This is a genomic window from Streptomyces sp. HP-A2021 (assembly GCF_022807935.1).
Taxonomy (GTDB): domain Bacteria; phylum Actinomycetota; class Actinomycetes; order Streptomycetales; family Streptomycetaceae; genus Streptomyces; species Streptomyces afghaniensis.
Map to the genome: position 1 here is coordinate 7,635,001 of NZ_CP094344.1, position 57,671 is coordinate 7,692,671.

The 57,671-nt window shown below is 71.6% G+C and carries 47 protein-coding genes, 2 rRNA genes and 1 pseudogene (1 of these 50 running past the window's edge); 36 read left to right on the forward strand and 14 right to left on the reverse strand.

Going from position 1 to position 57,671, the window contains the following annotated elements:
* Positions 1–240 precede the first annotated feature (240 nt).
* From MQE23_RS34515 to MQE23_RS34530, 4 genes are all read left to right on the forward strand, one after another.
* Positions 241–3,360: ribosomal RNA gene (locus tag MQE23_RS34515) — 23S ribosomal RNA — on the forward strand.
* 105 nt (positions 3,361–3,465) lie between these two features.
* Positions 3,466–3,582, forward strand: a 5S ribosomal RNA gene (gene rrf / locus MQE23_RS34520).
* A 308-nt stretch (positions 3,583–3,890) separates the two neighbouring features.
* On the forward strand, positions 3,891–4,916 hold the full coding sequence (locus MQE23_RS34525; protein WP_243383008.1) for a hypothetical protein: 1,026 nt from the start codon (positions 3,891–3,893) through the stop codon (positions 4,914–4,916).
* Positions 4,808–5,545 (forward strand): tetratricopeptide repeat protein, encoded by a 738-nt coding sequence (locus MQE23_RS34530; protein ID WP_243382861.1) that lies wholly within the window; start codon positions 4,808–4,810, stop codon positions 5,543–5,545. Before MQE23_RS34525 ends, MQE23_RS34530 begins: the two co-directional genes overlap by 109 nt.
* A 76-nt stretch (positions 5,546–5,621) precedes the next feature.
* Here the strand turns inward: MQE23_RS34530 and MQE23_RS34535 are convergent, their stop codons facing one another.
* A complete protein-coding gene (locus tag MQE23_RS34535) occupies positions 5,622–6,914 on the reverse strand; it encodes a DUF1015 domain-containing protein (RefSeq protein WP_037671456.1) in 1,293 nt (430 codons plus the stop codon).
* Positions 6,915–6,986: 72 nt separating this feature from the next.
* Here MQE23_RS34535 and MQE23_RS34540 point away from each other — a divergent pair, with 72 nt between their 5' ends.
* The 4 genes from MQE23_RS34540 to MQE23_RS34555 all read left to right on the forward strand — a co-directional run bounded on the left by MQE23_RS34540 (position 6,987) and on the right by MQE23_RS34555 (position 11,112).
* Entirely contained in the window at positions 6,987–8,018 is a 1,032-nt protein-coding gene (locus MQE23_RS34540) for an HAD hydrolase-like protein (protein ID WP_037671453.1), read from the forward strand.
* Positions 8,019–8,174: 156 nt separating this feature from the next.
* The gene (locus MQE23_RS34545; RefSeq protein WP_037671450.1) at positions 8,175–9,218 is read left to right on the forward strand and encodes an iron chelate uptake ABC transporter family permease subunit; all 1,044 of its coding nucleotides are present in this window, start codon (positions 8,175–8,177) and stop codon (positions 9,216–9,218) included.
* Complete coding sequence (locus MQE23_RS34550; RefSeq protein WP_020275061.1) at positions 9,215–10,255, forward strand: iron chelate uptake ABC transporter family permease subunit; 1,041 nt, start codon at positions 9,215–9,217, stop codon at positions 10,253–10,255. Before MQE23_RS34545 ends, MQE23_RS34550 begins: the two co-directional genes overlap by 4 nt.
* Positions 10,252–11,112 (forward strand): ABC transporter ATP-binding protein, encoded by an 861-nt coding sequence (locus MQE23_RS34555; protein ID WP_020275060.1) that lies wholly within the window; start codon positions 10,252–10,254, stop codon positions 11,110–11,112. Before MQE23_RS34550 ends, MQE23_RS34555 begins: the two co-directional genes overlap by 4 nt.
* Here the strand turns inward: MQE23_RS34555 and MQE23_RS34560 are convergent.
* On the reverse strand, positions 11,096–11,443 hold the full coding sequence (locus tag MQE23_RS34560) for a sterol-binding protein (RefSeq protein WP_010046015.1): 348 nt from the start codon (positions 11,441–11,443) through the stop codon (positions 11,096–11,098). The two genes, MQE23_RS34555 and MQE23_RS34560, sit on opposite strands and share 17 nt — an antisense overlap.
* Positions 11,444–11,484: 41 nt before the next feature.
* Here MQE23_RS34560 and MQE23_RS34565 point away from each other — a divergent pair, with 41 nt between their 5' ends.
* The 5 genes from MQE23_RS34565 to MQE23_RS34585 all read left to right on the forward strand — a co-directional run bounded on the left by MQE23_RS34565 (position 11,485) and on the right by MQE23_RS34585 (position 16,775).
* Entirely contained in the window at positions 11,485–11,805 is a 321-nt protein-coding gene (locus tag MQE23_RS34565; protein WP_037671444.1) for a hypothetical protein, read from the forward strand.
* A 7-nt stretch (positions 11,806–11,812) separates the two neighbouring features.
* Complete coding sequence (locus MQE23_RS34570) at positions 11,813–12,628, forward strand: TlyA family RNA methyltransferase (protein ID WP_243381171.1); 816 nt, start codon at positions 11,813–11,815, stop codon at positions 12,626–12,628.
* Complete coding sequence (locus tag MQE23_RS34575; RefSeq protein ID WP_020275056.1) at positions 12,625–13,530, forward strand: NAD kinase; 906 nt, start codon at positions 12,625–12,627, stop codon at positions 13,528–13,530. Before MQE23_RS34570 ends, MQE23_RS34575 begins: the two co-directional genes overlap by 4 nt.
* Positions 13,531–13,698: 168 nt before the next feature.
* On the forward strand, positions 13,699–15,417 hold the full coding sequence (recN, locus tag MQE23_RS34580) for a DNA repair protein RecN (RefSeq protein WP_243382864.1): 1,719 nt from the start codon (positions 13,699–13,701) through the stop codon (positions 15,415–15,417).
* 212 nt (positions 15,418–15,629) lie between these two features.
* Complete coding sequence (locus tag MQE23_RS34585; protein WP_243381172.1) at positions 15,630–16,775, forward strand: glycosyltransferase family 4 protein; 1,146 nt, start codon at positions 15,630–15,632, stop codon at positions 16,773–16,775.
* Positions 16,776–16,787: 12 nt separating this feature from the next.
* On the opposite strand, the gene MQE23_RS34590 is transcribed toward MQE23_RS34585, so the two are convergent.
* Positions 16,788–18,431 (reverse strand): PucR family transcriptional regulator ligand-binding domain-containing protein, encoded by a 1,644-nt coding sequence (locus MQE23_RS34590; protein WP_243381174.1) that lies wholly within the window; start codon positions 18,429–18,431, stop codon positions 16,788–16,790.
* A gap of 126 nt (positions 18,432–18,557) precedes the next feature.
* Here MQE23_RS34590 and MQE23_RS34595 point away from each other — a divergent pair, with 126 nt between their 5' ends.
* A complete protein-coding gene (locus MQE23_RS34595; protein ID WP_243381176.1) occupies positions 18,558–19,514 on the forward strand; it encodes an LLM class F420-dependent oxidoreductase in 957 nt (318 codons plus the stop codon).
* On the opposite strand, the gene MQE23_RS34600 is transcribed toward MQE23_RS34595, so the two are convergent.
* Both MQE23_RS34600 and MQE23_RS34605 read right to left on the reverse strand, forming a co-directional pair.
* Positions 19,501–20,883, reverse strand: a complete 1,383-nt coding sequence (locus tag MQE23_RS34600) for an FAD-binding oxidoreductase (RefSeq protein ID WP_243381177.1) — start codon at positions 20,881–20,883, stop codon at positions 19,501–19,503. The two genes, MQE23_RS34595 and MQE23_RS34600, sit on opposite strands and share 14 nt — an antisense overlap.
* A gap of 69 nt (positions 20,884–20,952) precedes the next feature.
* The gene (locus MQE23_RS34605; RefSeq protein ID WP_020275048.1) at positions 20,953–22,755 is read right to left on the reverse strand and encodes a glycoside hydrolase family 15 protein; all 1,803 of its coding nucleotides are present in this window, start codon (positions 22,753–22,755) and stop codon (positions 20,953–20,955) included.
* A gap of 519 nt (positions 22,756–23,274) precedes the next feature.
* Here MQE23_RS34605 and MQE23_RS34610 point away from each other — a divergent pair.
* From MQE23_RS34610 to MQE23_RS34655, 10 genes are all read left to right on the forward strand, one after another.
* The gene (locus MQE23_RS34610) at positions 23,275–24,933 is read left to right on the forward strand and encodes a CTP synthase (RefSeq protein ID WP_020275046.1); all 1,659 of its coding nucleotides are present in this window, start codon (positions 23,275–23,277) and stop codon (positions 24,931–24,933) included.
* A gap of 115 nt (positions 24,934–25,048) precedes the next feature.
* Positions 25,049–25,675: an NUDIX hydrolase gene (locus MQE23_RS34615; protein ID WP_020275045.1), complete on the forward strand. Its 627-nt coding sequence runs from the start codon at positions 25,049–25,051 to the stop codon at positions 25,673–25,675.
* 201 nt (positions 25,676–25,876) lie between these two features.
* Positions 25,877–27,961 (forward strand): tetratricopeptide repeat protein, encoded by a 2,085-nt coding sequence (locus MQE23_RS34620; protein ID WP_243381179.1) that lies wholly within the window; start codon positions 25,877–25,879, stop codon positions 27,959–27,961.
* Positions 27,962–28,097: 136 nt separating this feature from the next.
* Positions 28,098–29,222 carry an alanine dehydrogenase gene (ald, locus tag MQE23_RS34625; RefSeq protein ID WP_020269708.1) on the forward strand — a complete coding sequence of 375 codons (1,125 nt, stop codon included), beginning with the start codon at positions 28,098–28,100 and terminating at the stop codon, positions 29,220–29,222.
* 412 nt (positions 29,223–29,634) lie between these two features.
* Positions 29,635–30,762, forward strand: coding sequence for a ParA family protein (locus MQE23_RS34630; protein WP_082319718.1), 1,128 nt, complete (start codon positions 29,635–29,637; stop codon positions 30,760–30,762).
* Positions 30,747–31,331 (forward strand): hypothetical protein, encoded by a 585-nt coding sequence (locus tag MQE23_RS34635; protein WP_243381180.1) that lies wholly within the window; start codon positions 30,747–30,749, stop codon positions 31,329–31,331. Before MQE23_RS34630 ends, MQE23_RS34635 begins: the two co-directional genes overlap by 16 nt.
* A gap of 90 nt (positions 31,332–31,421) precedes the next feature.
* Positions 31,422–32,660 carry a segregation/condensation protein A gene (locus MQE23_RS34640; RefSeq protein WP_347710150.1) on the forward strand — a complete coding sequence of 413 codons (1,239 nt, stop codon included), beginning with the start codon at positions 31,422–31,424 and terminating at the stop codon, positions 32,658–32,660.
* A complete protein-coding gene (gene scpB / locus MQE23_RS34645; protein WP_020269704.1) occupies positions 32,657–33,343 on the forward strand; it encodes an SMC-Scp complex subunit ScpB in 687 nt (228 codons plus the stop codon). Before MQE23_RS34640 ends, scpB begins: the two co-directional genes overlap by 4 nt.
* Complete coding sequence (locus MQE23_RS34650) at positions 33,343–34,404, forward strand: pseudouridine synthase (RefSeq protein WP_020269703.1); 1,062 nt, start codon at positions 33,343–33,345, stop codon at positions 34,402–34,404. Before scpB ends, MQE23_RS34650 begins: the two co-directional genes overlap by 1 nt.
* 73 nt (positions 34,405–34,477) lie before the next feature.
* Complete coding sequence (locus MQE23_RS34655; protein WP_243381184.1) at positions 34,478–35,497, forward strand: ADP-ribosylglycohydrolase family protein; 1,020 nt, start codon at positions 34,478–34,480, stop codon at positions 35,495–35,497.
* Positions 35,498–35,563: 66 nt separating this feature from the next.
* Here MQE23_RS34655 and MQE23_RS34660 read toward each other — a convergent pair whose 3' ends face one another.
* Positions 35,564–36,022 carry a Rieske (2Fe-2S) protein gene (locus MQE23_RS34660; protein ID WP_243381186.1) on the reverse strand — a complete coding sequence of 153 codons (459 nt, stop codon included), beginning with the start codon at positions 36,020–36,022 and terminating at the stop codon, positions 35,564–35,566.
* A gap of 188 nt (positions 36,023–36,210) precedes the next feature.
* Between MQE23_RS34660 and aroH the strand changes: the two genes are divergently transcribed.
* The 5 genes from aroH (at position 36,211) to der (ending at position 40,672) form a co-directional block, all read left to right on the forward strand.
* A complete protein-coding gene (gene aroH / locus MQE23_RS34665; protein ID WP_020269700.1) occupies positions 36,211–36,573 on the forward strand; it encodes a chorismate mutase in 363 nt (120 codons plus the stop codon).
* The gene (locus MQE23_RS34670; RefSeq protein WP_020269699.1) at positions 36,570–37,655 is read left to right on the forward strand and encodes a prephenate dehydrogenase; all 1,086 of its coding nucleotides are present in this window, start codon (positions 36,570–36,572) and stop codon (positions 37,653–37,655) included. The genes aroH and MQE23_RS34670 overlap by 4 nt, the downstream gene beginning before the upstream one ends.
* A 116-nt stretch (positions 37,656–37,771) precedes the next feature.
* Positions 37,772–38,452, forward strand: a complete 681-nt coding sequence (gene cmk, locus MQE23_RS34675) for a (d)CMP kinase (RefSeq protein WP_037666816.1) — start codon at positions 37,772–37,774, stop codon at positions 38,450–38,452.
* A complete protein-coding gene (locus tag MQE23_RS34680; protein ID WP_243381188.1) occupies positions 38,449–39,099 on the forward strand; it encodes a lysophospholipid acyltransferase family protein in 651 nt (216 codons plus the stop codon). The genes cmk and MQE23_RS34680 overlap by 4 nt, the downstream gene beginning before the upstream one ends.
* Before the next feature lie 79 nt (positions 39,100–39,178).
* Positions 39,179–40,672: a ribosome biogenesis GTPase Der gene (gene der, locus MQE23_RS34685; protein WP_037666820.1), complete on the forward strand. Its 1,494-nt coding sequence runs from the start codon at positions 39,179–39,181 to the stop codon at positions 40,670–40,672.
* Between the two features lie 73 nt (positions 40,673–40,745).
* Here der and MQE23_RS34690 read toward each other — a convergent pair whose 3' ends face one another.
* Entirely contained in the window at positions 40,746–41,144 is a 399-nt protein-coding gene (locus MQE23_RS34690) for a hypothetical protein (RefSeq protein ID WP_020269695.1), read from the reverse strand.
* Between the two features lie 86 nt (positions 41,145–41,230).
* Positions 41,231–42,016 carry a hypothetical protein gene (locus tag MQE23_RS34695; RefSeq protein WP_037666814.1) on the reverse strand — a complete coding sequence of 262 codons (786 nt, stop codon included), beginning with the start codon at positions 42,014–42,016 and terminating at the stop codon, positions 41,231–41,233.
* Between the two features lie 547 nt (positions 42,017–42,563).
* On the opposite strand from MQE23_RS34695, the gene MQE23_RS34700 reads away from it, so the two are divergent.
* Positions 42,564–43,211: a transglycosylase family protein gene (locus MQE23_RS34700; protein WP_020269693.1), complete on the forward strand. Its 648-nt coding sequence runs from the start codon at positions 42,564–42,566 to the stop codon at positions 43,209–43,211.
* Between the two features lie 69 nt (positions 43,212–43,280).
* Here MQE23_RS34700 and MQE23_RS34705 read toward each other — a convergent pair whose 3' ends face one another.
* From MQE23_RS34705 to MQE23_RS34715, 3 genes are read right to left on the reverse strand one after another with little or no spacing between them, the layout of a single operon-like run.
* The gene (locus MQE23_RS34705; protein WP_020269692.1) at positions 43,281–43,925 is read right to left on the reverse strand and encodes an ATP-binding cassette domain-containing protein; all 645 of its coding nucleotides are present in this window, start codon (positions 43,923–43,925) and stop codon (positions 43,281–43,283) included.
* Positions 43,922–46,927, reverse strand: coding sequence for an ATP-binding cassette domain-containing protein (locus MQE23_RS34710; RefSeq protein WP_243381190.1), 3,006 nt, complete (start codon positions 46,925–46,927; stop codon positions 43,922–43,924). The genes MQE23_RS34705 and MQE23_RS34710 overlap by 4 nt, the downstream gene beginning before the upstream one ends.
* Before the next feature lie 9 nt (positions 46,928–46,936).
* Positions 46,937–47,413, reverse strand: coding sequence for a hypothetical protein (locus MQE23_RS34715; RefSeq protein ID WP_020274867.1), 477 nt, complete (start codon positions 47,411–47,413; stop codon positions 46,937–46,939).
* A 143-nt stretch (positions 47,414–47,556) separates the two neighbouring features.
* Between MQE23_RS34715 and MQE23_RS34720 the strand changes: the two genes are divergently transcribed.
* From MQE23_RS34720 to MQE23_RS34730, 3 genes are read left to right on the forward strand one after another with little or no spacing between them, the layout of a single operon-like run.
* Positions 47,557–48,120: a hypothetical protein gene (locus tag MQE23_RS34720; protein WP_037671274.1), complete on the forward strand. Its 564-nt coding sequence runs from the start codon at positions 47,557–47,559 to the stop codon at positions 48,118–48,120.
* On the forward strand, positions 48,095–49,381 hold the full coding sequence (locus tag MQE23_RS34725) for an ABC transporter substrate-binding protein (protein WP_243381192.1): 1,287 nt from the start codon (positions 48,095–48,097) through the stop codon (positions 49,379–49,381). The genes MQE23_RS34720 and MQE23_RS34725 overlap by 26 nt, the downstream gene beginning before the upstream one ends.
* 39 nt (positions 49,382–49,420) lie before the next feature.
* Positions 49,421–50,461 carry a YafY family protein gene (locus MQE23_RS34730; RefSeq protein WP_037671267.1) on the forward strand — a complete coding sequence of 347 codons (1,041 nt, stop codon included), beginning with the start codon at positions 49,421–49,423 and terminating at the stop codon, positions 50,459–50,461.
* A 43-nt stretch (positions 50,462–50,504) separates the two neighbouring features.
* Here the strand turns inward: MQE23_RS34730 and ctaD are convergent.
* Positions 50,505–52,031 (reverse strand): annotated as a pseudogene (ctaD, locus tag MQE23_RS34735) (cytochrome c oxidase subunit I); the annotation flags it as partial.
* Between the two features lie 428 nt (positions 52,032–52,459).
* Between ctaD and MQE23_RS34740 the strand changes: the two are divergent.
* Entirely contained in the window at positions 52,460–52,675 is a 216-nt protein-coding gene (locus MQE23_RS34740; RefSeq protein ID WP_020274861.1) for an I78 family peptidase inhibitor, read from the forward strand.
* Between the two features lie 99 nt (positions 52,676–52,774).
* Here MQE23_RS34740 and MQE23_RS34745 read toward each other — a convergent pair whose 3' ends face one another.
* Complete coding sequence (locus MQE23_RS34745; RefSeq protein WP_020274860.1) at positions 52,775–53,767, reverse strand: phosphatase PAP2 family protein; 993 nt, start codon at positions 53,765–53,767, stop codon at positions 52,775–52,777.
* Between the two features lie 227 nt (positions 53,768–53,994).
* On the reverse strand, positions 53,995–55,164 hold the full coding sequence (locus MQE23_RS34750) for a glycosyltransferase family 39 protein (protein ID WP_243381194.1): 1,170 nt from the start codon (positions 55,162–55,164) through the stop codon (positions 53,995–53,997).
* 263 nt (positions 55,165–55,427) lie between these two features.
* Here MQE23_RS34750 and MQE23_RS34755 point away from each other — a divergent pair, with 263 nt between their 5' ends.
* Together MQE23_RS34755 and MQE23_RS34760 are read left to right on the forward strand one after the other, a co-directional pair.
* Entirely contained in the window at positions 55,428–57,029 is a 1,602-nt protein-coding gene (locus MQE23_RS34755; protein ID WP_020274858.1) for an MFS transporter, read from the forward strand.
* A gap of 214 nt (positions 57,030–57,243) precedes the next feature.
* Positions 57,244–57,671 carry the 5' portion of an acyl-CoA dehydrogenase family protein gene (locus MQE23_RS34760; RefSeq protein WP_020274857.1) on the forward strand. It continues 763 nt past the right edge of the window, so only the first 428 of its 1,191 coding nucleotides appear in the window; its start codon is at positions 57,244–57,246; its stop codon lies beyond the right edge, outside the window.

Sequence of the window (57,671 nt, forward strand, 5' to 3'; positions counted from 1 at the left end):
CTGGTTGCTCATGGGTGGAACGTTGACTACTCGGCACGGTCCAGGATGGATCAGGCGCTAGTACTGCTCTTCGGAGCGTGGAACGCTGATCTGGTCAGCTGGCTGTGTCGGGCACGCTGTTGGGTGTCTGAGGGAATGGATTTTTCCTCAGTGCCGGCCCCAGTGAACTCGGACCGAAGGTTCGGGGTGATGGGTGGCTGGTCGTTGTTTGAGAACTGCACAGTGGACGCGAGCATCTGTGGCCAAGTTTTTAAGGGCGCACGGTGGATGCCTTGGCACCAGGAACCGATGAAGGACGTGGGAGGCCACGATAGTCCCCGGGGAGTCGTCAACCAGGCTTTGATCCGGGGGTTTCCGAATGGGGAAACCCGGCAGTCGTCATGGGCTGTCACCCGCTGCTGAACACATAGGCAGTGTGGAGGGAACGCGGGGAAGTGAAACATCTCAGTACCCGCAGGAAGAGAAAACAACCGTGATTCCGGGAGTAGTGGCGAGCGAAACCGGATGAGGCCAAACCGTATGCGTGTGAGACCCGGCAGGGGTTGCGTATACGGGGTTGTGGGATCTCTCTTTCACGGTCTGCCGGCCGTGAGACGAGTCAGAAACCGTTGATGTAGGCGAAGGACATGCGAAAGGTCCGGCGTAGAGGGTAAGACCCCCGTAGTCGAAACGTCAGCGGCTCGTTTGAGAGACACCCAAGTAGCACGGGGCCCGAGAAATCCCGTGTGAATCTGGCGGGACCACCCGCTAAGCCTAAATATTCCCTGGTGACCGATAGCGGATAGTACCGTGAGGGAATGGTGAAAAGTACCGCGGGAGCGGAGTGAAATAGTACCTGAAACCGTGTGCCTACAAGCCGTGGGAGCGTCGGATGGAAGCTTGCTTCCATCTCGTGACTGCGTGCCTTTTGAAGAATGAGCCTGCGAGTTTGCGGTGTGTTGCGAGGTTAACCCGGGTGGGGAAGCCGTAGCGAAAGCGAGTCCGAATAGGGCGTTTCAGTAGCACGCTCAAGACCCGAAGCGGAGTGATCTAGCCATGGGCAGGTTGAAGCGGAGGTAAGACTTCGTGGAGGACCGAACCCACCAGGGTTGAAAACCTGGGGGATGACCTGTGGTTAGGGGTGAAAGGCCAATCAAACTCCGTGATAGCTGGTTCTCCCCGAAATGCATTTAGGTGCAGCGTCGTGTGTTTCTTGCCGGAGGTAGAGCACTGGATAGGCGATGGGCCCTACCGGGTTACTGACCTTAGCCAAACTCCGAATGCCGGTAAGTGAGAGCGCGGCAGTGAGACTGTGGGGGATAAGCTCCATGGTCGAGAGGGAAACAGCCCAGAGCATCGACTAAGGCCCCTAAGCGTACGCTAAGTGGGAAAGGATGTGGAGTCGCACAGACAACCAGGAGGTTGGCTTAGAAGCAGCCACCCTTGAAAGAGTGCGTAATAGCTCACTGGTCTAGTGATTCCGCGCCGACAATGTAGCGGGGCTCAAGCGTACCGCCGAAGTCGTGTCATTGCAGCAATACGGCCAACGCCGGCTGTGATGGGTAGGGGAGCGTCGTGTGCCGGGTGAAGCAGCACCGGAAGGTAGTTGTGGACGGTTCACGAGTGAGAATGCAGGCATGAGTAGCGATTCACACGTGAGAAACGTGTGCGCCGATTGACTAAGGGTTCCTGGGTCAAGCTGATCTGCCCAGGGTAAGTCGGGACCTAAGGCGAGGCCGACAGGCGTAGTCGATGGATAACCGGTTGATATTCCGGTACCCGCTGTGAAGCGTCAAACATCGAATCCAGTGATGCTAAGCCCGTGAAGCCGTTCCGGACCCTTCGGGGAAAGGAAAGTGGTGGAGCCGGTGACCCGATCTGGTAGTAGGTGAGTGATGGGGTGACGCAGGAAGGTAGTCCAGCCCGGGCGGTGGTTGTCCCGGGGTAAGGGTGTAGGCCGTGCGGTAGGTAAATCCGTCGCACACAAGGCTGAGACCTGATGCCGAGCCGATTGTGGTGAAGTGGATGATCCTATGCTGTCGAGAAAAGCCTCTAGCGAGTTTCATGGCGGCCCGTACCCTAAACCGACTCAGGTGGTCAGGTAGAGAATACCGAGGCGTTCGGGTGAACTATGGTTAAGGAACTCGGCAAAATGCCCCCGTAACTTCGGGAGAAGGGGGGCCACATCTGGTGATGAGCTTTGCGCTCTGAGCTGGGGGTGGCCGCAGAGACCAGCGAGAAGCGACTGTTTACTAAAAACACAGGTCCGTGCGAAGCCGTAAGGCGATGTATACGGACTGACGCCTGCCCGGTGCTGGAACGTTAAGGGGACCGGTTAGCTCCATTTCGGTGGGGCGAAGCTGAGAACTTAAGCGCCAGTAAACGGCGGTGGTAACTATAACCATCCTAAGGTAGCGAAATTCCTTGTCGGGTAAGTTCCGACCTGCACGAATGGCGTAACGACTTCTCGACTGTCTCAACCATAGGCCCGGTGAAATTGCACTACGAGTAAAGATGCTCGTTTCGCGCAGCAGGACGGAAAGACCCCGGGACCTTTACTACAGTTTGATATTGGTGTTCGGTTCGGCTTGTGTAGGATAGCTGGGAGACTGTGAAGCGCTAACGCCAGTTAGTGTGGAGTCGTCGTTGAAATACCAGTCTGGTCGTGCTGGATGTCTAACCTGGGTCCGTGATCCGGATCAGGGACAGTGTCTGATGGGTAGTTTAACTGGGGCGGTTGCCTCCTAAAGAGTAACGGAGGCGCCCAAAGGTTCCCTCAGCCTGGTTGGCAATCAGGTGTTGAGTGTAAGTGCACAAGGGAGCTTGACTGTGAGACCGACGGGTCGAGCAGGGACGAAAGTCGGGACTAGTGATCCGGCGGTGGCTTGTGGAAGCGCCGTCGCTCAACGGATAAAAGGTACCCCGGGGATAACAGGCTGATCTTCCCCAAGAGTCCATATCGACGGGATGGTTTGGCACCTCGATGTCGGCTCGTCGCATCCTGGGGCTGGAGTCGGTCCCAAGGGTTGGGCTGTTCGCCCATTAAAGCGGTACGCGAGCTGGGTTTAGAACGTCGTGAGACAGTTCGGTCCCTATCCGCTGTGCGCGTAGGAGTCTTGAGAAGGGCTGTCCCTAGTACGAGAGGACCGGGACGGACGAACCTCTGGTGTGCCAGTTGTTCTGCCAAGGGCATGGCTGGTTGGCTACGTTCGGGAGGGATAACCGCTGAAAGCATCTAAGCGGGAAGCCTGCTTCGAGATGAGGACTCCCACCTCCTAGAGAGGGTAAGGCTCCCAGTAGACGACTGGGTTGATAGGCCGGATATGGAAGCACGGTAACGTGTGGAGTTGACCGGTACTAATAGGCCGAGGGCTTGTCCTCAGTTGCTCGCGTCCACTGTGTTAGTTCTGAGACAACGAACGGTTGTCGGCTTTGAGCAGAACAAACAATTGAAGAGTGTGCTTGTTCGCTCGAAACCATTAGGGTTTCGGTGGTTATAGCGTAGGGGAAACGCCCGGTTACATTCCGAACCCGGAAGCTAAGCCTTACAGCGCCGATGGTACTGCAGGGGGGACCCTGTGGGAGAGTAGGACGCCGCCGAACAATCTTTGGAAGGACCCCTGGTCCCAGCGTTCAGCTGGGACCAGGGGTCCTTTTTGTTTTTGCACTGCGCGCTGGGCACCCGGCTGCGCGAGAATGACTTGCGGTACCGAAGACAGGAGTCACCATGTCCACCAACTCTCCCGACGACCGACCGGAGCGCGACCAGCAGCGACGGGAGGGGGAGCGGAGCGACCGCGGCGGTCAGCGCGGGGACCGTGGAGACCGTGGCGGCTTCCGCCGCAGCGACCGAGGTGAGCGGAGCGACCGCGGCGAGCGTGGTGGCTTCCGGCGTGATGACAACCGTGGTGGTGGCGGCCGACGTGACGACCGCGACCGAGGACCGCGCAGGGACGACCGTGACCGGGGCGGCTTCCGGCGTGACGACCGCGGAGACCGTCCCTCCTTCCGGCGGGACGACCGAGGAGAGCGGCGGGACGACCGGGACCGTGGCGGGTTCCGCCGCGACGACAACCGTGGCGGTGGCTACGGTCGCCGTGACGACGGCCGGCGTGATGATCGACGGGGCGATGACCGCGGGCAGCGCGGTGGCTTCCGACGGGATGACCGCCGTGACGACCGGCGTGACGACAGGCGAGAGGGCGACCGCGGAGGATTCCCCCGGCGCGACGACCGTGCCCCGGAGCGCCGCGACAACCGGGACCGTAACTTCCGTGGCGACGACCGGGATCGCGGGCCTCGGGGCGACGACCGTGACCGTGGCTTCCGGCGTGACGACCGCGGTGGCTTCCGTGGGGACGACCGTGACCGCGACCGCGGTTTCCGGCGTGACGACCGGGATCGCGGCCCCCGCGGCGACGACCGCGACCGTGGCTTCCGGCGTGACGACCGCGGTGGCTTCCGCGGCCGTGACGAGCGCCGTGACGACCGTCGCGGGGACGAGCGCGGGGAGCGCGGCGGTTTCCGGCGCGACGACGCCCCTCGGGGCGGGCGTGGCGGATTCCGTCGGGACGACGGTCCTCGAAGCGAGCGTGGCGAGTTCCGTCGCGACGACAGCCGTGACACCCGCGGCGACCGCGGCGGTTTCCGTGGGCGGGACGACCGCGGACGGGACGACCGTGGGCGTGGCCCGCGGCGCGACGATCGCGGTGGGCGGCCCGGGGGCTTCCGGGGCCGTGATGACCGGCGCGACGACCGTCGTGACGACCGGCGTGGCGGCGGCCGGTTCCGTGAGGAGCGGGAGCGGGACAGGGAGCCGATCAAGCGGCTGCCGATCCCCGAGGACGTCACGGGCGAAGAGATCGACAAGGACGTACGGCAGGAGCTCCAGAGCCTGCCGAAGACGCTCGCGGACGATGTCGCGAAGAACCTGGTGATGGTCGCGCGGCTCCTCGACGAGGACCCCGAGGCCGCGTACGGCTACTCGCGGGTGGCGCTGCGGCTGGCGTCGCGGGTCGCGGCCGTGCGGGAGGCCGCCGGGTTCGCCGCGTATGCCACCCAGAAGTACGGGGAGGCGCTGGCCGAGTTCCGGGCCGCCAAGCGGATGACGGGGAACATCGACCTGTGGCCTGTCATGGCCGACTGCGAGCGTGGGCTCGGGCGGCCGGAGAAGGCGCTGGACATGGCCGGGGCGCCCGAGGTGCACAAGCTCGACAAGGCCGGGCAGGTCGAGATGCGGCTCGTCGCGGCCGGTGCGCGGCGGGACATGGGGCAGCTGGACGCGGCCATCGTGACGCTGCAGAGCCCGGAGCTGGCCTCCAACTCCGTGCAGCCGTGGACCGCGCGGCTGCGGTACGCCTACGCCGACGCGCTGCTGGCGGCCGGGCGGGAGCCCGAGGCGCGGGAGTGGTTCGCGAAGGCCGTCGAGGCCGACCGGGACGGCAGCACGGACGCCTCGGACCGGCTCGCCGAGCTGGACGGGGTGGAGTTCATGGACGCCCTGGCCGAGGACGAGGACGAGGGCGAGGGTGAGGGCGGCGACGCCGCCGAGGAGCAGAAGGACTGACCTCGCGCAGAAGGGGCGGATCCCGGTCGGGATCCGCCCCGTTCGTGTGTTCGGCCACCGCGTAGGAACCAGTGCGTCAGAGGTCCAGCGCGCGCAGCACCAGGCCCGAGGCCGGCTTCGGGCCGAACGACGTCGACTTGCGCGGCATGGTGACGCCCTGCCGGGCCAGGTCGCGGACGACCTCCTCGCGGACCGGGTGCATCAGGACGGCCGTACCGCCGTCGCGTTCCGCCTTCGCGACCGTGGCGGCCGTGTCGTGGATGTAGGTGATGTGCGCGGGGGAGTCCTCGGGGATGCGCCAGACGTGGTCGAGGAGCGTGGCGTGCAGGACCGTCGCATCGAGGGTGCGCCAGGCGGTGGGGCGGTCGGCGGGGATCGTGCGGGCCAGGAGGTCCGGGTCGGGGTGGTCGACGAGGTGGAAGGCACCGTCGCCGGCCAACAGGAACGCGTTGCCCGCACAGGCCGCGTCCGCCAGTGCCTCCAGGGCCTCGGACAGCGGGATTTCGAGGCGGCGCACGCGGAAGTGGCCGTCAAGGGCGGCCACGGCCTCGAGGACCGGCAGGCCGTGCAGGAGGCGGTGGATGGCGCGGACGCGCAAGGGGTAGCGGGCCGTGTCGACCAGGAGGACCAGGCCGTGGTCCCAGGGGCTGGGGGAGGGGTGTTCCGTGCGGAGGCGGCGGTAGGTCGCCCAGCGGTGGTGGCCGTCGGCGATGAGGGCTTGGTGACGGGCCAGGTCGCTCTGGATCGTCGTCAGGTCGGCGGGGGCGGTGACCGACCACAGGCGGTGGCTGAAGCCGTCCTCCGTGGTGGTCGCGAGGAGCGGTGGCTGTTCGGCGGTGCGCTCGATCAGGTCCGCCGTGGCGGTCGTCGAGTCGTCGCCGCGGTAGGTCAGCAGGAGGGGTTCGAGGTTCGCGGAGGTGGCCCGCATCAGGGCCGCGCGGTCGGCGACGATGTGCGGCATGACGTCCTCGTGCGGCAGCACCACCTGCTCGGCCGGGTCCGAGACGCGCAGGGCGCCGATGATGCCGCGTTGCAGCATGCCGTTGCCGTCCCGTTGTTCGTAGACGTACAGGCCGGGGTGCGGGTCGGTGGTCAGGACGCCCTCGGACAGCCAGTGGCGCAGGGTCTTTGCGGCCTGGTCGTTGCGGGCGCTGGGGGTGGCGGCCTCGGGGAGGATCAGGCGGACGATGTTGTGCGGGTCGGCGGACTGGAGATGGTGCACTCCGTCGGGGCGGACGACGACGTCGTACGGCGGGGACGTCACTGCGGCCAGGCTGCCGACCCGGTCGGGGTCGTAACGAAGGCCTCGGAACGGGGTGAGTTCCAGGCCTCGGCGCTCCGTTGCTTCCGAGTGACCTGCTGTGTTCATCCCGGCATCGTACGGCTGTCAGTGGCATGGGGGATGATCGGGGGAAAGCCGTCGAACGAGGAGCGATGCGGGATGAGCCGGAGCGTCAGGACGAGGCCCGAGGGCAGTGGGCGGGCCCTGAGCGAGGCGTACGACACGGCGCTGCTCGACCTGGACGGTGTCGTGTACGCGGGCGGGAGCGCGATCGCTCACGCCGTCGAGTCGCTGGCCACGGCCCGGACGGGCGGGATGCGCCTGGCGTACGTCACCAACAACGCGCTGCGGACTCCGGACACCGTGGCCGAGCATCTGACCGAACTCGGTATACCGACGGGCGCGGACGATGTCATCACCTCGGCGCAGGCGGTCGCGCGGCTGATCAGCGAGCAGGTGCCGCAGGGCGCCCGCGTGCTGGTGATCGGCGGTGACGGGCTGCGGGTCGCGTTGCGCGAGCGCGGGCTCGAGCCCGTGGAGTCGGCGGACGACGATCCGGCGGCGGTGGTGCAGGGGTACGGCGGCCCCGAGCTGCCGTGGGGCCGTTTCGCGGAGGCCAGTTACGCGGTCGCGCGCGGTGTGCCGTGGTTCGCCTCGAACACCGACCTGACGATTCCGAGCGGGCGTGGGATCGCGCCGGGCAACGGCGCGGCTGTGGAGGTCGTGCGGATCGCCACGGGCGCCGAGCCGCAGGTCGCGGGCAAGCCGCTGCCGCCGATGCACCGGGAGACCATCCTGCGGACCGGGGCGGAGCGGCCGCTGGTGGTGGGGGACCGGCTGGACACGGACATCGAAGGCGCGTTCAACGGGGAGGTCGACTCGCTGCTCGTCCTGACCGGGGTGACGGACGGCGCTCAGCTGCTGGCGGCGCCGCCGCAGCACCGGCCGACGTATGTGGACGCCGATCTGCGCGGGATGCTCAGGGGCCAGCCGGATGTCGTGGAGGCGGGAGACGGCGGGTTCCGGTGCGGTGGCTGGACGGCGACGGCCGGTGCGGACCGGCTGGAGCTCGACGGGGACGGCGAGGCGCTGGACGGGCTGCGCGCGTTGTGTGCCGCGGCGTGGACGGCCGCCGGTGCGGGAGTGTGCGAGCTGGACGGGGGGAAGTCGCTGGCGAGGCTGGGCCTTTGAGTGCCCGTCGGATCCGCGGTTCCGAGTCCCGTCGGATCCGCGGTTCCGAGTCCGGGTTGGGGCCGCGGTGCGCGGGCACACTCCGCCGGGGTGTCCGTGGCGGCGGCCGGGCTCCGGAATCGAGATCCAATGGCAGGGTAGGCTAACCTAACCTGCGTGTTGGTCGACAGTCCCCCCGAACAGCGCGCGGAGACCGCCCCCGCGCCCCCGACTCGACGGGCGATACGGGCCTTCGGGCTCGTCCTGGCCGTTGCGATCCTGGTGCTCGTCGCGCTGGCGAGTATCGCGATCGGAGCGAAAGAGCTCTCCCTCGGGCAGGTCTGGCACGGCTTGTTCGAGGACTCGGGGACGTACGGCGACGTCGTCGTCGCGGAGCGGCTGTCGCGGACCGTGCTCGGGCTGCTCGCCGGCGCCGCCCTCGGTCTGGCCGGAGCGGTTCTCCAGGCGCTCACGCGCAACCCGCTGGCCGACCCCGGGCTGCTCGGCATCAACGCGGGTGCCTCCGCCGCGGTCGTCACGGCCATCACGTTCCTCGGGATCACCTCGCTCAGCGGCTACGTCTGGTTCGCGTTCCTCGGCGCGGCCGCAGTCGGGGCGCTGGTGTGGTTCCTGGGCGGCAGCCGGGGCGCGACGCCGGTGCGGCTCGCGCTCGCGGGCACGGCGCTCAGCGCCGCGCTCTACGGATACCTCCAGGCCGTGATGATCATGGACGACGCGGCGCTGGGCAAGATGCGGTTCTGGACGGTCGGTTCGCTGTCCTCGGCGAGCGACTCGATCATCCGGCAGGTCGTGCCGTTCCTGCTGGCCGGCATGGTGCTGGCGCTGGCGTTGTCCCGGCCGCTCAACGCCATGGCCATGGGCGACGACACCGCCAAGGCGCTCGGCGCCAACCTCAACCGGACGCGGGCGCTGTCCATGCTGGCCGCGACCGTGCTGTGCGGGGCGGCGACCGCGGCCTGCGGGCCGATCGTGTTCGTCGGGCTGATGGTGCCGCACGTCGTGCGTTCCTTCACCGGGCCCGACCTGCGCTGGATCCTGCCGTACGCGGCGATCCTGTCGCCCGTGCTGCTGCTCGGCGCCGACGTCATCGGCCGGATCGTGGCCCGGCCCGCGGAACTGCAGGTGGGCATCGTCACCGCGATCCTCGGCGGACCGGTGTTCATCTATCTCGTACGACGGCGGAGGACGGCGCAGCTGTGAAGACCACCAACCGTGCCGTGCGGACCCCGGGCGGGCTCTCCGTGCGCCTGGACGTGCGTGCCTTGACCGTCGTGCTCCTGCTGCTGGTCGCGGCGCTCACGGCGAGTGTCGTGCTCATCGGCACCGGCGACTTCCCGATCCCGGCCGCCGACGTGCTGCGGACACTGTTCGGCGAGGGCAACGCAGGCCAGGAGTTCATCGTCAACGAACTGCGGCTGCCGCGGGTCCTGGTCGGGCTGCTGGTCGGCGCCTCGCTCGGACTCGGCGGCGCGCTGTTCCAGTCCATCTCCCGCAATCCGCTGGGCAGTCCGGACGTGCTGGGCCTCGGGCAGGGAGCGACGGCCGGCGCGCTCACGGTGATCGTGCTGTTCTCCGGGAGCGCCAACCAGGTCGCCGCCGGCGCGCTGGTGGGCGGCCTGGTGACCGGCCTGGCCATCTATGTGCTCGCCTGGAAGCGGGGCGTGCACGGATACCGGCTGGTGCTGGTCGGCATCGGTGTCTCCGCGATCGTCACGGCGGTCAACGGCTATCTGCTCACCAAGTCCGACATCGTGGACGCGGCCCGCGCGGTCGTGTGGATGACCGGATCCCTCGACGGCCGCGACTGGGCCCAGGTCTGGCCGCTGCTCGGGCTGTGCGCCGTGCTCGTGCCGCTCGTCCTGTGCAACGCGCGCGGGCTGCGGATGATGGAGATGGGCGACGACGTGTCGTACGCCCTCGGGGTGCGGGTGGAGCGCGTACGGCTGCTGCTGATGGTGGCGGCCGTGCTGCTGACCGCGTCCGCGACCGCCGCCGCCGGTCCGGTCAGCTTCGTCGCGCTCACCGCGCCGCAGCTGGCCCGGCGCCTGACCCGTGCGCCCGGCCCGAACCTGCTGGCCTCCCTGTGCATGGGCGCCGCCCTGCTGGTCGTCGCCGACTGGCTCTCGCAGCGGGCGTTCGGCGCCGAGCAGTTGCCCGTGGGCGTGGTCACCGGCGTGCTCGGCGGTGTCTATCTGCTGTGGCTGCTGGTCACCGAACGCAAGGCGGGCCGGATATGAGCAAGAACCGAAGGAGCACCGTGAACCGTCTGTCCGCCGAGAACGTCACCCTCGCCTACGACCAGCGGGTGATCGCCGAGCAACTGTCGGTGGAGATACCCGACAACTCCTTCACCGTGATCGTCGGCCCCAACGCGTGCGGCAAGTCGACGCTCCTGCGGGCGCTGTCGCGGATGCTCAAGCCCAGTACGGGCCGGGTGCTGCTCGACGGACAGGTCATCCAGTCGATGCCCGCGAAGAAGGTCGCGCGCACGCTCGGTCTGCTGCCCCAGTCGTCCATCGCGCCCGACGGCATCACCGTCGGCGATCTGGTGGGCCGCGGCCGCTACCCGCACCAGGGGATCCTGCGCCAGTGGTCGACCGAGGACGAGCGGGTCGTCCAGGAGTCGATGCGGCAGACCGGCGTCGCCGAGCTGGCCGACCGCTACGTCGACGAGCTGTCGGGCGGTCAGCGCCAGCGCGTGTGGATCGCCATGGCACTCGCCCAGCAGACGCCGCTGCTGCTGCTCGACGAACCGACGACGTTCCTGGACATCCAGCACCAGATCGACGTGCTGGACCTGTGTGCGGAGCTGCACGAGGAGCAGGGGCGCACGCTCGTCGCCGTGCTGCACGACCTGAACCACGCCGCCCGCTACGCCACGCACCTCATCGCCCTGCGTCAGGGCCGGGTCGTCGCCGAGGGCGCGCCGAAGGACATCGTCACGGCCGGCCTGGTGGAGGAGGTCTTCGGACTGCGCTGCCAGGTCATCGACGACCCGGAGACGGGGACGCCGCTGGTCGTGCCGGCGGCGCGGAAGGCACGCGTCGGGGCAGGGGCAGGGGCCGAGAAGACGGTCGCTACAGAAGCTTCCTGAGCTGGAGCAGGTCGCGCACGCCCGCGTGCAGTTTCACCCGGCCCGAGCCCCAGGCCTTGGCGAAGCTCAGCTCGCCGTCGACCAGGGCGACCAGGTCGTCACCCGTCATGGCGAGCCTGATCTCGGCCCTGTCCGGCGGCGGTCCCTGCACGGTGTCGTGCACCTCGATCCGTCCGCCGCGCATACGGCCAACGAAGGTGACGTCCAGGTCCGTGATGTGGCAGCTCACCGAACGGTCCAGGGCCGCCGCGTCGCGGACGTCCCCTTCGGCGCGCTGCATGTTGTCGGAGAGCTTGTCGAGTGCGCTGCGGCACTCCTCGATCGTGGCCATCGCGTCGACGGTACCGCAGCGGTTCGCGGTAGCGTCGGGGCATGGAAGACGCAGTTCCAGAAATGCCGGTGGCGGAGGAGGAACCCGCCCCCGAGCCGGAGCCGGAGCCCGGGCCTGAGCCGGTGCCGGCACCGGAGGACGACCCCGCCGCCCCCGCCCCGCTGAACGTTCCCCGCACCCCTACGGGCAACGCCGACGTGGACGCGGCCCTGGACCGGCTCGGTGACGCGGACCACCTCGCCACGGACGGACACCTCGAGGTGTACGAGGATGTACACCGGGGGCTGCGCGACGCGCTCACCGCGCTCGACGCCCGCCCGGGACCCCCGGCGCCCCCGTCGCAGCACGGACCTAGGAGCTGAACCGAACGTGGCAGGAGTCGCACGCCGCCGTCTCGACGCGGAGCTGGTCCGCCGGAAGCTCGCGCGCTCGCGTGAGCATGCCGGCCAGCTGATCGCCGCCGGGCGGGTCTCCGTCGGCAAGACCGTCGCGACCAAACCCGCCACGCAGGTGGAGACCGCGGCCGCGATCGTCGTCGCGGCCGACGCGAACGATCCCGACTACGTCTCCCGCGGCGGCCACAAGCTCGCCGGCGCGCTGACGGCGTTCCTGCCGCAGGGCCTGGTCGTCGAGGGACGCAGGGCGCTCGACGCCGGCGCGTCCACCGGCGGTTTCACCGATGTCCTGCTGCGGGCGGGCGCCGCCCATGTCGTCGCCGTGGACGTCGGATACGGACAACTCGCCTGGTCTCTGCAGAACGATGAACGCGTCACCGTCAAGGACCGTACGAACGTTCGCGAATTGACACTTGAAGAGATCGATGGGGAGCCTGTGGATCTTGTCGTGGGGGATCTGTCCTTCATCCCGCTCGGGCTGGTCCTGCCCGCCCTGGTGCGGTGCGTGAAGCCGGACGCGGACCTGGTGATGATGGTCAAGCCGCAGTTCGAGGTGGGGAAGGAGCGGCTGGGCAGCGGGGGAGTCGTACGCAGCACCCAGCTGCGGGCCGAAGCGGTGACGGGGGTGGCCCAGAAGGCCTGGGGGCTGGGGCTCGGGGTGAAGGGCGTGACGGCCAGTCCGCTGCCCGGGCCGTCGGGGAATGTCGAATACTTTCTGTGGCTGCGGGCCGGGGCACCGGAACTGGACCCGGCCGATGTCGACCGTGCAGTGGCGGAGGGGCCGCGTTGACCGAGAACCGAGCTCGTACTGTTTTCCTGCTCGCCCACACGGGGCGGCCCGCCGCCGTGCGCAGTGCCGAGCTCGTCGTGAAGGGACTGCTGCGCTCCGGTCTTGGCGTGCGCGTCCTGGAGGCCGAGGCGCGTGACCTGCCGCTGCCGGACGAGGTGGAGCTGGTCAAGGAGGCCACTCCGCAGTGCCTCGACGGGTGTGAGCTGCTCATAGTGCTGGGCGGTGACGGCACGCTGCTGCGCGGTGCCGAGTTCGCGCGGGCGTCGGGCGTGCCGATGCTCGGCGTCAACCTCGGGCGCGTGGGGTTCCTCGCGGAGGCCGAGCGGGACGACCTCGACAAGGTCGTTGACCGGGTGGTGAGCAAGGCGTACGAGGTCGAGGAGCGGATGACCGTCGACGTCGTGGTGCACCGCAACGGGGACATCGTGCACACGGACTGGGCGCTGAACGAGGCGGCCGTGCAGAAGGTGTCCGCCGAGCGGATGCTGGAGGTCGTCCTGGAGATCGACGGGCGGCCCGTGACCGGGTTCGGCTGCGACGGGATCGTGTGTGCGACGCCCACGGGGTCGACGGCGTACGCGTTCTCCGCGGGTGGGCCGGTGGTGTGGCCGGAGGTCGAGGCGTTGTTGATGGTGCCGATCTCGGCCCATGCCTTGTTCGCGAAGCCGTTGGTGACATCGCCGGATTCTGTGTTGGCTGTGGAGGTTCTGCCACACATTCCGCCGGGGGTTCTGTGGTGTGACGGGCGGCGGACGGTGGAGTTGCCGCCGGGCGCCAGGGTGGAGGTGCGGCGGGGGGCTGTGCCGGTGCGGCTGGCTCGGTTGCATCATGCTTCGTTCACGGATCGGCTGGTGGCGAAGTTCGCGCTGCCCGTTTCCGGGTGGCGGGGGGCTCCTCACTAGCGGTTTGTGGGGGGCGGTTTCGCTTGGTGGGCGGGTGCGGGCTCGTTGTGGCTTGTCGCGCAGTTCCCCGCGCCCCTGAGGGGCGGTATCCACCCGCGTGGGTGACAGAGACGGGCCAGTCGCAATTGGTTGCCCGGACCTCGTAAGGTCGTGTCCGTGTTGGAGGAGATGCGGATACGGTCGCTCGGCGTGATCGACGACGCTGTCGTCGAGCTGTCGCCCGGGTTCACCGCGGTCACCGGTGAGACGGGTGCGGGCAAGACCATGGTGGTCACCAGCCTCGGGTTGCTGCTGGGCGGGCGTGCGGACCCGGCTCTCGTGCGGATCGGGGCCGGGAAGGCCGTCGTGGAGGGGCGGATCACCGTCCCGGACAACGCCACGGCCGCCGTACGCGCCGAGGAGGCCGGGGCCGAGCTCGACGACGGGGCGCTGCTGATCAGCCGTACCGTTTCCGCCGAGGGGCGCTCGCGGGCGCACCTGGGCGGGCGCAGTGTGCCCGTGGGGGTGCTCGCCGAGCTCGCCGACGAGCTGGTGGCTGTGCACGGGCAGACGGACCAGCAGGGGCTGCTCAAGCTGTCCCGGCAGCGGCAGGCGCTCGACCGGTACGCCGGTGACGCGGTCGCCGTGCCGCTGGCCAAGTACGGCGAGGCCTACAAGCGGCTGCGGGCCGTCTCCGCCGAGCTCGACGAGATCACCACGCGGGCGCGTGAGCGGGCCCAGGAGGCCGACATGCTCCGCTACGGGCTCGACGAGATCGCGGCCGTCGAGCCCCGGGCCGGCGAGGACGTGGAGCTGGCCGAGGAGGCCGAGCGGCTGGGGCACGCCGAGGCGCTGGCGTCCGCCGCCGCGGTCGCGCACGCGGCACTCGCGGGCAATCCGGAGGACCCGGAGGGCGTCGACGCCGGGACGCTCGTTGCGGGCGCGCAGCGGGCCCTGGACGCCGTACGGTCGCACGACCCGGCGCTGGCCGCGCTCGCCGACCGCATCGGGGAGATCGGGATCCTGCTGCGCGACGCGGCCGGGGACCTGGCCGGGTACGCCGACGACCTGGACGCCGATCCGCTGCGGCTGGCGGCCGTCGAGGAGCGGCGGGCCGCGCTGACCGGGCTGACGCGAAAGTACGGCGAGGACATCGCCGCCGTGCTGGCCTGGGCCGAGCGCAGTGCCGCCCGGCTGACCGAACTCGACGGGGACGACGAGCGGATCGGGGAACTGACCGCCGAGCGGGACGCGCTGCGGGCCGAACTGGGCGGGCTCGCACAGGCGTTGACGGACGCGCGGACGGAGGCCGCCGAGCGGTTCGCCGCTGCAGTGACCGCCGAGCTGGCCTCGCTGGCCATGCCGCACGCGCGCGTGTCCTTCGACATCCGGCAGACCGAGGACCCCGACGGCGTCGAGGTCGGCGGCCGTCCGGTCGCGTACGGGCCCGCGGGGGCCGACGAGGTCGAGCTGCTGCTGGCCCCGCACCCGGGCGCACCGCCGCGGCCGATCGCCAAGGGGGCGTCCGGTGGTGAGCTGTCCCGCGTGATGCTGGCCGTGGAGGTCGTGTTCGCGGGGACGGACCCCGTGCCGACGTATCTCTTCGACGAGGTCGACGCCGGTGTCGGTGGCAAGGCGGCGGTCGAGATCGGCCGGCGGCTCGCGCGCCTGGCGAGGACCGCGCAGGTCGTGGTCGTGACCCATCTGCCGCAGGTCGCCGCCTTCGCCGACCGGCAGTTGCTGGTGGAGAAGACGAACGACGGGTCGGTCACCCGTTCCGGTGTGAAGGTGCTGGAAGGGGAGGAGCGGGTCCGGGAGCTGTCCCGGATGCTCGCCGGCCAGGAGGATTCGGAGACGGCCCGGGCGCACGCGGAGGAGCTGCTGGCGACGGCTCGGGCGGATCTGTAGCGCAGGAGCGGTCGCGTAGTTGACGGGAGATGCGCCGATCTTCACTCGTGTGGGTGACCCGGCCCGGCGCGTCTCCCCGATGCCGCGCCCCGCTGTCGCGCCGCCGGGCTTCGGGGCGTTCCCGGAACCCGCATATGTCCTGGCATCCTTGGCGGAGGACGCGTGGGAATCCTGCGCGGTGACTGCCCGACCCGAACCAGGAGCCCGGCCACGTGACCCCCGTGAGCAGCCACTCACCGCATGGCCAGTCGCCGTTGCGCACCGTGCAGGTGCTGGGCGGAGGCAATGCGGCCAGCAGTGCGCATGTGCGCTCCCTGACTGCGGGGCTCGTCGCGCGGGGCGTGAAAGTCACGGTGTGCGCCCCCTATGAGGCGGATCGCGCCTATGACTTCAGCGGTGTCGGGGCGGACCATGTGCATGTGCCGCGCAGCAGTGACCCGGTGTCGGTCGCGGCCCTGCGGGCGGCCTGTGCCGACGCCGATCTGGTGCACGCGCACGGGTTGCACGCCTCGTTCCGTACCGTGCTCGCTCTCAGCGGGCGGCGCGTGCGTACTCCGCTCGTCGTGACGTGGCACGACCGGGCGCACGCCGACGGCGCCCGCGCCCATCTGCTGCGGGTGCTGGAGCGGCGGGTCGTGAAGGCGGCCACCGTGGTGCTGGGGACGACCTCGGCCCTCGTGGACCGGGCCAGGCGGACCGGCGCGCGGGACGCGCGGCTCGCGGCCGTCGCACTGCCCGGCCCCCGCAGGCCCCTGGAGCCCGACGACCCCGACCGGCTGCGGCCCAAGGTGCGTGCCGAACTCGGCGCCATCGGACGGCCGTTGCTGATGGCCGTCGGCTCCCTGGAGCGGCACCGCGGGTACGACGTGCTGCTGGACGCCGCGCGCGCCTGGCGCCGGCTCGATCCGGTGCCCCTGGTCGTGATCGCGGGCGAGGGGCCGCTGCGCGGTGAACTCCAGGAGCGGATCGAGGGCGAGGAGCTGCCCGTCCGGCTCATCGGGCGGCGCGACGACATCACCGACCTGCTCGCCGCCGCCGACCTCGCCCTGCTGCCGAGCCGGTGGGAGGAGGCGCGCTCCGTCCTCGCCCAGGAGGCCCTCCACGCATGCGTGCCGCTCGTCGCGACCGACGTCGGCGGCATCCCGGAACTCGTCGGCGACGCGGCCGAACTCGTCCCGCGCGGCGACGCGGAGGCGCTCGCCGGCACCGTCGTACGCCTGCTCGGCGACCCCGAGCGCCGGGAGCTGATGAAGGCCAAGGGCGCGCGGCAGGCGGCGACCTGGCCGAGCGAGGACGAGACGGTCGCCCAAGTGCTCAGCGTGTACGACGAGTTGACCCAGCCCCGGCCCCTCGCCTAGACATCCCGGGCGCTAGGGAACGTGCCTGCGGGCCCGCAGCGCCAGACTCAGGGCCAGTACCGTCTGCGGGTCGTCGAGGTCTGTGCCCAGCAACTCCCCGATGCGCGCCAGGCGGTTGTAGAGCGTCTGCCGGTTGAGGTGGAGCTCCCGGGCCGTCTCCGCCTTGCGTCCCGCGTGGGCGAGGTAGGTCGACAGGGTGGGCAGCAGCGGCGGTCGGGAGCGCCGGTCGTGCTCCAGGAGCGGACCGAGGGCCCGGTCGACGAAGGCGGCCAGGTCCGGATGGTCGCGCAGTCGCCACAGCAGCAGATCGATGTCCAGGCGCCGGGCGTCGTACCAGGGCCGGTCCGGCAGGCCCTGGGCCGCCGTGGCCGTCTCGGCCGCGTGCCGCAGGCCCGACGCCGCAGCCGTCCAGCCGCCCGCCACCCCCACGACCACCACGGGCGGCGGTCCGCCCGGCCGCAGCATCCCGGCCCGGCCGACCCCGGTGCGCAGCGCCACCGCGACCCGTTCCGCGACCGTCGCCCGCTCCGGCTCCGAGCGCAGCCCCAGCAGCACCAGCACCCGGCCCTCCACCGGCCGTACCCCGAGCAGCACCGGCACGCCCACCGAGGCCAGTTCCTCGGACACCGCCCGGGCCAGCACGGCCCAGCCTCCCCCCGGCGACAGGGCGTCCCCGAGCCGCATGACGACCGGCAGCAGCGGGCCGTCGCCCGGCCGGAAACCCAGCACGCGCGCCTGCGCCGGGGCGTCCTGTGCCGTGACCCGGCCCTCGGCGAGGTCCGTGAGGAAGTCGCCGCGCCCGCGCGCCGCCAGCTCCTCCTCCTGCCGTGCCTGCATCAGCACCACGGCCAGGATGCCCGCGGCCCGCTCGGCCGCCATCCGGTGCACCGGCGCCAGAGGAGCCCGTACGGGCAGCAGGACGAGCCGCGCGCGGACGCCCCCGCTGCCGGGTCCGCCGCCCGGCACGTCCACCAGGACCGAGCCCGCGAGCGGCGGCTCGTCCTTGTGCTGGCCGCGCAGCCCCTCCCACACCTGGAGCGGGTCCGCGCCCTCGGGACCGGCCCCGGCGGCGTACAGCAACTGCCCGTCCGTCGTCTCCAGGAAGACGGGATTGCCGCCGAAGTCGGCCAGGATGCCGAGGACCTGGGGAACCCCGCCGCCGCCCAGCAGGGCCTCCGTGCACCGCCGGTGCACCTCCTCGGCCCGCTGGAGCAGCGCGTAGTGGCCGTTGACGATCTCGGTGTGGATCTCCTCCGTGACCGTGACGAACGGCACCTCGCGGTGCAGCTGGACGAGCGGCAGCCCGGCCGAACGGGCCGTGTCGACGAGGGCGGCGGGCAGCCGTGTGAAGCGCGGGCCGAGCTCCACGACCAGGGCGGCGATGCCGCGCTCGGCCAGCGTGCGGACGAACGCCCGCTGTTCGGCCGGGCGGGTGCCGAGGCCGTAGCCCGTGGTCAGCAGCAGCTCGCCGCCCTTGAGCAGCGAGGCGATGTGCGGCACCTCACCGGCGTGCACCCAGCGCACGGTCCGCCCCAGCCGGTCGGCCCCCGCCAGCACCTCGGGCAGCCCGCTGCGCAGCCCCGGCAGCTCCAGTGCCCGCTGCACGGTGATCCCGGCGGCCTGGGTGCCGTAGCCGCTGTCCGTCCCGGTCTCCATGAGCCGGACGCTACCCGCGCGGGTGCCTGCGGGACATCTCCGGCGGGGCACCGGGACGATCACCTCCAGGAGCCCGCAGAGGGTCTCCCCGGATTACGGCGTGATCGACCGGGTACGGGCGCGGTCATGGACATCAGCGTGGTCGCCGTGGGGCGGGAGGACGACAGTCCGGTCGAGGAGCCGTTGCGGGTGGCGGTGCTCGCCGACCGGCTCGGGTACCGAGAGGTGTGGGCGGGCGAGGGACCGACGTGGGACTCGTTCGTCCTGGCGACGGCGATCGGCGCGGCCACCGGACAGGCGACCCTGACGGCCGGTCCCGTGCCGGTGTCGGTGCGCGACCCGCTCACCATCGTGCGGGGCGCCGCGTCCACCGCGGCCGTCACCGGTCGGCCCGTCGGCGTGGCCCTGGGCACCTCCAGCAAGCGGGTCGTCGAGGGCGTGCACGGCCGGCCGCGGACCCGGCCCGCCGCCGCCCTCGCGGAGTCGGCGGCGGCCGTGCGCGCGCTGATGGACAGCCGGCCGGGCGAGCCGATCGTGCCCGGCAGCGGCTTCCCGCGCCGTCTCCCGCCGCCCGGAGGCATGCTCACCGTCGCGGCGTTCGGCGAACGCGCGGTCGCCGCGGCCGTCGAGCACGCCGACCGGATGCTGCTCGACCTCGTCTCCCCCGAGCAGGTCCGCATGCTGCGGGCCCGGATGCTCGCCGCCGCCGAGCGGGCCGGGCGTACGCCGCCCCGGCTGGCCGCCTGGCTGCCCGCCGCCGTGGACCCGGAGCCCGAGACGCTCACCCAGGTCCTGCGCAGCGTCGCCGGCTATCTCACCGTTCCGGGCTACAGCGACATGTTCGTCGAGGCGGGGTTCGCCGCGGTCGTCGAACTGGCCGCCAAGGGAGCCGACCCCGACACCCTGCTGCGGGCCCTGCCGCCCGAGGCCGCGGACACGGTCGCGCTCGTCGGCGACGTCGGCACCGTCCGCGCCCGCATCGACGCCTACGCCGAGGCCGGCCTCGACGAGATCGCCCTGGTCCCGGCCACGGCGGGCGACCCGGCGGGGGAGCGGACGCTCACGGCCCTCAGGCCGGCGTGATGTTGTGGTTGAAGCGGAACACGTTGTCCGGGTCGTAACGCCGCTTCAGCTCCGCCAGCCGCCGGGTGTTCTCGGTGCCCAGTCCCGCCACCACCCGGTCGGTGCCCTCGTCGCCGATGAAGTTCAGGTAGACGGCGCCGGTGCTCCACGGCCGGACGTCGGCGCGCACGTCCCGAACCCACCGCACGCACCGCTCGTCGTCCGCCGGGTCCTCCCAGATGCCGAAGGGATGCACCGCCCAGGGCGCGTCCCGGTAGGGCACCGGATACTCGCCCGGGCCGTCGGCGATCGCCCCGCCCTGCGGGAACAGCACGTGCTGGGTGCCGGTCGGCACCGGCATGGACTCGGCCCGGGCGCAGAAGACGTCCACGAAGTCGTCCGGCGCGCCCACCAGGTACTCCGCCGACCAGTAGTTCCGCATCCCCGGCGGGTCGTCGATCATGCACTGGACGTCGGCGTACGGCATCGTGCCGACGATCTCGGCCTCGTGCGGCAGGGCCAGCAGGGGCTGGGCGACCTTGCGCAGGTCGTCCTCGCCGCCGGCGTACGTCAGCAGCATGCCGCACACGAGCCTGCCCACGAGGTGCCCGGGTACGAAATCCTCCGGCGGGCCGGTGAAGTAGAGGACGCCGCCGCCCGCCTCGTCGGGCCCGTGCGCGATCACCTCGCGGTAGGTGCGCACCACCTCCGGCCCGTGCTCGGGCAGGAACAGCACCAGCGCGATGGAGAACTCGGGCAGTTCGTGCAGCCGCAGCGTCAGCGCCGTGGCGACGCCGAAGTTCCCGCCGCCGCCGTGCAGCGCCCAGAACAGGTCCGGGTTCTCGTCGGCGCTCGCGTGGATCCGGGTGCCGTCGGCGGTGACGAGTTCGACACCGAGCAGGTTGTCGACGGCGAGGCCGCACCAGCGGTCGAGCCAGCCGGTGCCGCCGCCCAGCACGAAACCGCCGACGCCCGTGGTGGAGGCACGGCCGCCGGTCGTCGCCAGTCCGTACGGCTCGGTGGCCCGGTCCAGGTGGCTCATCGTGGCCCCGCCTGCGACCCGGACCGCCTGCGCGGCCGGATCCACGGTCACCTCGTGCATCCGGCGCAGATCGACCACCACGCCGCCCTCGCCCACGGCCATGCCCGCCACGCTGTGGCCGCCGCCCCGGACCGCCACCGGCAGATCCAGCTCCCTGGCGAACCGCACGGCCCGCACGACGTCGTCCTCGTCGGCGCACTGCGCGAGCACGGCGGGCCGTCGGTCGATCATGGCGTTGAAGACGGCCCGGGCCTCGTCGTAGCCCGGGTCCTCCGGGGCGAACACGTCGCCGGTCAGATCCTCGCGCAGCGCGGTGAGGGCCGCGCCCGCCTTCGAGAGGGAAGCCATGGCCGCCCCCTTCCGAAAAGGGGCAATCGTCCGTTTCCAGACTAGGGGGCCATGGCCGGTCGGGCCCGCTCAGCCGCCGTAGGCGCCCGAAGCCGTCAGACGCAGTGCCGTGTCGATCAGCGGCACGTGGCTGAACGCCTGCGGGAAGTTGCCCACCTGGCGCTGGAGGTGCGGGTCCCACTCCTCCGCCAGCAGGCCGAGGTCGTTGCGCAGCGACAGCAGCTTCTCGAACAGCTTGCGGGCCTCGTCCACCCGGCCGATCATCGCCAGGTCGTCGGCCATCCAGAACGAGCAGGCGAGGAACGCGCCCTCGTCGCCCGGCAGGCCGTCGACGCCCTCGTTGTCGCCCTGCGTCGGGTAGCGCAGGATGAAGCCGTCCGGCGTGGACAGCTCCCGCTGGATCGCCTCGATGGTGCCGATGACCCGCTTGTCGTCCGGCGGCAGGAAGCCCATCTGCGGGATCAGCAGCAGCGACGCGTCCAGCTCCTTCGAGCCGTACGACTGCGTGAAGGTGTTGCGTTCCTTGTCGTAGCCCTTCTCGCACACGTCGCGGTGGATGTCGTCGCGCAGTTCCTTCCACCGCTCCAGCGGGCCGTCCGCGTCGCCGGACTCGATCAGCTTGATCGTGCGGTCGACGGCGACCCAGGCCATCACCTTGGAGTGCACGAAGTGGCGGCGCGGGCCGCGCACCTCCCAGATGCCCTCGTCCGGCTCCTGCCAGTGGTCTTCCAGGTAGCGGATCAGCTTCAGCTGGAGCAGCGAGGCGTAGTCGTTGCGGGCGAGGCCCGTCATGTGGGCCAGGTGCAGGGCCTCGGTGACCTCGCCGTAGACGTCCAGCTGGAGCTGGTGCGCGGCGCCGTTGCCGACCCGGACCGGGGTGGAGTTCTCGAAGCCCGGCAGCCAGTCCAGCTCCGCCTCGCCGAGCTCGCGCTCGCCGGCGATGCCGTACATGATCTGGAGGTTCTCCGGGTCGCCCGCCACGGCCCGCAGCAGCCACTCGCGCCAGGCGCGGGCCTCCTCGCGGTAGCCGGTGCGCAGCAGCGAGGACAGCGTGATCGCCGCGTCCCGGAGCCACGTGTAGCGGTAGTCCCAGTTGCGGACGCCGCCGATGTCCTCCGGCAGGGAGGTGGTCGGCGCGGCGACGATGCCGCCGGTCGGGGCGTACGTCAGGGCCTTCAGCGTGATCAGCGAGCGGACCACGGCCTCCCGGTAGGGGCCGTGGTACGTGCAGTGGTCGACCCACTCGCGCCAGAAGTCCTCCGTCGCCTCCAGCGACTGCTCCGGCTCGGGCAGCGGCGGCGGCTCCTTGTGCGAGGGCTGCCAGGAGATCGTGAAGGCGATCCGGTCACCCGGCGCGACCGTGAAATCCGCGTACGTCGTCAGGGACTTGCCGTACGTCTCCGCGGATGTGTCGAACCACACGGAGTCGGGGCCCGCCACGGCCACCGTGCGCCCGTCGTGCTTGTGCACCCACGGCACCACCCGCCCGTAGGAGAACCGCATCCTGAGCGCCGAGCGCATCGGCACGCGGCCCGAGACGCCCTCCACGATCCGGATCAGCTGCGGGGCGCCGTCACGCGGCGGCATGAAATCCGTCACCCGGACCGTGCCCCGCTGGGTGTCCCACTCGGACTCCAGGATCAGCGAGTCACCGCGGTAGCTGCGCCGGGCCGCGGTGGGCGGCTGCTGGTCGGAGGCGTACGCCGGGCCGAGCCGCCAGAAGCCGTGCTCCTCGTTGCCCAGCAGGCCGGCGAAGATGGCGTGCGAGTCGAAGCGGGGCAGGCACAGCCAGTCCACCGTGCCGTCCCGGCAGACCAGGGCAGCGGTCTGCATGTCTCCGATGAGTGCGTAGTCTTCGATGCGCCCGGCCACGTGCAACTCCAGTCGAACGGCCACGTCACCCCGCAAGGGGGCTGTCGCTAGTGCGGTCAAGGGGGATTTTCAGCAAGTCTTGCAATGCGTCGTTGAGCGATGAAGCAAAACAGGTCACTCAGCCGTGATGCAAAGCGCCAATTGTTGCTCAACGAACTGACGAGCTCACGTTGTTCCGGTGCTTACGGGCGGGGGGTGGTGCCGTTGGGCCGGCGGGCTCGGCAGCGAGTGTCCGAGCAGGATACGACGCACGCCGATGTTCCGGGTGCCCGTCCAGGCAAGGCGAGTACGCCGAACGAGTGAGCAAGGGGTGAGAGACCGGTGAGGGTGACCGTCTCCGTGTCGGTGCGTGCGCGGAGCGTGGCCGGAAGCCATCCCCCCGCGGCGCTGATACGCTGGTAGCCCGTGGACCGGTGGGCAGCAAACCCCCGAACCGCAGCGACGGCGACCCCCCGGAAACCTCCGGCAGGCAGCCGTACCGCACCCCCAGACCGCGACCACGGGAGCCCCGTCTTGGCCATGCCGCCCGCCGCATTTCGTAATTCGACGACCAAGCACATCTTCGTCACCGGGGGTGTCGCCTCCTCGCTCGGCAAGGGCCTGACGGCCTCCAGCCTCGGCATGCTGCTCAAGGCCCGCGGTCTGCGCGTCGTGATGCAGAAGCTGGACCCGTACCTCAACGTCGACCCGGGCACGATGAACCCCTTCCAGCACGGTGAGGTGTTCGTCACCAACGACGGCGCCGAGACCGACCTGGACATCGGCCACTACGAGCGCTTCCTCGACCGTGACCTGGACGGTTCCGCGAACGTCACCACCGGCCAGGTGTACTCCACCGTGATCGCCAAGGAGCGCCGCGGCGAGTACCTGGGCGACACCGTGCAGGTCATCCCGCACATCACGAACGAGATCAAGCACCGCATCCGCCGCATGGCGACGGACGAGGTCGACGTCGTGATCACGGAGGTCGGCGGCACGGTCGGCGACATCGAGTCGCTGCCGTTCCTGGAGACCGTCCGCCAGGTCCGTCACGAGGTCGGCCGTGACAACGTCTTCGTCGTCCATATCTCGCTCCTGCCGTACATCGGCCCCTCGGGTGAGCTGAAGACGAAGCCCACCCAGCACTCGGTTGCGGCTCTGCGCAACATCGGTATCCAGCCGGACGCGATCGTGCTGCGCTGCGACCGCGAGGTCCCCACCGCGATCAAGCGGAAGATCTCGCTGATGTGCGACGTCGACGAGGCCGCCGTGGTCGCCTGCCCCGACGCCCGCTCGATCTACGACATCCCGAAGACCGTGCACGGCGAGGGCCTGGACGCCTATGTCGTCCGCAAGCTCGACCTGCCGTTCCGGGACGTCGACTGGACGACCTGGGACGACCTGCTCGACCGTGTCCACAACCCCGACCACGAGATCACCCTCGCGCTGGTCGGCAAGTACATCGACCTGCCCGACGCCTACCTTTCGGTCACCGAGGCACTGCGCGCCGGCGGCTTCGCCAACCGCGCCCGCGTCAAGATCAAGTGGGTCACCTCCGACGACTGCAAGACCCCGGCGGGCGCGGCCCAGCAGCTCGGCGACGTCGACGGCATCTGCATCCCCGGCGGGTTCGGCGACCGCGGCGTGCTCGGCAAGGTCGGCGCGATCAAGTACGCCCGCGAGAACAAGATCCCGCTGCTCGGCCTCTGCCTGGGCCTGCAGTGCATCGTGATCGAGGCCGCGCGGAACCTGGCCGACATCGGCGACGCCAACTCCACCGAGTTCGACCCGGCCACCGCCCACCCGGTCATCTCCACGATGGCCGAGCAGCTCGACATCGTCGCCGGTGAGGGCGACATGGGCGGCACCATGCGGCTCGGCATGTACCCGGCGAAGCTGGCCGAGGGCTCGATCGTGCGCGAGGTGTACGACGGCAAGGAGTACGTCGAGGAGCGCCACCGGCACCGCTACGAGGTGAACAACGCCTACCGCGCGGAGCTGGAGAAGCGGGCGGGCATCCTGTTCTCCGGCACCTCGCCGGACGGCAAGCTCGTCGAGTACGTCGAGTACCCCCGTGACGTCCACCCGTACCTGGTCGCCACCCAGGCGCACCCGGAGCTGCGCTCGCGGCCGACCCGCCCGCACCCGCTGTTCGCCGGGCTCGTCAAGGCCGCGGTCGAGCGGAAGACTTCGAAGTAACACACCAGTTGTACGGTGGCCGGGGTGCATCCCTTCAAAGGGTGTGCACCCCGGTTTCTTTTCGGCACGTCGGGCCCGGCACGCGCAGTCGCGCCGGGCACGTGGAAGGACAGGCATGACGATCAAGGACACCCCGGAGGAATGGGAGATCCGGGCGACGGACACCCCCTTCGTGGGCAACAAGACCTCCGTCCGCACCGACGACGTGGTCATGCCCGACGGCACCGTGGTCGGCCGCGACTACCAGGTCCACCCCGGCTCCGTGGCCGTCCTCGCCCTCGACGAGGCCGACCGCGTCCTGGTCCTGCGCCAGTACCGCCACCCCGTGCGCCACAAGCTGTGGGAGATCCCGGCCGGTCTGCTCGACGTCCCCGGCGAGAACCCGCTGCACGCCGCCCAGCGCGAGCTGTACGAGGAGGCGCACGTCAAGGCCGAGGACTGGCGGGTGCTGACCGACGTCTACACCACCCCCGGCGGCTGCGACGAGGCCGTCAGGATCTTTCTCGCCCGTGGTCTGTCCGAGGCCGAGGGCGAGCGCTTCGCGGTCGAGGAGGAAGAGGCCGACATGGAGCTCGACCGGGTGCCGGTCGAGGACCTCGTCCGCGGCGTGCTGGCCGGGGAACTGCACAACAACTGTCTCGTCGTGGGCGTCCTCTCCCTGGTCGCCGCGCGCGCCGGCGACGGTCTGGACGCCCTGCGCCCGGCCCAGGCGCCGTGGCCGGCGCGTCCCTTCGAGGCGTGAAGGTGTCCGAATCCCGCCCTGCACCCCGTACCGCGCCCCATGCCCTGCGCGGTGTGAAGATCGGCTGATCCGATCGGGGGATGTGCCCGCCGTGCCCGTCGTGCTCCGCCCGGGACGTTGCAGAGCGTGAACTAGGCTCTGTTCACGCCCGGACCGGAGTCCCGGCGGGCTTGTGCGTGTGGTGGGACGGGAGTGTGGCCCGTGACGGATCAGGTCGTGGAGACAGGCGACGTGCGGCTGACCGGACACGCTTCCGGGGAGAGCCGATTCCTGGGCCGCACACGGGAATTGAAGGAACTGCGCGCCGACATCGAGCGCGCCGGCCTGGACACCCTCGCCGGCCGCAAGCCTCCACGCGCGCGTGTGCTGCTCATCGCCGGCCGGCCCGGCTCGGGGCGCACCGCACTCGCCGAGGAGCTCGTCCGGCAGGTCGCCGACCGTTACCCCGGCGGGGTACTGCGCGCCCGCCTGAGCGACCCCGACGGCACCCCCGTGCCGGTCGGGCACACCGCCCGGGAACTGCTCGCCGCCCTGGACCGGCAGGCCCCGGCAGGCGCCTGCGAAGACGACCTCACCGACGCCCTGCGCACCGCCCTGGCCGACCGCCGGGCCCTGCTCCTGCTGGACGACGCGGCCGACGCCGAGCAGGTCGACGCCCTGCTGCCCGACACCCCGGACTGCCTGGTCGTCGCGGTCTCCGAGGGGCCGCTGACCGGCATCTCGGACGTCCGCCCGTGCACCCTCGGCGGCCTGGACGCCAAGTCCGGGGTGGAGCTGCTGTCCCGGCACACCGGCTCGGTCCGCATCACCGTCGACCCCCGGGCCGCCGAGGGCCTCGCCGAGGAGTGCCAGGGGCAGCCGGCCGCGCTGATGCTGGCGGGCGGCTGGCTCGCCGCCCGTCCCAAGGCGGCCGTCTCCGACCTCGCCAAACAACTGCGTGCCGAAGACGGCGAAGGCACCGCGCTGAGCCGGGTCTTCCGCCTCGCCTACGCGGCCCTGCCCGCCACCGCCGCCCGGATGCTGCGCCTGCTCGCCCTCGCTCCGGCCGGACTGGTCGACCCGCAGACCGCCTCCGCGCTCGTCGGCTGCTCCGTCGACAGCGCCCGCACCACCCTCGACGGCTTCGTCGCCCTCGGCTTCCTGCACGCGGTGGACTCGCCGCTGCCGCAGTACGAGGTGCCGGGCTGTCTGCACGACCGGCTCCGCGTCCTCGCCGAGCGCCATGAGCGCCCGGCCGAGCTCCAGCTGGCCCGCGCCCGCATGCTGGAGCGGACGGTGCGACTGCTCCAGGCCTGCCGGGCGATCACCGAGACCGACAGCCCCCAGGCGCGCCAGAAGCTCCTCGACCTGCCTCGCGCCCTGCGCTTCCCCACGCCCCGGGCGGCCGCCGAGTGGCTGCGCGTGACCCGGCCCGCCCTGCTGGCCTCGGCCCGGCTCGCGGTCGCCGACGGGCAGCTGGACACCCTGGCCCGGCGGCTGATGTCCCAGCTGGTGCGGGCCATGGTGGCGCATGTCGGCACCCAGGCGGCGGCGCCCGACCTCTACGACATCCACAGCCTGGTCCTCGACGTGGCCGAGCGCCGGAACCTGCCCCGCGAGCGGGCCGCCGCCCTGCTCAACCTCGGCGACCTCGACGCCCGGACCGGCCGCACGGCCGACGCCCTGGCCCGGTACCGGGCCGCGCTGGACGCCGGACGCGAGGTGAACGATCCGTATGCGACCGGCCGCGCGATGGAATCCGTAGGCGGTGCGCATCTGGAGCTCGGCGACTTCGACCGGGCCGCCGACTGGTTCGGCCGGGCCCTCGTCGAGCGGCTCGCCCGGGACGAGCGCGCCGAGGCCGCCCGGCTGTACGGGCGGATCGCCGCCGCGCACACCTATGCGGGCCGCTACGGCGAGGCCGTGCGGAACTGGCGCGCGGCGATCGCGGGGCACCGCAAGAACGGTGACGTGGCCGCCCAGGCCCGGGCGCTGAGCGAGTTGGCGCGGGTCCAGGAGTACGCGGGCCGGCCCGAGGAGTCGCTGCGCACCTGCCGGGAGGCCGTGGAATGGGCGCGGCGGGCCGAGGACACGCGGTTGCAGGCCGCGCTGCATCTGCGGGTCGCCGACACCCTCGAGCACCTCGGCGACCCCGCGTCGGCCCAGCTGCACCGGGGGGCCGCCGAGCGGATCCTCGGCGAGTACGAGGAGGACCAGGAGGGGCCCGTGGCGGCCTCCGACGGCGACTCACACCGGAAACCGGAGCCTGACACCTGCGAAATCCGTGGCGCATCCGCTGAAGATTGATGCAATGAAAGGCTAGACAGCGGGAACGCCTTCATTAGACTGGCCATGCCGCACGTTCTCCTGCGGTCTCTCCCGGTGTGCCCGTGCGTGCCCGGGTATGCCTAGTAATACGCCCATACCCTCTGAGCCAAGGACCGTGATCGACGTGAAGGTCGGCATCCCCCGCGAGGTCAAGAACAACGAGTTCCGGGTGGCCATCACCCCCGCCGGCGTGCACGAGCTGGTGCGTCATGGCCACCAGGTCGTCATCGAGCGCGGCGCCGGCGTCGGCTCCTCGATCGTGGACGAGGAGTACGTGGCCGCCGGTGCGCAGATCCTGGAGACCGCCGACGAGGTGTGGGCCGCCGCCGACCTGCTGCTGAAGGTCAAGGAGCCCATCGCCGAGGAGTACCACCGCCTCCGCAAGGACCAGACGCTCTTCACCTACCTGCACCTGGCCGCCTCCAAGGAGTGCACGGACGCCCTGCTGGAGTCCGGCACCACGGCGATCGCCTACGAGACGGTCGAGCTGCCCGGCCGCGCGCTGCCGCTGCTCGCCCCGATGTCCGAGGTCGCGGGCCGGCTGGCCCCGCAGGTCGGCGCCTACCACCTGATGCGCGCCAACGGCGGCCGCGGCGTGCTGCCCGGCGGCGTCCCCGGCGTGCCGGCCGGCCGGGCCGTCGTCATCGGCGGCGGCGTCTCCGGCTGGCAGGCGGCGCAGATCGCCATCGGCCTGGGCTTCCACGTGACCCTGCTCGACAAGGACGTCAACAAGCTCCGCGAGGCGGACAAGATCTTCGGCACGAAGATCCAGACCGTCGTCTCCAACGCCCTGGAGCTGGAGAAGGCCTGCCTGGAGGCCGACCTCGTCATCGGCGCGGTGCTGGTCCCCGGCGCCAAGGCCCCGAAGCTGGTCACCAACGAGCTCGTCTCGCGGATGAAGCCCGGAAGTGTCCTTGTCGACATCGCGATCGACCAGGGCGGCTGCTTCGAGGACTCCCGTCCCACCACCCACGCCGAGCCGACCTTCCAGGTCCACAACTCGGTCTTCTACTGCGTCGCCAACATGCCCGGCGCGGTGCCGAACACCTCCACCTACGCGCTGACCAACGCCACGCTGCCCTACATCGTGGAACTCGCCGACCACGGCTGGGCGGACGCGCTGCGCCGCGACCCGGCGCTGGCCAAGGGTCTCAACACCCATGACGGCAAGGTCGTTTACAAGGAGGTCGCCGAGGCGCACGACGTGGAGCACGTCGAGCTGTCCTCGCTGCTCGGCTGAGTCCGTCGGCCGGTAAGTCGGCTAAGTCACCAACAGGCAAAGGCGATACGTCAACACAGGTCGTCAACGCCGCGCACCCGGCCGGACCTTGCCCGACAAGGTCCGGCCGGATGTGTGTATGGTCACTTCGCGATTCTCGGGCAACTCGCCTCGAACGTAACCCTTCAACCGATTCGCACACCGGTGAAACCTGCCGTGCGACGGCCGTACGCCCTTGACAGCGGGATGTTTCATTGCCGACACATCGGGCCGGGTCCGGCGGATTGTGTTGCTGCGGACGCCCGACACGCCATAGAGTCGCCAACCGTCGGCATGGTGCCACGCTGACCTGTCTAGAAGTTTCCTGGTCACCAAGGAGGTAAGACGACTTGTGAATGAGTCGACATTTACTCCCGGGGGTGGTCAACCAGGAATGCCTGCACGGGGCCAGGGTCCCGCGGGGTTCGCTGCTGTCGGCTCCGTCGCTGTGCGCACCTTCGCAGCCCACCAGAGTCAGCAGGCGACTCACACTGCACACCAGAAGATGGATGGCCATCACGTGAACGCCATGGCCGGCGACGGAAGTGGCGCGCCCCACAACCACTTCGCCGACTACGACGAACTGCCCGAGGGGCACTTCTACGACCCCGACGCGGAGTACGAGCCCGATCCCGAGTACGCGGCCACTCTCGCGCCCGACGCGGCCAGACAGCGCCGGGAGCGCATCGGCCCGACCGGGCGCCCGCTGCCGTACTTCCCGATCCCGGGCCCGCTGACCGACCACGGACCCGCGAAGATCATCGCGATGTGCAACCAGAAGGGCGGCGTCGGCAAGACGACGTCGACCATCAACCTGGGTGCCGCGCTCGCGGAGTACGGACGCCGGGTCCTGCTCGTGGACTTCGACCCACAGGGCGCGCTGTCGGTCGGACTCGGCGTCAACCCGATGGAACTCGACCTCACCGTCTACAACCTGCTCATGGAGCGGGGGATGGCGGCCGACGAGGTGCTGCTGAAGACGGCGGTCCCCAACATGGACCTGCTGCCCAGCAACATCGACCTGTCGGCGGCCGAGGTCCAGCTGGTCTCCGAGGTCGCCCGCGAGTCGACCCTGCAGCGCGCCCTGAAGCCGCTGCTGGACGACTACGACTTCATCGTCATCGACTGCCAGCCCTCGCTCGGCCTGCTCACGGTGAACGCCCTGACGGCCGCGCACAAGGTGATCGTGCCGCTGGAGTGCGAGTTCTTCGCCCTCCGTGGTGTGGCCCTGCTGACGGAGACCATCGAGAAGGTCCAGGAGCGGCTCAACCCCGACCTGGAGCTCGACGGGATCCTCGCCACGATGTACGACTCGCGTACGGTGCACAGCCGTGAGGTGCTCGCGCGTGTCGTCGAGGCCTTCGACGATCACGTCTACCACACGGTCATCGGGCGCACGGTCCGCTTCCCGGAGACCACGGTCGCCGGTGAGCCGATCACCACGTACGCCTCCAACTCCGTCGGTGCCGCCGCCTACCGCCAGCTCGCCAGGGAGGTGCTCGCCCGGTGTCACGCCGAGTGAGTCTGCCGGGGGCCGACGAACTCTTCCGTACGACAGGGGGGATGGCGCTTCAGTCGTCCCAGCCCAGGCGCCAGGCCAACGGCGACGCCCGGGTGCCCGCTCCGGCGGGGGAGGGCGACGCGGTGGCGGCGGCCACGGCCGCGGAGGACGTGCCGCAGTCGGTGCCCGCGCAGGGCGGTGACGGCGAGGGCGCGGAGCATGTCGCGTCGGACGCGGAGTCGGCCGAGGCCGGGGAGTCCCGCAGCCGCTCCGGCTCCGCCCGCAGGCAGGCGGCGCAGGAAGGTTCTGCCGCGGGTGCGGCCGGTGCCGCCCCGGCGGCACCACGCAAGCGCGGGCGGGCCGCCGCACGCCGTCCCAGCGGCCGTGAGCGGCACGACGAGAAGATCACGGTGTACGTGTCGGCCGAGGAGCTCATGGACCTGGAGCACGCCCGTCTTGTGCTCCGCGGCGAGCACGGCCTCGCCGTCGACCGCGGCCGTATCGTCCGCGAGGCGGTCGCCGTGGTCCTCGCCGACCTGGAGACCCGCGGGGACGCCAGCATCCTCGTACGACGGCTGCGCGGGCGCTAGCGGTAGCCTGCGGGGGCCATGACCTCGAACGCCTCCCCACCACCCCCCGGCGGCCCGTCCGGGCGCCGGCGTGCGCTGGGGCGTGGGCCGATGGCTCCGCCGGCTGAGCCGGTGAACCCGGTCGAGCCCGGTGAGTTGGCCGGCGGCACCGCCGAGTCGGGCGTGACGTCCGAGGAGACGGAGGCCGCCGAGTCGGGTGTGACTTCCGAGGAGATGGAGGCCGCCGAGTCGGGTTTCCGGGCCGTGGAGGCAGCGGCCGGCGCGCAGGCGTTGGTTGCCGAGGAACCGCCCGTCGTCGTGGAGCGGCAGGCCCCTGCCGAGCCCGGGACGACGGCCGGAAGGCCTCCCGGGGAGCGTGCGGCCGGGCCTGCCGGCCCTGAAGCGGGCCATGAGGGCGTTTCGTCGGAGCTCGGCCCCGAGGCCCGTCACCCGGTGGCGGGCAGTGAGCTTCCCGCCCCCGGGCCGGTGGCTGAGACCGCTGCCCCGGCTTCCGAAACCGAGGGCGTTCCCGGTGGCGACGACGGGGTCTTCAAGGTCCGGCTCGCGAACTTCGAAGGTCCCTTCGATCTGCTGCTCCAACTGATCTCCCGGCACAAGCTGGACGTCACCGAGGTCGCGCTGTCGAGGGTGACCGACGAGTTCATGGCGTACATCCGGGCGATGGGGCCGGACTGGGATCTGGACGAGACGACCGAGTTCCTCGTCGTCGCGGCCACACTGCTCGATCTGAAGGCGGCACGGCTGCTGCCCGCCGCCGAGGTGGAGGACGAGGCCGACCTCGCGCTGCTCGAAGCCCGGGACCTGCTGTTCGCCCGGCTGCTGCAGTACCGCGCGTACAAGCAGATCGCCGACATCTTCAGCGGGCGGCTCGACGACGAGGCCCGGCGCTATCCGCGCACCGTCGGGCTCGAACCCCACCATGCCGAGCTGCTGCCCGAGGTGGTCATCAGCATCGGCGCGGAAGGGTTCGCCAAGCTCGCTGTGAAGGCGATGCAGCCCAAGCCCAAGCCGCAGGTGTACGTCGACCACATCCACGCCCCGCTGGTCAGCGTGCAGGAGCAGGCGGGGATCGTCGTCGCCCGGCTCAAGGAGCTCGGCGAGGCCCGCTTCCGGGAGCTCGTGGCGGACACCGACGACACACTGACCGTCGTGGCCCGGTTCCTGGCGCTGCTGGAGCTGTACCGCGAGAAGGCCGTCGAACTGGAGCAGGAGACCGCGCTCGGTGAGCTGCTCGTGCGGTGGACCGGCGGGGACGGGGACGAGACACCGACCGTCACCGACGAGTTCGACCGGCCGCCCGAGCCGCCGAAGGAGGAGAAGAAGGCATGAGCCAGGAAGCCACCGAGGTCCCGGCCGGGCTGCGTGCCGTCGCCGGCCTCGATCTCAAGCCCGCTCTGGAGGCCGTCCTCATGGTCGTGGACGAGCCCGCGACCGAGGAGCACCTCGCGAAGATACTGGAGCGGCCCAGGCGCCAGATCGCGGACGCCCTGCGCGAGCTGGCCGACGAGTACACCGTCCAGGGCCGCGGCTTCGAACTGCGGTTCGTGGCGGGCGGCTGGCGGTTCTACACCCGCGCCGAGTACGCCCCGGCCGTCGAGCGTTTCGTGCTGGACGGCCAGCAGGCCCGCCTCACCCAGGCCGCCCTGGAGACCCTGGCCGTCGTCGCCTACCGGCAGCCGGTCAGCCGCAGCCGGGTCTCCGCCGTACGCGGAGTCAACTGCGACGGCGTCATGCGCACCCTCCTCCAGCGCGGTCTGATCGAGGAGGCGGGCACGGAACCCGAAACAGGTGCGATCCTGTACACGACGACGAACTACTTTCTGGAGCGGATGGGCCTGCGCGGTCTGGACGAGCTCCCGGAACTCGCGCCCTTCCTCCCGGAGGCGGAGGCGATCGAGGCCGAGACCCAGGAAGGCGTACCGTCGTTCGACCCGGACGCGCCTGATGACGACGTGCCGGGCCGCCCGGTCACCCCGGGTACCGACGACGAAGACGACCAGACGGAACTTTGATGCGAAGCAGCGGCAGCGGCAAGAGCGGCGGACGCGGTAACCACCGCGGCGCCGGTAACAACAGGGACCAGAAGCAGGGGCAGGGCCGCCCCCGCAAGCCCCGCCCCGAGGAGCGCCGCTACGACGTGGGCCCCGGAGCGACGAAGGAGGGACCCAAGTCCGGGCGCGGCGGTGCCGCGCGCGGCGGCGCCAAGGGCGGGCCCAAGCAGCCCCAGCAGCGCGGGCGTACGGCCCCGGCACGTCCCCGCGAGTACGAGGCGCAGGTCGAGGAGCGCAACCGCGACCGGTACGCCGGGAAGAAGGACGTCAAGCTGCCCAAGACCTTCCCGGGCGCGGAGCAGGAGGGCGAGCGGATCCAGAAGGTCCTCGCCCGCGCGGGCTTCGGTTCCCGGCGCGCCTGCGAGGAGCTGATCGAACAGGCCCGGGTCGAGGTCAACGGCGAGATCGTGCTGGAGCAGGGGCGGCGGGTCGACCCGGAGAAGGACGAGATCAAGGTCGACGGGCTGACCGTCGCCACGCAGGCCTACCAGTTCTTCGCGCTGAACAAGCCCGCCGGGGTCGTCTCCACCATGGAGGACCCGGAGGGCCGGCAGTGCCTCGGTGACTACGTCACCAACCGCGAGACCCGGCTCTTCCACGTCGGCCGGCTCGACACCGAGACCGAGGGTGTCATCCTGCTCACCAACCACGGCGAGCTGGCGCACCGGCTGACCCACCCCAAGTACGGCGTGAAGAAGACCTACCTCGCGCACATCGTGGGCCCGATCCCGCGCGACCTGGGCAAGCAGCTCAAGGACGGCATCCAGCTGGAGGACGGTTACGCGCGTGCGGACCACTTCCGGGTCGTCCAGCAGACCGGCAAGAACTACCTCGTCGAGGTCACCCTCCACGAGGGCCGCAAGCACATCGTGCGCCGGATGCTCGCGGAGGCCGGTTTCCCGGTCGACAAGCTGGTGCGCACCGCCTTCGGCCCGATCACCCTGGGCGACCAGAAGTCCGGCTGGCTGCGGCGGCTGTCCAACACGGAGGTCGGCATGCTGATGCAGGAAGTCGATCTCTAGGCTGACGCAGACACCCCTGGGCGCCGCGAGTTCCCCGTGCCCGTCAGGGCGCGGGGACGGAAGGACTTCTGACATGACCACGCTCGTCTACAAGCAAGCCGCCACCGGAGCGCTGACCGGCCTCGCCCTGGGGGACGCGCTGGGGTATCCGACGGAGTTCAGCGACGTACCGCGGATCGTCGCCAGGTTCGGTCCGTGGCGGCGGCTGGCCCTGCCGGAGCCGGCGCTCGTCACCGACGACACGCAGATGACGCTGGCGCTCGGGCGGGGCATCCGGACGGCGATGGACCGGGGCGTGCTGGAGCCCGAGGGGATGGCCGACGCCGTACGGCGGGAGTTCATCGCCTGGAACCGCTCTCCGGAGAACAACCGCGCTCCCGGCAACACGTGTCTGCGGGCCTGTGACCTGCTGGAGCAGGCGGACCGCCCCTGGCAGGACGCCAGTCAGATCCACTCCAAGGGCTGCGGCGCCAACATGCGGGTCGCGCCCCTGGGGCTGGTCCCCGGCCTGAGCGACGAACAGCGCGCGGGCGCCGCCCAGTTGCAGTCCGCCCTCACCCACGGGCACCCCACCGCGCTCGCCGCGTCCGACCTCACCGCGCACGCCGTACGGCTGCTCGCGCAGGGCGCCGAACCGGCCGGGCTGATCGGTCTGCTCCGTACGTACGCCCTCGACAACCGCAGCCACTACCACGAGCGCTGGCTCGGCGACCTGTGGCGCCGGGCCCAGGACCCGAACCCCGAGCAGTTCATCGCGCGCGGCTGGGACGAGTGCCTGGCGATCCTCGACCGGCTCCGGCACGCCGTGGGCGCCGTCTCGCCGGAGGACGACCCGTGCCTGGCCACCGGCGAGGGCTGGATCGCCGAGGAGGCCCTGGCGACCGGGCTGCTGTGCTTCCTGCTCTTCCCCGACGAGCCGCTCACGGCCCTGCGCCGCGGCGCCTGCACCGCCGGCGACTCGGACTCCATCGCCTGCCTGGCCGGAGCATTCGCCGGCGCGCACCTGGGCGCGGAGGCCTGGCCGGACGAGTGGGCCGACCGCATCGAGTACCGGAGCGACCTGCTGACCCTCGGCGCGCTCTGGGACGCGTGACGGATGTCCGACGTCCTGGACGCCCCCTGACGCCCGCGGTGGCCGTGTGCGGCGTACCCGGAGCCCTCACGCCAGCCGGACCGAGTTTCCCTCCACTGTGATCTGCTCGGCCGGCAGCGGCCGCGTCGCCGGGCCGTGGGCCACCGAGCCGTCGGCGATGCGGAACTTGCTGCCGTGACAGACGCAGTTGATGGTGCCGTCGGAGACGGACGCCACCGTGCAGCGCTGGTGGGTGCAGATCGCCGAGAAGGCCTTGAAGCGGCCCTGCTCGGGCTGGGTCACCACGACTTCTTCTTCCTTGAAGATCTTTCCGCCCCCGACGGGGATCTCGTCCGTGGAGGCCAGATCCCGTCCGGCCGTCTCCTGTCCGGCCGTCTCCCGTCCGGCCGTCTCCTGGCCGGTGGGTGAGCTCGTCGACGCGGAGCCGTTGTCGTCGCCGCCCCCGCCGCAGGCGGCGACGAGCGCCACGGCGCCGGTCGCGCCCGTCGCGAGGAGGACCGTGCGGCGTGTGGTCTCGTAGGTCATGTCGTCACTCCGAAGGTACTAAAGAGGAGTAAATCGGAATTCTCTGCATCTTTGCATCGAAAATACCCAAGGAGCGGCAAGCCCGGTGTCTCACCGGATGGGCGCCGCGCACCCCGGCCGTGCGGGCTGACTAGGCTTGACACACAGAGCGACACGCAGTGACACGCACGTCAGCAAGGAGCATCGCCGTGGCGGTACGAGCGGTCCGGGGCGCCGTCCAACTCGAACGGGACGAGGCCGGGCACATGGACGAGCAGGTCGGAGCCCTGCTCACGGCCATCCTGGAGCGCAACGGCCTCACCGCCGACGACTTGATCAGCATCTGGTTCACGGCCACGCCCGACCTGCACAGCGACTTCCCGGCGGCCGCGGCCCGCAAGCTCGGCATCGTCGACGTCCCGCTGATCTGCGCCCAGGAACTGGACATCGAGGGCGCCATGCCGCGTGTCGTCCGCGTCCTCGCGCACATCGAGTCCGACAAGCCCCGTGCCGGCATCGCGCACGTCTACCTCGGCGCCGCGGGCGCCCTGCGCAAGGACATCGCCCAGTGAGGACCGCACTCGTCATCGGCACCGGGCTGATCGGCACGTCCGCCGCCCTGGCCCTGTCCCAGCGGGGCGTCACCGTGCACCTCGCCGACCACGACGCGGAGCAGGCCCGTACGGCGGCCGCGCTCGGCGCCGGCACGGACGAGGCGCCGGACGGGCCCGTCGACCTCGCGATCGTCGCCGCCCCGCCCGCGCACGTGGCCGACGTGCTCGCCGACGCCATGCGCCGCGGTGCGGCGCGCGGCTACCTCGACGTGGCCAGCGTCAAGGGCGGGCCGCGCCGGGAGCTGGAGGCACGCGGGCTCGACCTCACGGCGTACCTCGGCACGCACCCCATGTCCGGCCGGGAGAAGTCCGGCCCGCTCGCGGCCACGGGCGACCTCTTCGAGGGCCGCCCCTGGGTGCTCACCCCGACCCGGGACACCGACACCGAGGTGCTGAACCTCGCCCTGGAGCTGGTCTCGCACTGCCGTGCCGTGCCGGTCGTGATGGACGCCGACGCCCACGACCGCGCCGTCGCCCTCGTCTCCCACATGCCCCACCTGGTCTCCAGCCTGGTCGCCGCGCGCCTGGAGCACGCCGAGGAGGCCGCCGTACGGCTGTGCGGGCAGGGCATCCGGGACGTGACCCGGATCGCCGCCTCCGATCCCGGCATGTGGATCGACATCCTCTCCGCGAACCCCGGGCCGGTCGCCGACCTGCTCACGGACGTCGCCGCCGACCTGGAGGAGACCGTGCGGGCCCTGCGCGCCCTCCAGTCCTCCGACGACGACAAGCGCCGTGACGGCACCACCGGCATCGAGGACGTCCTGCGGCGCGGCAACGCCGGGCAGATCCGCGTCCCCGGCAAGCACGGGTCCGCTCCGCGGGTCTACGAGACCGTGGCCGTGCTCATCGACGACCAGCCGGGGCAGCTGGCCCGGATCTTCGCGGACGCGGGCAGGGCCGGCGTCAACATCGAGGACGTGCGCATCGAGCACGCGACCGGGCAGCAGGCCGGTCTGGTGCAGCTGATGGTGGAGCCGAAGGCGGCACCCGTACTGAGCGCCGCGCTGCGGGACCGTGGCTGGGCGATCCGGCAGTAGTGCATGCTGGATGTGGCTGAGCGACGCGCGGCCGGACGAGTGACCCGCACCCAGTAACCTTGTGCGGGGCCGTCGCGCCCTCACCCCCGCCAGCCCGGTTCAGGAAGGTCCCCACAGTGGAAAGCGCCACGCCAGTGATTGTCGCCATCGACGGCCCCGCCGGCACGGGCAAGTCGAGCACCTCGAAGGCCGTGGCGGCACAGCTCGGGCTGAGCTACCTGGACACCGGCGCCCAGTACCGGGCGATCACCTGGTGGATGGTGAACAACGGCATCGACATCGACGACCCCGCCGCCATCGCCGCCGCGGCCGGCAAGCCGGAGATCGTCTCCGGCACCGACCCGCAGGCCCCGACCATCAGCGTCGACGGTGTCGACGTGGCCGGCCCGATCCGCACCCAGGAGGTCTCCGCCAAGGTCAGCGCGGTCAGCGCGGTGCCCGAGGTGCGCGCCCGGATCACCGAGCTCCAGCGCTCGATCGCGGCCTCCGCGGCGAACGGCGTCGTGGTCGAGGGCCGCGACATCGGCACGACCGTGCTGCCGGACGCCGACCTGAAGATCTTCCTCACCGCCTCCCCGGAGGCGCGTGCCGCCCGCCGCAGCGGTGAGCTGAAGGGCGCCGACGTGCACTCCACCCGCGAGGCCCTGATCAAGCGGGACGCGGCCGACTCCAGCCGCAAGACCTCGCCGCTCGCCAAGGCGGACGACGCGGTCGAGGTGGACACCACCGAGCTCACGCTGGCCCAGGTCATCGAGTGCGTCGTCACCCTCGTCGAGGAGAAGCGGGCCGGGAAGTGACCGACCAGCTGCCTTCCCCGCGGGGCGCCGACGTCGGGCGGCGCATCGGCGTCGGCCTGATGTACGGGCTGTGGAAGCCGCGCGTGCTCGGCGCCTGGCGGGTGCCCACGACGGGCCCGGTGATCCTCGCCGTCAACCACTCCCACGTCATCGACGGTCCGATGGTCATGGGCGTGGCGCCCCGGCCGACGCACTTCCTGATCAAGAAGGAAGCGTTCATCGGTCCGCTCGACCCCTTCCTGACCGGCATCGGCCAGCTGAAGGTGGACCGCGACACCACCGACCGCACGGCGATCACCCGGGCGCTGGGCGTGCTGGAGAGCGGCGGCGTGCTCGGCATCTTCCCGGAGGGCACCCGGGGCGAGGGCGACTTCGCCTCCCTGCGCGCCGGGCTCGCGTACTTCGCGGTGCGCAGCGGTGCCCCGATCGTGCCGGTCGCCGTGCTGGGAAGTTCCGACCGGCGGGGACGGTTGATAAAGGGGCTGCCTCCGCTGCGGTCCCGCGTCGACGTCGTCTTCGGGGAACCCTTCGAGGCGGGCGACGGCAGCGGGCGCCGTACGCGCACGGCGCTGGACGAGGCGACCGGGCGCATCCAGAAGCAGCTCGCCGCCCACCTGGAAAACGCCAGGCGCCTCACCGGGCGCTAGGCGACACTGAGTAGTGGATCAGCCGCAGGACAGCGGGTACTCCACCGACCACCACGATGAACGACGAGGTACGGACTTCATGAACGACCACACCCAGCCCGACGGCTCGGACGCCTACGAAGGCGCGCCCGAGCACGACCACGGGGCGCTCGGCGACGCCGAGTTCGCGGAGTTCATGGAGCTCGCCGCGGAGGAGGGATTCGACCTCGAGGACGTCGAGGGCGCGATCGAGGCGGCCGGGCACGGCCCGCTGCCCGTCCTCGCCGTGGTCGGCCGCCCCAATGTCGGCAAATCGACCCTGGTGAACCGCATCATCGGCCGCCGCGAGGCCGTCGTCGAGGACAAGCCCGGTGTCACCCGCGACCGTGTGACCTACGAGGCCGAGTGGGCGGGCCGCCGCTTCAAGGTCGTCGACACCGGCGGCTGGGAGCAGGACGTCCTCGGCATCGACGCCTCCGTCGCCGCCCAGGCCGAGTACGCCATCGACGCGGCCGACGCCGTCGTCTTCGTCGTCGACGCCAAGGTCGGCGCCACCGACACCGACGAGGCCGTCGTACGGCTGCTGCGCAAGGCCGGCAAGCCGGTCGTGCTGTGCGCCAACAAGGTGGACGGCCCGAGCGGCGAGGCCGACGCGGCCTACCTGTGGTCGCTGGGCCTGGGGGAGCCGTACCCGGTCTCGGCGCTGCACGGCCGGGGCACCGGCGACATGCTCGACCAGGTCCTGGAGGTGCTGCCGGAGGCGCCGCGCGAGACGTTCGGCGGGGGCGGCATCGGCGGGCCGCGCCGCATCGCCCTCATCGGCCGCCCGAACGTGGGCAAGTCCTCGCTGCTGAACAAGGTGGCGGGCGAGGAGCGCGTCGTCGTCAACGAGCTGGCGGGCACCACCCGTGACCCGGTCGACGAGCTGATCGAACTCGGCGGCGTCACCTGGAAGTTCGTCGACACGGCGGGCATCCGCAAGCGCGTCCACCTCCAGCAGGGCGCCGACTACTACGCCTCGCTGCGCACCGCCGCCGCCGTCGAGAAGGCGGAGGTCGCGGTCATCCTCATCGACGCCTCCGAGTCCATCTCGGTGCAGGACCAGCGGATCGTCACGATGGCCGTCGAGGCGGGCCGCGCGGTCGTCCTCGCCTTCAACAAGTGGGACACCCTCGACGAGGAGCGCCGCTACTACCTGGAGCGGGAGATCGAGACCGAGCTGGGCCAGGTGGCGTGGGCCCCGCGCGTCAACGTATCGGCGCGCACCGGCCGTCACATGGAGAAGCTGGTCCCGGCGATCGAGACGGCCCTGGCGGGCTGGGAGACCCGGGTCCCCACCGGCAGGCTGAACGCGTTCCTCGGCGAGCTGGTCGCCGCTCACCCCCACCCGATCCGGGGCGGCAAGCAGCCGCGGATCCTGTTCGGCACGCAGGCGGGCACCAAGCCGCCGCGGTTCGTGCTCTTCGCCTCCGGTTTCATCGAGGCGGGCTACCGGCGCTTCATCGAGCGCCGCCTGCGCGAGGAGTTCGGCTTCGAGGGGACGCCGATCCACATCTCGGTGCGGGTGCGCGAGAAGCGCGGCAGGAAGAAGTAGGACGAAGCCAGGACGACACAGCGGAAGGGCGGCCCCAGCCGGGGCCGCCCTTCCGCTGTGTGGTGTGCTCGCTTCAGCCGCCGCTGCGCCGACCCGGCGGCAGTGCGGCCGGCACGTGGTGCATCCCCGTGCCGTGCGAGCCGATGGTCCCGACGCGCTGCCACTGCGGCTGCTGTCCGGCGGCATGGCGGGCGCTCTGGGCACCCGCGCTGTAGGCACTGTACGAGCTGCTGTACGAACTGCCGTACGAGCCGTACGTGCTCGTGTTGTGCTGGATGTTCCCGAAGGCGGTGAAGTCGAGTTTCTCCTCGCCGCTGCGGTCGCCGGGAAGTGCGCGGAAGGACTTGACGTACTCGGCGTAGAGCGCGTCGTAGATCGGCGTGGCCGATGGGCCGCCCTGGGAGTCCTGAGCCGACCGTGCGGAGGGGATCGGCGAGTAGGACTGGCGGCGGGGAACGTCATATGCGTGCACGTATGTGCAAACGACCCCGCGGGTCAGGGGATGCGGCCCCCGATGCGGCTTTCGCGGGGGTGCGGTCTGCCCGGGTGACGCGCCGCTCAGGTGCCGGCCAGCGGCAGCGCCGCGGCGACGAGCTGTCCGTTCGCCGCCGCCTTGTCCAGCGCGTCCCGCAGCAGGTCCTCGCGCGGCTGGCGGCCGATCGAGCCGACCGGCGCGGCGAACATCAGCACCTGCTGGTGCTTGTTGGCGGCCGCGCGCCAGCCCTCGGTGACCTGGAGCGGCTGGTGCGCCTGCCACCAGGCCACCGGCTGGCCGCCGTTGCTGCCGGGCTGGAGCACCGCGTGCAGCCGGCCCACGGCGAGCAGCACGGACCAGCCGTGCAGCACGGGTGGTACGGCGGACAGCTCGGTCAGAGGCAGGAAGCCCTGCTCGACAAGCAGCGGCAGGAAGTCGTCCCCGGTGCCCGTGGTGTTGCCCGGCCGGGCGATGGGCGCGGTCGGCTCCACCACCAGGGCCGGGTGCAGCTCCCCGGCGATCAGCACGAGTCCGCTGGTCACACCGAGCACCGCCTGCTCGGGCACCACCTTGTCGGGCTCCAGGTCGACGGTGTCGCCGGTGATGGACTTCACGGCGCCCCGGAGCTGTTCCTCGGTGACCTGGACGACCTGCGAGGGCAGGCAGCCGGCGTGGGCGAAGGCGAGGACGGCGGTCTCGTCCCCGATGAACAGCACGGTGCTGGTGCGCTCCTGTTCGGAGTCGCCCGGAGTGCGGCAGGACGTGCAGTCGTAACTGCCCGGGGCGGTCTCTCCGGCGAGCAGGCGGTCGGCTTCTTCGTCGCCGATCTCGGCGCGTACCTCGTCGCTGACGTCGAGCATGCGCGGCACGGGTGGCTCCCTCGGGGATGCGGTGCGTGGCAGGGCCGGGGGTGGCTCCCGGCCCGTGGTCCGGGTGGGTCCCGGCTCATGAAGAAGACAACGGGCGATCTGTGGCGGGAGTCACGCCCCAGGGCGAACGGAATCGAACCATCCAGCGCACAGGGTCACGCTCGGCGCGGAATCGCGTACTCACCGTCAAGTCACCGGTTTGTAAAGGGCGTTGAGGGGGTGAAGTGGGTCACAGGACGTCGGGTGCGTTGGTCGACATATCAGGAAATCCGGGAATGAAGTGGGTGTCCGGAAATAGCCGTTACCTGAGGTATCGGGGAACTGGCCTGGCATGACGGGCAACCGGTTGATGACGACCCGTCAACCTCCTTAGATTCCTCGGCCGTGTGCAGCGAGCACCGCTCGGGTACGTCCGCCGGCCGCGTGATTCTCCGGAACCACGCGCAGCACCACACCGGCGGACGGGGCGAGCGCGACCCACGCGCCCCATGGCGCGGGGAGTGGCGTTCCGCCTTGGGGGACCCCGAGTGCTTCGAGAGGGAACTACATGTCCGAATGTGCCGATACCACGCGCGACAACGCTCGGAAGAACCAGGTTCGTACGACGGCGGTCCTCGCCGGGGCGGCTCTGCTCGCGCCCCTCGGACTGCTGGCCGCGACCGGAAACGCCGCGGCGGCTGACAGCGGAGTGTGGGACCGCATCGCCCAGTGCGAGAGCGGCGGCAACTGGCACATCAACACCGGCAACGGCTACTACGGCGGACTCCAGTTCGCCGCCTCCACCTGGCGCGCCTACGGCGGCACGGCCTACGCGCCCACCGCCGACCAGGCGAGCAAGTCCCAGCAGATCGCCGTCGCCACCAAGGTCCAGCGCGCCCAGGGGTGGGGCGCCTGGCCGACCTGCTCGGCACGCGCCGGGGCGAGCGGCAGCGCACCCGCGGCTTCCGCGGCGGCCGACCCGGTCACCTCCGTCAAGCCCGCTCCGGCGAAGCCCTCGAAGACGCCGGAGCGTTCCACGGCGGCACACCCCGACCGCGGCTCCTCCCGCGGCGACTACACCGTCCGCGCGGGCGACACCCTGAGCGGCGTCGCCGCCCGGCACGGGACCACCTGGCAGCACCTCTACGCCGCCAACAAGGCCGCCATCGGCGGTGATCCCGACATCATCGTGCCCGGCCTGCGCCTCGAACTCTGAGCCGCTCCCCCTCGTCGGGACACAGGCCCCGTCCGGTCGGCCGACCGGACGGGGTCATCGCGTGCCGGGTCAGCGGGGGAGCTCGCCCGCCTCTCCGGCGAACACGACCGTCCCGCGCCGCAGTTCGTAGACGATGGCGGGCGGCCGCCCCCGCAGGGCGGGCGGCAGTCGCTGCTCGGCGACCACCACGCACGCGTCGAGCGCGTTCAGCAGCTCGTAGGTGCGGGCCGCGACCGAGGGCGACATGCCCTGGGCGGGCTCGTCCACGAGCACCACGCGCGCGCGTGCCAGCAGCGCCCGGGACAGGGCGAGCATGCGCTGTTCCCCGCCGGAGAGGGTGCCGGCCCGCCGCTCCAGCAGGGGCCGCAGCTGCGGATAGGCGTCGAGGGCCGGGCCGTGGTCCGGGGCGGCGAGCCCGAGGTTCTCGCGGACCGTGAGCGAGCCGAACACGGCCTGCCGCTCCGGGACCAGGCACAGCCCGCGCCGGGCCCGCTCGTAGGCCGGTACGCGGGTCACGTCGGCGCCGTCCCACACCACGGCGCCGCCCGACAGGGGCACCGTTCCGGCCAGGGCGCGCAGGGCGGTGCTGCGGCCGGAGCCGTTGCGGCCCAGCAGCACGGTCAGACCCGGGCCCGGGGCGGCGAGGGTGACGCCGTGCAGGGCCTCCAGCGGGCCGTAGCGCACGCGCGCGTGGCGCAGGGCGACGGTGGTCATCGCCCGGCCGCCGTTCCCAGGGCGTCCAGGACCTGCCCGGGCGGGCCGGAGGCGACGATCCGGCCCGCCGTCATCACGTGCACGACGTCGGCGAGGCCGGCGACCAGGTCCAGGTCGTGCTCGACGACGAGCAGGGCCGTGCCGTCGGCGGCCAGGGCCTTCAGGACCCGGGCGAGGGCGGCCACTTCGGTGGTGTCGAGGCCGGCGGCGGGCTCGTCGAGCAGCAGGACGCGCGGGGCGCCCGCGAGGGCCCGGGCCAGTTCGACGCGGCGCAGCGTCCCCGTGGGCAGACCGGCGGCGGGCAGCGCGCGCACCGGCCCGTCGAGTCCGAGCAGCCTGAGCGTGCGCTCCACGGCGCCCGGGTCGGTCACCCGGCCCTGTTCGGCGCCCACCCGGACGTTCTCGGTCACGGTCAGCGAGGGGAAGACGGCCAGTTGCTGGAAGGTCCGCGCGACACCGAGCCGGGTGCGGGCGTGCGAGGGCAGTGCGGTGATGTCCCGCCCGCCCAGCCGTACTTCGCCACGCGCGGGCCGCAGTGTCCCGGCCAGACAGTGGAACAGGGTGCTCTTTCCGGCCCCGTTGGGGCCCACGACCGCGGTGATCCGTCCGGGGGTGACGTCCACGTCGACCTCATCGAGGGCGGTGAAGCCGCCGTAGTGGACGTGGAGGCGGCGGGCCGTGAGGAGGGGGGAGGAGGCGGTCGTGGCCCGGACGGTGGGCGGCCCGGCCGCTTGCGGAGGTGCCGCCGCGCGCGGCCGGGGCTTCCTGAAGGGCCCGGCGGTCGCCTCGCCCGCTGCCGGGGGCGCCGGCGTGGAAGGGGGCGGGGCACTGCCGGGGCGCGCCTCGCCGGGCGAGCCGTGGCGGTCCGCCGGGGCGGACCCCGGCGTCCCGTCCGCCGGAGCCGCCGGTGGGCGATGGGCGGCGGGGGCCGAGGGGCCCCGGACGGGCGGCCGAGGCGCCTCGCGGCCCGCGGGCCCGGCACCGGGAGCCGCTCGCCGTCCGTCCGCGGTGGTGGCGCGCGGTGCCGTACCGCCCGCGTCCCCCGGGAGGCCGGCACGCCCAGTCGCCCCCGTGACCTCGGCCTCCCGCACCACGCGTGTCGCCGTCGCCCCCGTGGGCACCGGGGAAGTCCGGGCCACCCGCGGTCGCGCCGGGCGCAGCAGCCGGCGGGCCCGGGTTCCCGTCGGCGTGAGGGCCGGTGCACGGCGCAGGCGCAGGCGTTGCGCCGCTGTCCGCAGGGCCTCGTACGGGCCGCCGGGGAAGCGGCCCACGAGGACCGCCAGGACGCCGATCAGGGCCGCCGCCACACCGCCGCGCGTGCCCGCGTCCAGGCCGACCAGGAGGGCCGCGGCGGCGAGGGCGCCGAGGGTGCTGTCGGCGCCCAGCACCACGACCGCCGCGAACCACAGCAGACCGCGCACGGGGTCGTAGGCGGCGGGGTCGAAGGCGCGCAGGCCCATGCCGAGCATGCCGCCGCCCAGCGCGGCGAGCGCGGCGCCCGCGACGAAGGCGAGCAGCTTGAGGGACGGCACCCGCACGCCCGCCGCCTGCGCCCCCGCCTCGTGGTCCCGCATGGCCGCCAGGGCCCGGCCCGTCCGCCCCCGGCGCAGCGCGTGCGCCGCCAGCAGCGCGAGCGCCAGCAGGAGCAACTCCAGGACGTAGTACGCGCGGTCTCCCTCGAAACCCGCCGGGCGGCCCAGTGACAGGCCCGAGGTGGCGTACGGCTGGGCGAAGACGAAGCGGCTCACGCCCACGCCGACGGCGAACGTCGCCAGCGCCAGCGCCAGGCCCCGGCGGCCGATCGCCGGCCAGCCCGTGAGCAGGCCGAGCGGTGCCACCAGGACGACCGCCACCGCGAGGGCCGCCAGCTCCGGCACGGCCGGCAGGCCCGGGAAACGGCCCGCGGCCAGCAGCGCGGTGAACAGCGCGCCCAGACCCGCGTACGCCGCCTGCCCCAGCGAGATCTGGCCGCCGCGTCCGGTGACCACCACCAGGGACAGCAGGACGACGGCCAGCGCCGGCACCTGGATCGACGTGTGCAGGTCCCGGCCGGCGAGGCCCAGCGGCAGCAGGAACAGCACGGCCGCCACGATCCACGCGCCGGGCGGCGTCGGAACCCGGGCGGTGGCCGTGCGCGGCAGCGCGTCACGCGTGCCCACGCCCGGCAGGACCAGGGCCGCGACCAGCAGGGCGACGACGAACAGGTTCGTGCCGGCCGTCTGGAGCAGCGGCGCGCCCCACCCGGACGGGTGCAGCCGCGTGAGCTGGCTCTGCGCCACCCCGACGCCCAGCGCCACCGCCACCGCGACCGGCAGGCTCCGCATCCGCGCGGCGACCGCGACCGCCACCACCTCCATCACGAGCAGCGACAGCCCGTACGGGTCGAGCCGCACGTACGGCGCGAGCAGCACGCCCGTCAGGCCCGCCGTGAACGAGCCGAACGCCCAGCCCGCCGCCGCGACCCGGTCCGCGTCGATGCCGCCCAGCACGGCGAGCTGCCGGTCGTCGACCACGGCCCGCAGTTCCCGCCCGAACCGCGTCCGGCGGACGACCACCGCGACCCCCGCGGCCAGCACCAGCACCACCGCCAGCTGCCCCCACGGCTCGTCCGGCACCAGCTCCGGCGCGTCGTCCCGGGCCCCCTGTCCCCACAGCAGCGCCGCTCCGCCCACCAGCAGCACGAACACCCCGATGGACGCCACCAGCGTCTGCGCGGGGTCACCCCCGAGAACGGCCAGGGGCCGGAAGACGAACCGTTCCAGTACGACGCCCAGCCCCGGCGCCAGCACCAGCAGCGTCACCGCGGCCCCGAGCCACAGCGGCCAGCCCCACTCGACCACGCACTGCCGCAGCACGTAGGCGCACACCATCGCGATCGCGCCGTGCGCGAAGTTCAGCACGCCGGTCGCGCGGTACGTCACGATCAGGCCGATCCCGGTCAGCGCCGCCGCGCTGCCCACCGACAGGCCGGCCAGGGTGAGGTCGTACGTCAGCGAGGACATCGGCCGGGCTCAGTCGGTCTCTTCGGCGGGCTCGCAGATCGGGCACGGGCCCAGCTCGCCGCTCGCCACCAGCTCGGAGTCCACCGGAACCGCTTCCGCCTTCCCCGCGACCAGCGGGCAGTCCGCGCGGTGCCACAGCGTGCCGCCCGGCACCATCAGCAGCTCGCCGCTGACCGCGAGGGGAGCGAGCGCGGCCTGCCCGGTCTCGTCCTCGTCGGCCGGCTCGGCCGCCACCAGCAGGCCGTACAGCTCCTCCACGCGCGCGGCGGCGATCGAGCCCCGGCCGTGGGCCAGCAGCACCGCCCCGGAGACGATCAGCGCCGCGCCGGGGACCGTGCAGGAGGCGAGGTAGGGCAGCTGCCGTTCGGCGAAGCGCTCGCCGGAGACGCCGTACCAGCCGACGACGCACAGCACCGCGCCGGCGGCCAGCGCCGCCCAGCCGGCCCAGAGGACGGGATGCACGGTCCGCAGTCGGCTTGTCCGCATCGCTGGCTCCCACACGTCGGTTGTCCGGGCACGCGCCTGGCCGCCTGTTCAAGTCCGCCGATCGCTTGCACTATGCCCCTTGGAAGCTGACCCTGAAAGCACCGGGCGCACATGGCCCGGACCGACACCCGGTGGTGAGCCAGATGGTTCTCGGCAGCGACCTCAGGCGAGGGAACGCGACACGGGGCCCACGAGCCGCGGGACGGGGTACGGCGATCGCCGCCGCCCTGATCCTGGCCCTCGCCCCGGCCCTCGCGGCATGCAGCGACGACAACGGCGGCGGCAGCGAGACCACGCCGCCCACACCGACCGCGGAGCGGACCACGAGCGCACCGGCCAGCGCGCCGGCGGACCGGGCCGCGGCCGAGACGGAGATCAGGCAGAACTGGCAGAAGTTCTTCGACCCGAAGACCTCGACCGAGGACAAGCAGGCCCTCCTGGAGAACGGCGACCGGTTGGGCCCCGTCCTGCAGGCCTTCAGCGGTGACGAGCGCGGCGGACAGGTCCAGGCGAAGGTCACCAAGATCGAGTTCACCTCGGCGACCGAGGCGGACGTGACGTACACACTCACCCTGAAGGGCGCCACCGCCCTGCCCGACGCCTCCGGAAGCGCCGTCGAGCAGAACGGCACCTGGAAGGTGTCCGCCAAGACGCTGTGCGCGCTGGTGCAACTGAGCGGCAATGCGTCGCCGGTCCCGGGCTGTTGACGCCCTCGCCGCGGTGCTGCTGCTCGCCCTGAGCGCGGCCTGCGGCAGCCGGCTCCCGGAGAGCGACTTCGAGCACCACGACCGCAGCTCCGCGCCCCGCGGCTCTGCGCCCCTGCGGGTCGGCATCATCACCAGCGCCACCAGCCCGGTCGGCGGCAGCGCCTTCACCGGCCCGCGCGACGGCGCCAAGGCGTGGTTCGACCGGCTCAACGCGCGCGGCGGCATCGACGGCCGCCGCGTGGAGGTACTCCTGTGCGACGACGGCGGCAGCGGCGTCGGCAACAACGAGTGCGTGCACCGGCTGGTCGAGGAGGACAAGGTGGTCGCCCTGGTCGCCACCACCGCCCTGGACTACGCGGGCGCCTCCCGCGTCTCCCGCGCGCGCGTGCCCGACATCGGCGGCCAGCCCATCGGCAGCGCCTACGACACCTACCCGCACCTCTACGGCATCTACGGCAGCCGCGCGCCGCGCAACGGCACCCCCGGCTGGGGCGGCAAGCTGTACGGCGGCACCGAGGTCTACCGCTACTTCAAGCGCGAACACGGCGCCCGGACCGCCGCCGTCGTCTCCTACAACCAGTCCGCGTCCGCCGCCTACGCCCGGCTCGTCGAACGGGGTCTGCGCGCGGAGGGCTACAAGGTCGTCACCGAGCAGGTCGACTTCGCCCTGCCCAACTTCCGCGCCGTCGCGGCCGACCTGCGGGAACAGGGCGCCGACCTCGTCTTCGACGCCATCGACAGCCACGGCAACGCCCGGCTGTGCCGGGCCATGGACGAGGTCGGCGCCCATGTCACCGCCAAGGTGACCAACGTGCAGAGCTGGACGTCCACCGTCGCCGACGCCTACCAGGACGCCCCGCGCTGCCGCAACGCCCTCTGGGCGACCGGCTCCAGCCGCAACCACGACGACACCGGCCACCCGGCCGTACGGGAGTTCCGCGAGGCGACCAAGGACCTGAAGACGCACTCGCAGTGGCAACTGGAGGGCTGGGCGGCCGCCCGCTGGTTCACGGACGCCGCGCGGTCCTGCGCGAGGACGGGCATCACGCGCGCGTGCGTCGACGCCGCCATGAACCGCAGTGAGGGATACACCGCGGGCGGACTGCTCCTGCCCGTCGTGTTCGAGCGGCGCGCCGAGCCGCCGAGGACCGTCCGGACCTGCCTGTCGGTGGCCCGCTGGCAGGACGGCAGGGGCTGGCTCGGCCAGGGCGACATGAACCGCACCTGCTTCGACGTCCCCCAGCTGGCGTACGAGCCTTGAGGACAGCGGCTGTCCGCAAGGGCTGGCAGACTCGCCCCCATGTTGGAGACCTCGGCACGCCTGCTGCGCCTGCTGTCCCTGCTCCAGGCCCACCGCGAGTGGTCCGGCCCCGACCTGGCCGAGCGGCTCGGCATCAGCGCCCGCACCCTGCGCCGAGACGTGGACCGGCTGCGCGAACTCGGCTACCCGGTCAACGCCAGCCCGGGCACGGGCGGCGGCTACCAGCTGGGCGCGGGCGCCGAGCTGCCGCCGCTGCTCCTGGACGACGACGAGGCCGTCGCCGTGGCCATCGGGCTGCGCACGGCGGCCGGGCAGGGCATCGAGGGCATCGGAGAGACCTCGGTACGGGCCCTGGCCAAACTCGAACAGGTGCTGCCGAACCGGCTGCGCCGCCGCGTGGGCGCCCTCAACGCCTTCACCGTGCCGATGCTGCGCGGCCCGGTGCCCGACGCCGTCGACCCGGCCGTGCTGACCGAGCTCGCCCACCTGTGCCGGGACGCCGAGCGCCTGCGCTTCGAGTACCGCGGCCACGACGGCACCCGCAGCCGCCGCAGTGTCGAACCGCACCGCCTGGTGTGCACCGAGCGCCGCTGGTACCTGGTCGCCTGGGACCTCGACCGGGAGGACTGGCGCACCTTCCGCGTCGACCGCGTCACGCCCAGGCCACCGCACGGCCCCCGCTTCCAGCCGCGCGAGGCGCCCGCCGAGGACCTCGCCGCCTACGTCTCCCAGGGCGTCTCCACGCGGGTGTACGCCACTCACGCCGTCGTGCGGCTCCTGGCGCCCCTGGAGGAGGCCGCCGCGCACATCTCGCCCAGCGCCGGGGTGCTGGAGGCGGAGGGCCCAGGCAGCTGCCTGCTGCGCTGCGGCGCCGGGAGCCTCGACGTGATGGTGATCCACGTGATGATGCTGGGCTTCGAGTTCGAGGTGCTCGAACCCGACGGGCTGATCGAGGCGATCAGGAGGGTTCGCGACCGGCTTGATGGCGCTCTGGCTCGGGCTGCGCAGTCACCGCCGCGTACTGCGGATGATGCAGGTCGAACGCCGGCGACTCCGACCGGATCCGGGGCAGCACCGTGAAGTTGTGCCGGGGCGGCGGGCACGACGTCGCCCACTCCAGGGAGCGGCCGTAGCCCCACGGGTCGTCGACCTCGACCTTCTCGCCGTACCTGGCGGTCTTCCACACGTTGTAGAGGAACGGCAGCGTCGACATGCCGAGCAGGAACGCGCCGATCGTCGACACGGTGTTGAGCGCCGTGAACCCGTCCGCGGCGAGGTAGTCCGCGTACCGGCGGGGCATGCCCTCGGCGCCCAGCCAGTGCTGCACCAGGAACGTGGTGTGGAAGCCGGTGAAGAGCGTCCAGAACTGGATCTTGCCGAGCCGCTCGTCGAGCATCTTCCCGGTGAACTTCGGCCACCAGAAGTAGAAGCCGGCGAAGATCGCGAAGACCACCGTGCCGAAGACCACGTAGTGGAAGTGCGCCACCACGAAGTACGTGTCCGTCACATGGAAATCCAGCGGCGGCGACGCCAGGATCACCCCGGTCAGCCCGCCGAACAGGAACGTCACCAGGAAGCCCGTCGCCCACAGCATCGGCGTCTCGAAGGACAGCGAGCCCTTGAGCATGGTGCCGGTCCAGTTGAAGAACTTCACGCCCGTCGGCACCGCGATCAGGAAGCTCATGAAGGAGAAGAACGGCAGCAGCACCGCGCCCGTCGCGAACATGTGGTGCGCCCACACCACCACCGACAGGCCGGTGATCGCCATCGTCGCGCCGACCAGCGTCAGGTAGCCGAACATCGGCTTGCGGCTGAAGACCGGGATGATCTCCGTGATGATGCCGAAGAACGGCAGCGCGATGATGTACACCTCGGGATGACCGAAGAACCAGAACAGGTGCTGCCACAGGATCGCCCCGCCGTTGGTCGCGTCGAAGACCTGCGAGCCGAACCGCCGGTCCGCCTCCAGCACCAGCAGCGCCGCCGCGAGCACCGGGAACGCCATCAGGATCAGGATCGACGTGAACAGCGTGTTCCAGACGAAGATCGGCATCCGGAACATCGTCATGCCGGGGGCGCGCATCCCGATGATGGTGGTGATGAAGTTGACCGCGCCGAGGATCGTGCCGAAGCCGGACAGCGCCAGCCCCATGATCCACAGGTCGGCCCCGATGCCCGGCGTGCGCTCCGCGCTGTTGAGCGGGGCGTAGGCGAACCAGCCGAAGTCGGCCGGTCCGGAGGGCACCAGCAGCGAGCCCAGCACGATCAGCCCGCCGAACAGGAACAGCCAGTACGACAACATGTTCAGCCGCGGGAAGGCCACGTCCGGCGCGCCGATCTGCAACGGCATCAGCTCGTTCGCGAAGCCCGCGAAGGTCGGCGTCGCGAACAGCAGCAGCATGATCGTGCCGTGCAGCGTGAAGGCCTGGTTGAACTGCTCGTTGTTGATGATCTGCAGTCCGGGGCGGGCCAGCTCGGCGCGCATCAGCAGCGCCATCACTCCGGCGATCAGGAAGAACACGAACGACGTGATCAGGTAGAGGTGACCGATCTTCTTGTGGTCCGTCGTGGTCAGCCAGTCGACCAGCACCCGTCCGTGCTTCTTCCCCGGCACGGGCCGAACCGTCGCCTGTACGGTCTGCGTCCCCATCGCTCGCTCGCCCCTTCGCTCATCGCGTCCCGGGCCCGCCGAAGCCCGCGCCGCATCCCCGCGAGCTCACGCCATGATGCTCGCGTCACCGAGCGCTCCGACAGGGGGCGTACCGGCCTTTGTGTGCCGAAGCCATGCATTTCCTGTGCGGCGGCGGCTGAGCCGGCCCGGTGCGGCGCCGGAATGGATTGGGGCCCCGAGGCCACTTCTCCCGGAACTTTCCGCCGGGCTTTTCCATGGGCTCATGTGACACGCGGAAATGGCGATCGAATACCTGCGGAAGGCCTAGGAAACCGCTCGTCCGTGTGACGGACAGCTCTCGAAACAGCTGTCGTGATCTTGTGACAGAAGCGTGACAGGGGAGGGACGGGGACCGGGGTCACAGGCCCGGACTTCCGCGGTCGCCGGGCACGGCATAGCGTGGCGGCATGGCACCGATTCCGACACCTTCCGCGGAACCCGACGACAGCCCGGACACCTACGTCGGCCTGGAGGCCGGCCGGGCCGAGCACCTCGCGCGTGAGCGCGGCTGGCCGACGGTGCGCGCGTTGCCGCCGGGGGCGATCATCACGATGGAGTACCGCGTGGGCCGGCTGAACTTCGAGGTGAAGGGCGGCCGAGTGGCGCGGGCCTGGAAGGGCTGAGACACCGCGAAGGCCCCGGTTCCGCTCCGGAACCGGGGCCTTCGCCGTGCCTGTGCGGGGTGTGCGCACCGCCCGCCGTCCGTCGTGGTCAGCCGCCCGTCAGGGGCGGGCCGAGGAGGAGGCCGAGCCGCGTGGGTGCCGCTCGGTGTGCGGCGGGCGGCGGCTGCCCGCCGGGGTGATCGGCGTGCGCTCCGAACGGGCCGTGTGCGGGCCCGGCGCCAGGTAGACCGGGGCCCGGGGCGAGCGGGCGGCGACGTCGTCCCGGTCGGGGGGCAGCGGCGTGACCACCACGGGCGGCGCGCTCACCGGGGCGGTGGCCGCCGCCGTACCGCTCCGGCGGGCCCGCCAGCGGTCGCGCAGGTCGAAGATCCTTGTCTCGGAACGGGCGATCAGCGGCTCGAACCACGGCAGGGCGAGCAGGATCAGCAGCCCCGCGACCCAGCCCAGCAGCACATCGCTCAGCCAGTGCGTACCGAGGTAGACGGTGGCCATCCCGACGCCGAGCGAGGTCACCGCGGACACGGCGGACAGCCAGCGGCGGGCTCTCGGGGTCGAGGCCAGATAGGCCAGGATCCCCCAGGTCACCACCCCGTTGGCGGTGTGACCGCTCGGAAATATATCGCCGCCGCGCCACATCTCGTTCGAGCCGATCACGGTCGCGTAGTGCGGTCCCAGACGGCCCATGCCGTACTTGGCGGCGCCGACCGTGATGTTCAGCAGGAGCAGCGAGACGCCGAGGGCGAGGAGCGGGCGCAGGGTGTGCTGCCGCCAGGAGCGCCAGCCCAGCCAGGCCGCGACCATCACGGCGGTGGGGCCGCGCTGGCCGAGCACCACGTAGTAGTCGACGAACCAGTGGATCTCCGACCACTGCTGGTACGGCCGGAAGAACATGACCTGCCAGTCGAGCCGCACCAGCCAGGACGTGATGATCACGGCCCACACGATCGCGCCGTAGAAGGCCAGGGTCGCCGCGAAGAGCACGATGCGGTGCCTGCTCATCTTCGGCACATCGATGTGGGCCGGTCGTTCCGGCTCACGGTCCAGCCGGGCGAACACCCGGTCCAGACGGGTGAGCTTCGGTTCGGTACGCACCCAATCGACGTTACAGCGAGTGAGCTCGGATCCCTGTCGAATCAACGGCTTTGTGATGACGATGTGATGTGGGATTCCTCTCAGCAGGAGGTTTATTTCCAGCGAATCCGTAATCGCCGGGCCCTGCGGCCTTCAATTCCTTTGATCATTCCGGATGGGGGTTTTATTGAGCTTTTGAATTCGTTCACCGGGGCATGGTGCGGAATTCTCCGGGCGCTCACAGCGGGTCAGGGGGGACCCGAACCGTTCAGCCAGAACGCCCCGTACACCGCCGAGGCGACCGCCACCGACCCGAGCACCAGCGCTGACCTGCGGATACGCAGCCGGGCCAGGGCCAGGGCGAGGGGCAGCAGCAGCGGGAAGGCCGGCATCAGCAGGCGCGGCTTCGAGCCGAAGTAGCTCGACGCGCACAGGGCGAGCGCGGTCACGACTCCGGTGTAGACCAGCAACGGGAGCGGCTGGCGCTGACGTACGCCGACCAGATACAGCCATACGACTGACGCGACCCCGGCGATCAGCCCGGCACCGGCCAGGGCCGAGGGAAACGACGTGAACTTTTCGGCGACGAACCGGGCGAAGGCGTAACCCCCGTCGAAGCCGTTGCGCCACCCCGCCTGCACGTCGATGTAGCCGAGAGGCCCCTTGCCGGTGTGGTGGCCGACCCACAGCACGTATCCGGCGGTGCCGAGGGGGGCGAGCAGCATGCCGAGGACACGACGGGCGCGAGGGCCCAAGTCGTGGGCGTCGCCGGCCCGCCTCTCCCGCACGAAGGCGGCGATCGCCGCCACCCACACCGCGGCCACCACGGCCATCCCGACCGGGCGGGTCAGTCCCGCGAGCAGGGCCAGCGTGCCCGCGGTCACCCAGCGGCCCGTCAGGACCGCGTACAGCGACCACGCGGCGAGCGCCGTGAACAGCGACTCGCTGTACGCCATCGACTGCACGATCCCGACCGGGAGCACCGCCCACAGCAGCACCGCGCACACCCCGGCCCGGCGGCCGTACACGTGGTCCGCGACCGCGAAGATCCCCCAGGCCGCGGCGAGGGAGGCGACCAGGGCGACGAGGAAACCGCCGTCCGCGTACGACAGCGGGGACACCGCCGCCACCAGCCGCTCCAGCCAGGGCAGCAGCGGGAAGAACGCGAGGTTCGAGTGCACGTCGCCGTTCGCCAGGCGCACCTCGTAGCCGTAGCCGAGTTCGGCGACCCTGGTGTACCAGAGCGCGTCCCAGCGAGCGGTCAGCAGCGTGTACGCGCTCTTGTCGCGCGCCGCGCTCCACAGGGCCAGGGCGATGAGGCCCAGGGCGCGGACGGCCGCGTACCCGAGGAGCGCCGGGGCCGCCCGGCGCAGCGCCCCGGCGCGGGTCGGGGCCGCGCGCGTCTCAAGATCGGTCACGCGCCCGATTATCGACCCGGGCCGCAACCGGCCGGCCGCCCGGGGCGTGGTCGACGGAGAGGGGAGTGGCGTACGCCACATCTTTCCGCCGAATGTGTGAGAGGTCCGCCACTCGGCTCCGGCGCGGACTCGCGTACTCTGACGTGTCACTCGCTTTTCGTTTGCGCGGGCCGGAGACCACCGCTCCTCTCCGGCCGAGTCGCGGGGGCGTCCCCCACCCCGTGAACCCGCCGATCGCGAGGGAACATCTGGGAGGTACGTACATGTCCGGGACGACCACGGCCGCTGCGCTGCGCCGTCGGGCGGCCGGGGCCGGTGCCAACCGCTGGGTGGTCCTCGTCGTCCTCTGCGTCAGCCTGCTGCTGGTCGCCGTCGACGCCACCGTGCTGCACGTGGCGGTCCCCGCCGTCACCGAGGACCTGAAGCCCGGCGGGATAGAGCTGCTCTGGATCGTCGACGTCTATCCGCTCGTCTGCGCCTCGCTGCTGATCCTGTTCGGCACGCTGGGCGACCGCGTCGGCCGCCGAAGGGTCCTGCTCCTCGGGTACGCGCTGTTCGGCGTCGCCTCGGGCCTCGCGGCCCTGGCGGACAACGCCCAGGTACTGATCGTGGCGCGGGCGCTGCTCGGCGTGGGCGGCGCGATGATCATGCCGGCGACCCTGTCGATCCTGCGGCAGGTCTTCCCGGACCGGCGCGAGCGGGCGCTCGCGATCGGCATCTGGAGCGCCGTGGCCGCGGTGGGCGCGGCCGTCGGGCCGCTGCTCGGCGGCTTCCTGCTGGAGCACTTCTGGTGGGGCTCGGTGTTCCTCGTCAACATTCCGTTGATGCTGGTCAGCCTCCCGGTCGGGCGACTGCTGCTGCCCGAGTCGAAGGGCGACGGCGAAGGGCCCTGGGACGTGGTCGGCGCGCTGATGGCGGCGATCGGACTGTTCGGGGTGGTGCTGGGCGTCAAGCGGCTCGGCGGCGGGGAGTCGGTGGGGAGCCTGCTCACCGTGCTGCCGCTGGTGGTGGGCGCGGCGCTGCTGGTCGCCTTCGTACGGCGGCAGCGGCGGCGGACGCATCCGCTGGTCGACCTCGGGATGTTCGCGCGGCCGGCGTTCAGCACGGCCGTCGGGTGCATCGTGCTGGCGATGCTCGCGCTGGTCGGACTCGAACTGATCGCCGCGCAGTACCTCCAGCTGGTGCTCGGGCTGTCGCCGCTGGAGACGGGGCTGCGGCTGGTGCCGCTGACGTTCGCCGCGATGGCGGCCGGGCTGGCCGGGGCGCGGATGCTGCGGCGGTTCGGGCCGCGGCGGATGGTGTGCTTCGGGTTCTGTCTGACGGCGTTCGCGGTGGTGCTGCTGACGGCGCTGGGCCGGACCGACGACTGCGCGCTGATGCTGACCGGGTTCGTGCTGCTCGGCTTCGGGCTGGAGACGACGCTGTTCGGGGCGTACGAGTCGATGCTGAGCGAGGCGCCGCAGGACCAGGCCGGTGGGGCGGCGGCGATCGGGGAGACGTCGTACCAGCTGGGGGCGGGCATCGGGATCGCCCTGCTCGGCACGGTGATGAACGCGGCGTACGCGCCCGGGTTGTCGGGCGTGCCGGGGGTGCCGGAGTCGGCGTCCTCCTCGGCGGGGCATTCGCTGGGGGAGGCGTACGAGGTTGCCGCGCAGCTGGGCGGGGTGGCGGGGGTTGCTCTGCGTCATGCCGCCCGGGACGCGTTCGTGCACGGGCTGCATGTCACGTTGCTGGTGAGTGCGGGGTTGTTGCTGCTCGGGGCGGTCATGGCGTTGCGGTTGCCGCGGGTCATGCAGTGTGAGGGCACTGGTGCGGTGGAGGTGCCCGCCCCCAGGGACGCCGCGGAGTCGCGCGTCTCGGTGTGACGCCCGCGTCTCGGTGTGACGCCCTTGTTGCCCACCCACGCTCCACCCGTATCTGCCGACTGAGGGGTGGAGCTCGCCCGTGGGGGTGGAGCACCGTCGGCGGCTTGCGGTGGTCTTCGCCCTCCGGTCGACAGCTACGGGTGGTGCTGGGGTGGGTGGACGTCGTAGCGTCTTGGTTAGCAGTGCTAGTTAAAGAGCTTCGGAGGGTGTCCGCATGTCCGAGTCGTCCAAGCTTCCTCCCTTCGACCCCGCCGACCCCCTCGGCCTCGACGACCTCCTGGAGCCGGAGGATCTCGGGATCAGGGACACCGTGCGGGCCTGGGCCGCGGACCGGGTGCTGCCGAATGTCGCCGAGTGGTACGAGAAGGGGGAGCTGCCGGAGATCCGGGAGCTCGCCCGGGAACTCGGGGAGCTCGGTGCCCTGGGGATGTCCCTGGAGGGGTACGGGTGCGCCGGGGCGTCCGCCGTGCAGTACGGGCTCGCCTGCCTGGAGCTGGAGGCCGCCGACTCCGGGATCCGGTCCCTCGTCTCCGTGCAGGGCTCCCTCGCCATGTACGCCATCCACCGGTTCGGCAGCGAGGCGCAGAAGCAGCAGTGGCTGCCCCGGATGGCCTCCGGCGAGGTCATCGGGTGCTTCGGGCT

Excerpts from the sequence above, each read along its gene's own strand:
- MQE23_RS34730 (WP_037671267.1), top strand. The coding sequence starts at position 49,421 with ATGTTGGAGACCTCGGCACGCCTGCTGCGCCTGCTGTCCCTGCTCCAG.
- MQE23_RS34640 (WP_347710150.1), top strand. The coding sequence starts at position 31,422 with ATGGCTCCGCCGGCTGAGCCGGTGAACCCGGTCGAGCCCGGTGAGTTG.
- MQE23_RS34540 (WP_037671453.1), top strand. The coding sequence starts at position 6,987 with ATGAGCCGGAGCGTCAGGACGAGGCCCGAGGGCAGTGGGCGGGCCCTG.
- MQE23_RS34755 (WP_020274858.1), top strand. The coding sequence starts at position 55,428 with ATGTCCGGGACGACCACGGCCGCTGCGCTGCGCCGTCGGGCGGCCGGG.
- MQE23_RS34565 (WP_037671444.1), top strand. The coding sequence starts at position 11,485 with ATGGAAGACGCAGTTCCAGAAATGCCGGTGGCGGAGGAGGAACCCGCC.
- MQE23_RS34705 (WP_020269692.1), bottom strand. The coding sequence starts at position 43,925 with ATGACCACCGTCGCCCTGCGCCACGCGCGCGTGCGCTACGGCCCGCTG.
- MQE23_RS34615 (WP_020275045.1), top strand. The coding sequence starts at position 25,049 with ATGACGATCAAGGACACCCCGGAGGAATGGGAGATCCGGGCGACGGAC.
- MQE23_RS34655 (WP_243381184.1), top strand. The coding sequence starts at position 34,478 with ATGACCACGCTCGTCTACAAGCAAGCCGCCACCGGAGCGCTGACCGGC.
- der (WP_037666820.1), top strand. The coding sequence starts at position 39,179 with ATGAACGACCACACCCAGCCCGACGGCTCGGACGCCTACGAAGGCGCG.
- MQE23_RS34555 (WP_020275060.1), top strand. The coding sequence starts at position 10,252 with ATGAGCAAGAACCGAAGGAGCACCGTGAACCGTCTGTCCGCCGAGAAC.
- MQE23_RS34595 (WP_243381176.1), top strand. The coding sequence starts at position 18,558 with ATGGACATCAGCGTGGTCGCCGTGGGGCGGGAGGACGACAGTCCGGTC.
- MQE23_RS34725 (WP_243381192.1), top strand. The coding sequence starts at position 48,095 with ATGCGTCGCCGGTCCCGGGCTGTTGACGCCCTCGCCGCGGTGCTGCTG.
- MQE23_RS34630 (WP_082319718.1), top strand. The coding sequence starts at position 29,635 with ATGCCTGCACGGGGCCAGGGTCCCGCGGGGTTCGCTGCTGTCGGCTCC.
- MQE23_RS34740 (WP_020274861.1), top strand. The coding sequence starts at position 52,460 with ATGGCACCGATTCCGACACCTTCCGCGGAACCCGACGACAGCCCGGAC.
- MQE23_RS34720 (WP_037671274.1), top strand. The coding sequence starts at position 47,557 with ATGGTTCTCGGCAGCGACCTCAGGCGAGGGAACGCGACACGGGGCCCA.
- MQE23_RS34710 (WP_243381190.1), bottom strand. The coding sequence starts at position 46,927 with ATGTCCTCGCTGACGTACGACCTCACCCTGGCCGGCCTGTCGGTGGGC.
- MQE23_RS34535 (WP_037671456.1), bottom strand. The coding sequence starts at position 6,914 with ATGAACACAGCAGGTCACTCGGAAGCAACGGAGCGCCGAGGCCTGGAA.
- scpB (WP_020269704.1), top strand. The coding sequence starts at position 32,657 with ATGAGCCAGGAAGCCACCGAGGTCCCGGCCGGGCTGCGTGCCGTCGCC.
- recN (WP_243382864.1), top strand. The coding sequence starts at position 13,699 with ATGCGGATACGGTCGCTCGGCGTGATCGACGACGCTGTCGTCGAGCTG.
- MQE23_RS34560 (WP_010046015.1), bottom strand. The coding sequence starts at position 11,443 with ATGGCCACGATCGAGGAGTGCCGCAGCGCACTCGACAAGCTCTCCGAC.
- MQE23_RS34715 (WP_020274867.1), bottom strand. The coding sequence starts at position 47,413 with ATGCGGACAAGCCGACTGCGGACCGTGCATCCCGTCCTCTGGGCCGGC.
- MQE23_RS34600 (WP_243381177.1), bottom strand. The coding sequence starts at position 20,883 with ATGGCTTCCCTCTCGAAGGCGGGCGCGGCCCTCACCGCGCTGCGCGAG.
- MQE23_RS34590 (WP_243381174.1), bottom strand. The coding sequence starts at position 18,431 with ATGGAGACCGGGACGGACAGCGGCTACGGCACCCAGGCCGCCGGGATC.
- MQE23_RS34650 (WP_020269703.1), top strand. The coding sequence starts at position 33,343 with ATGCGAAGCAGCGGCAGCGGCAAGAGCGGCGGACGCGGTAACCACCGC.
- MQE23_RS34660 (WP_243381186.1), bottom strand. The coding sequence starts at position 36,022 with ATGACCTACGAGACCACACGCCGCACGGTCCTCCTCGCGACGGGCGCG.
- MQE23_RS34610 (WP_020275046.1), top strand. The coding sequence starts at position 23,275 with ATGCCGCCCGCCGCATTTCGTAATTCGACGACCAAGCACATCTTCGTC.
- MQE23_RS34700 (WP_020269693.1), top strand. The coding sequence starts at position 42,564 with ATGTCCGAATGTGCCGATACCACGCGCGACAACGCTCGGAAGAACCAG.